64 protein-coding genes and 1 riboswitch (1 of these 65 cut by a window edge) are annotated in these 53,687 nt (G+C 62.4%); of the genes, 31 read left to right on the forward strand and 33 right to left on the reverse strand.

Annotated features, from left to right (window positions below):
• The 7 genes from DRF71_RS28215 to DRF71_RS22415 form a co-directional block, all read right to left on the reverse strand.
• Window positions 1-411: DUF6629 family protein (locus DRF71_RS28215; protein ID WP_332872077.1), on the reverse strand; the 411-nt coding region annotated here is incomplete at its 3' end.
• Window positions 412-427: 16 nt separating this feature from the next.
• Window positions 428-1,363 (reverse strand): carbamate kinase, encoded by a 936-nt coding sequence (arcC, locus tag DRF71_RS22390; protein ID WP_456300094.1) that lies wholly within the window; start codon window positions 1,361-1,363, stop codon window positions 428-430.
• Window positions 1,341-2,342, reverse strand: coding sequence for an ornithine carbamoyltransferase (gene argF, locus DRF71_RS22395; RefSeq protein ID WP_112312793.1), 1,002 nt, complete (start codon window positions 2,340-2,342; stop codon window positions 1,341-1,343). The genes arcC and argF overlap by 23 nt, the downstream gene beginning before the upstream one ends.
• Before the next feature lie 18 nt (window positions 2,343-2,360).
• A complete protein-coding gene (locus tag DRF71_RS22400) occupies window positions 2,361-3,590 on the reverse strand; it encodes an arginine deiminase (RefSeq protein WP_112312794.1) in 1,230 nt (409 codons plus the stop codon).
• 13 nt (window positions 3,591-3,603) lie between these two features.
• Window positions 3,604-5,040 (reverse strand): YfcC family protein, encoded by a 1,437-nt coding sequence (locus DRF71_RS22405; RefSeq protein WP_112312796.1) that lies wholly within the window; start codon window positions 5,038-5,040, stop codon window positions 3,604-3,606.
• A 70-nt stretch (window positions 5,041-5,110) separates the two neighbouring features.
• Entirely contained in the window at window positions 5,111-5,764 is a 654-nt protein-coding gene (locus tag DRF71_RS22410; protein WP_112312797.1) for a methyltransferase family protein, read from the reverse strand.
• Entirely contained in the window at window positions 5,761-6,072 is a 312-nt protein-coding gene (locus DRF71_RS22415) for a DUF2933 domain-containing protein (RefSeq protein ID WP_112312799.1), read from the reverse strand. The genes DRF71_RS22410 and DRF71_RS22415 overlap by 4 nt, the downstream gene beginning before the upstream one ends.
• 199 nt (window positions 6,073-6,271) lie before the next feature.
• On the opposite strand from DRF71_RS22415, the gene DRF71_RS22420 reads away from it, so the two are divergent.
• The 8 genes from DRF71_RS22420 to DRF71_RS22450 all read left to right on the forward strand — a co-directional run bounded on the left by DRF71_RS22420 (window position 6,272) and on the right by DRF71_RS22450 (window position 13,655).
• Entirely contained in the window at window positions 6,272-6,646 is a 375-nt protein-coding gene (locus DRF71_RS22420; RefSeq protein ID WP_112312801.1) for a hypothetical protein, read from the forward strand.
• A 93-nt stretch (window positions 6,647-6,739) separates the two neighbouring features.
• Window positions 6,740-7,357 carry an RNA polymerase sigma factor gene (locus tag DRF71_RS22425; protein WP_112312803.1) on the forward strand — a complete coding sequence of 206 codons (618 nt, stop codon included), beginning with the start codon at window positions 6,740-6,742 and terminating at the stop codon, window positions 7,355-7,357.
• Window positions 7,354-7,947 (forward strand): sigma-70 family RNA polymerase sigma factor, encoded by a 594-nt coding sequence (locus DRF71_RS22430; protein ID WP_112312805.1) that lies wholly within the window; start codon window positions 7,354-7,356, stop codon window positions 7,945-7,947. Before DRF71_RS22425 ends, DRF71_RS22430 begins: the two co-directional genes overlap by 4 nt.
• A gap of 89 nt (window positions 7,948-8,036) precedes the next feature.
• On the forward strand, window positions 8,037-8,243 hold the full coding sequence (locus DRF71_RS27705; protein WP_157971252.1) for a hypothetical protein: 207 nt from the start codon (window positions 8,037-8,039) through the stop codon (window positions 8,241-8,243).
• Window positions 8,244-8,314: 71 nt separating this feature from the next.
• Window positions 8,315-10,699 carry a heavy metal translocating P-type ATPase gene (locus DRF71_RS22435; protein WP_112312806.1) on the forward strand — a complete coding sequence of 795 codons (2,385 nt, stop codon included), beginning with the start codon at window positions 8,315-8,317 and terminating at the stop codon, window positions 10,697-10,699.
• Complete coding sequence (locus DRF71_RS22440) at window positions 10,696-11,193, forward strand: hypothetical protein (protein WP_112312808.1); 498 nt, start codon at window positions 10,696-10,698, stop codon at window positions 11,191-11,193. Before DRF71_RS22435 ends, DRF71_RS22440 begins: the two co-directional genes overlap by 4 nt.
• Before the next feature lie 80 nt (window positions 11,194-11,273).
• Entirely contained in the window at window positions 11,274-12,593 is a 1,320-nt protein-coding gene (locus tag DRF71_RS22445) for an SAM-dependent methyltransferase (protein WP_112312810.1), read from the forward strand.
• An 18-nt stretch (window positions 12,594-12,611) separates the two neighbouring features.
• On the forward strand, window positions 12,612-13,655 hold the full coding sequence (locus DRF71_RS22450; protein WP_112312811.1) for a type II glyceraldehyde-3-phosphate dehydrogenase: 1,044 nt from the start codon (window positions 12,612-12,614) through the stop codon (window positions 13,653-13,655).
• Between the two features lie 11 nt (window positions 13,656-13,666).
• On the opposite strand, the gene DRF71_RS22455 is transcribed toward DRF71_RS22450, so the two are convergent.
• A complete protein-coding gene (locus tag DRF71_RS22455; protein WP_112312813.1) occupies window positions 13,667-14,167 on the reverse strand; it encodes an SRPBCC family protein in 501 nt (166 codons plus the stop codon).
• Between the two features lie 48 nt (window positions 14,168-14,215).
• A complete protein-coding gene (locus DRF71_RS22460) occupies window positions 14,216-14,563 on the reverse strand; it encodes a hypothetical protein (RefSeq protein ID WP_157971253.1) in 348 nt (115 codons plus the stop codon).
• Window positions 14,564-15,209: 646 nt separating this feature from the next.
• Here DRF71_RS22460 and DRF71_RS22465 point away from each other — a divergent pair.
• Complete coding sequence (locus tag DRF71_RS22465; RefSeq protein WP_198672324.1) at window positions 15,210-15,533, forward strand: four-helix bundle copper-binding protein; 324 nt, start codon at window positions 15,210-15,212, stop codon at window positions 15,531-15,533.
• A 131-nt stretch (window positions 15,534-15,664) separates the two neighbouring features.
• Here the strand turns inward: DRF71_RS22465 and DRF71_RS22470 are convergent, their stop codons facing one another.
• Window positions 15,665-16,054, reverse strand: a complete 390-nt coding sequence (locus DRF71_RS22470) for a DUF305 domain-containing protein (protein WP_112312816.1) — start codon at window positions 16,052-16,054, stop codon at window positions 15,665-15,667.
• A gap of 77 nt (window positions 16,055-16,131) precedes the next feature.
• On the reverse strand, window positions 16,132-16,320 hold the full coding sequence (locus tag DRF71_RS22475; protein ID WP_112312817.1) for a heavy-metal-associated domain-containing protein: 189 nt from the start codon (window positions 16,318-16,320) through the stop codon (window positions 16,132-16,134).
• Between the two features lie 169 nt (window positions 16,321-16,489).
• On the opposite strand from DRF71_RS22475, the gene DRF71_RS22480 reads away from it, so the two are divergent.
• From DRF71_RS22480 to DRF71_RS22500, 5 genes are all read left to right on the forward strand, one after another.
• Window positions 16,490-18,967, forward strand: a complete 2,478-nt coding sequence (locus DRF71_RS22480) for a heavy metal translocating P-type ATPase (RefSeq protein ID WP_112312819.1) — start codon at window positions 16,490-16,492, stop codon at window positions 18,965-18,967.
• 12 nt (window positions 18,968-18,979) lie between these two features.
• Window positions 18,980-19,450 (forward strand): Cu(I)-responsive transcriptional regulator, encoded by a 471-nt coding sequence (gene cueR / locus DRF71_RS22485; protein WP_112312821.1) that lies wholly within the window; start codon window positions 18,980-18,982, stop codon window positions 19,448-19,450.
• A gap of 17 nt (window positions 19,451-19,467) precedes the next feature.
• Window positions 19,468-19,683: riboswitch (cobalamin riboswitch) on the forward strand.
• A 35-nt stretch (window positions 19,684-19,718) separates the two neighbouring features.
• Window positions 19,719-19,895: a CbtB domain-containing protein gene (locus tag DRF71_RS22490; protein WP_112312823.1), complete on the forward strand. Its 177-nt coding sequence runs from the start codon at window positions 19,719-19,721 to the stop codon at window positions 19,893-19,895.
• A gap of 18 nt (window positions 19,896-19,913) precedes the next feature.
• A complete protein-coding gene (locus tag DRF71_RS22495) occupies window positions 19,914-20,669 on the forward strand; it encodes a CbtA family protein (protein ID WP_112312825.1) in 756 nt (251 codons plus the stop codon).
• Window positions 20,670-20,792: 123 nt separating this feature from the next.
• On the forward strand, window positions 20,793-21,188 hold the full coding sequence (locus DRF71_RS22500; RefSeq protein ID WP_112312827.1) for a hypothetical protein: 396 nt from the start codon (window positions 20,793-20,795) through the stop codon (window positions 21,186-21,188).
• Between the two features lie 69 nt (window positions 21,189-21,257).
• Here the strand turns inward: DRF71_RS22500 and DRF71_RS22505 are convergent, their stop codons facing one another.
• From DRF71_RS22505 to DRF71_RS22520, 4 genes are all read right to left on the reverse strand, one after another.
• Window positions 21,258-21,533 (reverse strand): hypothetical protein, encoded by a 276-nt coding sequence (locus DRF71_RS22505; protein WP_157971254.1) that lies wholly within the window; start codon window positions 21,531-21,533, stop codon window positions 21,258-21,260.
• A gap of 71 nt (window positions 21,534-21,604) precedes the next feature.
• A complete protein-coding gene (locus DRF71_RS22510) occupies window positions 21,605-21,787 on the reverse strand; it encodes a hypothetical protein (protein ID WP_112312829.1) in 183 nt (60 codons plus the stop codon).
• Window positions 21,788-21,868: 81 nt separating this feature from the next.
• On the reverse strand, window positions 21,869-22,255 hold the full coding sequence (locus tag DRF71_RS22515; protein WP_112312830.1) for a DUF302 domain-containing protein: 387 nt from the start codon (window positions 22,253-22,255) through the stop codon (window positions 21,869-21,871).
• Window positions 22,256-22,463: 208 nt separating this feature from the next.
• The gene (locus DRF71_RS22520; RefSeq protein WP_112312831.1) at window positions 22,464-22,928 is read right to left on the reverse strand and encodes an EF-hand domain-containing protein; all 465 of its coding nucleotides are present in this window, start codon (window positions 22,926-22,928) and stop codon (window positions 22,464-22,466) included.
• Between the two features lie 184 nt (window positions 22,929-23,112).
• Between DRF71_RS22520 and DRF71_RS22525 the strand changes: the two genes are divergently transcribed.
• Window positions 23,113-23,850 carry a response regulator gene (locus DRF71_RS22525; RefSeq protein WP_112312832.1) on the forward strand — a complete coding sequence of 246 codons (738 nt, stop codon included), beginning with the start codon at window positions 23,113-23,115 and terminating at the stop codon, window positions 23,848-23,850.
• A complete protein-coding gene (locus DRF71_RS22530) occupies window positions 23,847-25,250 on the forward strand; it encodes an ATP-binding protein (protein ID WP_112312833.1) in 1,404 nt (467 codons plus the stop codon). The genes DRF71_RS22525 and DRF71_RS22530 overlap by 4 nt, the downstream gene beginning before the upstream one ends.
• 78 nt (window positions 25,251-25,328) lie before the next feature.
• Here the strand turns inward: DRF71_RS22530 and DRF71_RS22535 are convergent, their stop codons facing one another.
• Entirely contained in the window at window positions 25,329-26,396 is a 1,068-nt protein-coding gene (locus tag DRF71_RS22535; protein WP_112312834.1) for a hypothetical protein, read from the reverse strand.
• 226 nt (window positions 26,397-26,622) lie between these two features.
• Here DRF71_RS22535 and DRF71_RS22540 point away from each other — a divergent pair, with 226 nt between their 5' ends.
• From DRF71_RS22540 to DRF71_RS22560, 5 genes are all read left to right on the forward strand, one after another.
• Window positions 26,623-27,516 (forward strand): recombinase family protein, encoded by an 894-nt coding sequence (locus tag DRF71_RS22540; protein WP_112312836.1) that lies wholly within the window; start codon window positions 26,623-26,625, stop codon window positions 27,514-27,516.
• A gap of 323 nt (window positions 27,517-27,839) precedes the next feature.
• A complete protein-coding gene (gene repA, locus DRF71_RS22545; protein ID WP_227754464.1) occupies window positions 27,840-29,024 on the forward strand; it encodes a plasmid partitioning protein RepA in 1,185 nt (394 codons plus the stop codon).
• Window positions 29,009-29,980 (forward strand): plasmid partitioning protein RepB, encoded by a 972-nt coding sequence (gene repB / locus DRF71_RS22550; protein WP_112312840.1) that lies wholly within the window; start codon window positions 29,009-29,011, stop codon window positions 29,978-29,980. The genes repA and repB overlap by 16 nt, the downstream gene beginning before the upstream one ends.
• Before the next feature lie 239 nt (window positions 29,981-30,219).
• On the forward strand, window positions 30,220-31,275 hold the full coding sequence (gene repC, locus DRF71_RS22555) for a plasmid replication protein RepC (RefSeq protein WP_112312841.1): 1,056 nt from the start codon (window positions 30,220-30,222) through the stop codon (window positions 31,273-31,275).
• Between the two features lie 224 nt (window positions 31,276-31,499).
• Window positions 31,500-33,680 (forward strand): ParB/RepB/Spo0J family partition protein, encoded by a 2,181-nt coding sequence (locus DRF71_RS22560; protein ID WP_112312842.1) that lies wholly within the window; start codon window positions 31,500-31,502, stop codon window positions 33,678-33,680.
• Between the two features lie 84 nt (window positions 33,681-33,764).
• Here DRF71_RS22560 and DRF71_RS29635 read toward each other — a convergent pair whose 3' ends face one another.
• The 5 genes from DRF71_RS29635 to DRF71_RS22590 form a co-directional block, all read right to left on the reverse strand.
• Window positions 33,765-34,490 carry a hypothetical protein gene (locus DRF71_RS29635; protein WP_198672325.1) on the reverse strand — a complete coding sequence of 242 codons (726 nt, stop codon included), beginning with the start codon at window positions 34,488-34,490 and terminating at the stop codon, window positions 33,765-33,767.
• Window positions 34,491-34,516: 26 nt separating this feature from the next.
• On the reverse strand, window positions 34,517-35,644 hold the full coding sequence (locus DRF71_RS22575; protein ID WP_198672326.1) for a hypothetical protein: 1,128 nt from the start codon (window positions 35,642-35,644) through the stop codon (window positions 34,517-34,519).
• Entirely contained in the window at window positions 35,641-36,888 is a 1,248-nt protein-coding gene (locus tag DRF71_RS28825) for a type II toxin-antitoxin system HipA family toxin (protein WP_112312845.1), read from the reverse strand. Before DRF71_RS28825 ends, DRF71_RS22575 begins: the two co-directional genes overlap by 4 nt.
• Window positions 36,881-37,216, reverse strand: coding sequence for a helix-turn-helix domain-containing protein (locus tag DRF71_RS22585; RefSeq protein ID WP_112312847.1), 336 nt, complete (start codon window positions 37,214-37,216; stop codon window positions 36,881-36,883). Before DRF71_RS22585 ends, DRF71_RS28825 begins: the two co-directional genes overlap by 8 nt.
• A gap of 295 nt (window positions 37,217-37,511) precedes the next feature.
• Window positions 37,512-37,832 carry an H-NS histone family protein gene (locus DRF71_RS22590; RefSeq protein ID WP_112312848.1) on the reverse strand — a complete coding sequence of 107 codons (321 nt, stop codon included), beginning with the start codon at window positions 37,830-37,832 and terminating at the stop codon, window positions 37,512-37,514.
• 428 nt (window positions 37,833-38,260) lie between these two features.
• On the opposite strand from DRF71_RS22590, the gene DRF71_RS22595 reads away from it, so the two are divergent.
• From DRF71_RS22595 to DRF71_RS22610, 4 genes are all read left to right on the forward strand, one after another.
• Complete coding sequence (locus tag DRF71_RS22595) at window positions 38,261-38,665, forward strand: single-stranded DNA-binding protein (RefSeq protein ID WP_112312850.1); 405 nt, start codon at window positions 38,261-38,263, stop codon at window positions 38,663-38,665.
• Window positions 38,666-39,064: 399 nt separating this feature from the next.
• The gene (locus DRF71_RS22600) at window positions 39,065-40,126 is read left to right on the forward strand and encodes a hypothetical protein (protein ID WP_198672327.1); all 1,062 of its coding nucleotides are present in this window, start codon (window positions 39,065-39,067) and stop codon (window positions 40,124-40,126) included.
• Window positions 40,123-42,333, forward strand: a complete 2,211-nt coding sequence (locus DRF71_RS22605; RefSeq protein WP_112312854.1) for a Mov34/MPN/PAD-1 family protein — start codon at window positions 40,123-40,125, stop codon at window positions 42,331-42,333. Before DRF71_RS22600 ends, DRF71_RS22605 begins: the two co-directional genes overlap by 4 nt.
• On the forward strand, window positions 42,323-43,501 hold the full coding sequence (locus DRF71_RS22610; RefSeq protein WP_112312855.1) for a patatin-like phospholipase family protein: 1,179 nt from the start codon (window positions 42,323-42,325) through the stop codon (window positions 43,499-43,501). The genes DRF71_RS22605 and DRF71_RS22610 overlap by 11 nt, the downstream gene beginning before the upstream one ends.
• A gap of 124 nt (window positions 43,502-43,625) precedes the next feature.
• Here DRF71_RS22610 and DRF71_RS22615 read toward each other — a convergent pair whose 3' ends face one another.
• Window positions 43,626-44,021, reverse strand: a complete 396-nt coding sequence (locus tag DRF71_RS22615) for a type II toxin-antitoxin system VapC family toxin (RefSeq protein ID WP_198672328.1) — start codon at window positions 44,019-44,021, stop codon at window positions 43,626-43,628.
• Window positions 44,022-44,032: 11 nt separating this feature from the next.
• Window positions 44,033-44,302 carry an antitoxin gene (locus DRF71_RS22620; RefSeq protein WP_112312978.1) on the reverse strand — a complete coding sequence of 90 codons (270 nt, stop codon included), beginning with the start codon at window positions 44,300-44,302 and terminating at the stop codon, window positions 44,033-44,035.
• 310 nt (window positions 44,303-44,612) lie between these two features.
• Here DRF71_RS22620 and DRF71_RS22625 point away from each other — a divergent pair, with 310 nt between their 5' ends.
• Window positions 44,613-44,975 carry a bactofilin family protein gene (locus DRF71_RS22625; protein ID WP_112312858.1) on the forward strand — a complete coding sequence of 121 codons (363 nt, stop codon included), beginning with the start codon at window positions 44,613-44,615 and terminating at the stop codon, window positions 44,973-44,975.
• Between the two features lie 6 nt (window positions 44,976-44,981).
• Here DRF71_RS22625 and DRF71_RS22630 read toward each other — a convergent pair whose 3' ends face one another.
• Complete coding sequence (locus DRF71_RS22630; RefSeq protein WP_112312860.1) at window positions 44,982-45,296, reverse strand: WGR domain-containing protein; 315 nt, start codon at window positions 45,294-45,296, stop codon at window positions 44,982-44,984.
• A 42-nt stretch (window positions 45,297-45,338) separates the two neighbouring features.
• Entirely contained in the window at window positions 45,339-45,548 is a 210-nt protein-coding gene (locus DRF71_RS27710) for a hypothetical protein (protein ID WP_126976287.1), read from the reverse strand.
• 85 nt (window positions 45,549-45,633) lie between these two features.
• Between DRF71_RS27710 and DRF71_RS22635 the strand changes: the two genes are divergently transcribed.
• Window positions 45,634-46,098 carry a hypothetical protein gene (locus DRF71_RS22635; protein ID WP_126976286.1) on the forward strand — a complete coding sequence of 155 codons (465 nt, stop codon included), beginning with the start codon at window positions 45,634-45,636 and terminating at the stop codon, window positions 46,096-46,098.
• Between the two features lie 39 nt (window positions 46,099-46,137).
• Here DRF71_RS22635 and DRF71_RS22640 read toward each other — a convergent pair whose 3' ends face one another.
• The gene (locus DRF71_RS22640) at window positions 46,138-46,434 is read right to left on the reverse strand and encodes a hypothetical protein (RefSeq protein WP_157971256.1); all 297 of its coding nucleotides are present in this window, start codon (window positions 46,432-46,434) and stop codon (window positions 46,138-46,140) included.
• Window positions 46,435-46,543: 109 nt separating this feature from the next.
• Here DRF71_RS22640 and DRF71_RS22645 point away from each other — a divergent pair, with 109 nt between their 5' ends.
• Window positions 46,544-46,951, forward strand: coding sequence for a M23 family metallopeptidase (locus tag DRF71_RS22645; RefSeq protein WP_408634565.1), 408 nt, complete (start codon window positions 46,544-46,546; stop codon window positions 46,949-46,951).
• Complete coding sequence (locus DRF71_RS22650) at window positions 46,948-47,418, forward strand: DUF411 domain-containing protein (RefSeq protein ID WP_112312868.1); 471 nt, start codon at window positions 46,948-46,950, stop codon at window positions 47,416-47,418. Before DRF71_RS22645 ends, DRF71_RS22650 begins: the two co-directional genes overlap by 4 nt.
• A gap of 60 nt (window positions 47,419-47,478) precedes the next feature.
• Here DRF71_RS22650 and DRF71_RS22655 read toward each other — a convergent pair whose 3' ends face one another.
• From DRF71_RS22655 to DRF71_RS22665, 3 genes are all read right to left on the reverse strand, one after another.
• Complete coding sequence (locus DRF71_RS22655) at window positions 47,479-48,012, reverse strand: TlpA family protein disulfide reductase (RefSeq protein ID WP_332872078.1); 534 nt, start codon at window positions 48,010-48,012, stop codon at window positions 47,479-47,481.
• Window positions 48,013-48,057: 45 nt separating this feature from the next.
• A complete protein-coding gene (locus tag DRF71_RS22660) occupies window positions 48,058-49,527 on the reverse strand; it encodes a multicopper oxidase family protein (RefSeq protein WP_112312870.1) in 1,470 nt (489 codons plus the stop codon).
• 62 nt (window positions 49,528-49,589) lie between these two features.
• Window positions 49,590-49,946 (reverse strand): hypothetical protein, encoded by a 357-nt coding sequence (locus DRF71_RS22665; protein ID WP_157971257.1) that lies wholly within the window; start codon window positions 49,944-49,946, stop codon window positions 49,590-49,592.
• A 182-nt stretch (window positions 49,947-50,128) separates the two neighbouring features.
• Between DRF71_RS22665 and DRF71_RS22670 the strand changes: the two genes are divergently transcribed.
• A complete protein-coding gene (locus DRF71_RS22670) occupies window positions 50,129-50,740 on the forward strand; it encodes a membrane lipoprotein lipid attachment site-containing protein (protein WP_112312873.1) in 612 nt (203 codons plus the stop codon).
• 70 nt (window positions 50,741-50,810) lie between these two features.
• Entirely contained in the window at window positions 50,811-51,302 is a 492-nt protein-coding gene (locus DRF71_RS22675) for a DUF411 domain-containing protein (protein ID WP_232831647.1), read from the forward strand.
• A gap of 39 nt (window positions 51,303-51,341) precedes the next feature.
• Here DRF71_RS22675 and DRF71_RS22680 read toward each other — a convergent pair whose 3' ends face one another.
• From DRF71_RS22680 to mrdA, 4 genes are all read right to left on the reverse strand, one after another.
• Window positions 51,342-51,782 carry a hypothetical protein gene (locus DRF71_RS22680; protein WP_126976248.1) on the reverse strand — a complete coding sequence of 147 codons (441 nt, stop codon included), beginning with the start codon at window positions 51,780-51,782 and terminating at the stop codon, window positions 51,342-51,344.
• Between the two features lie 203 nt (window positions 51,783-51,985).
• Window positions 51,986-52,708 (reverse strand): DsbA family protein, encoded by a 723-nt coding sequence (locus tag DRF71_RS22685; RefSeq protein WP_232831648.1) that lies wholly within the window; start codon window positions 52,706-52,708, stop codon window positions 51,986-51,988.
• 112 nt (window positions 52,709-52,820) lie between these two features.
• Window positions 52,821-53,297, reverse strand: a complete 477-nt coding sequence (locus DRF71_RS22690; protein WP_112312878.1) for a c-type cytochrome — start codon at window positions 53,295-53,297, stop codon at window positions 52,821-52,823.
• Window positions 53,294-53,687 carry the final stretch of a penicillin-binding protein 2 gene (mrdA, locus tag DRF71_RS22695; RefSeq protein ID WP_112312879.1) on the reverse strand. It continues 1,562 nt past the right edge of the window, so the window shows 394 of its 1,956 coding nt (coding positions 1,563-1,956); its start codon lies off the right edge, out of view; its stop codon occupies window positions 53,294-53,296. Before mrdA ends, DRF71_RS22690 begins: the two co-directional genes overlap by 4 nt.

A 53,687-nucleotide genomic window follows, 5' to 3' on the forward strand; every position in this document is an offset into this window, starting at 1 on the left:
GGCCAGCGAGTCGCGGTTGACCGTTACCACCAGCCAGTCCGTTCCAAAGCCGTGGGGAGTGTAGAGCAGCAATCCCAGCACCAATCCGACCCCGGTCATGGCCAGGAACCAGGGCCGGCGGTGGCTGTCCGGCGGCTCCAGCACCCAGACCGAAAAGGGGATCCAGAAGGGCCACATGAACCAGGTGAAGAAGATGAAGCTCATTGCGCCCCAGACCATCGTGGCATGGTCGCCTCCGTTGACGCCGACCCAGACGAACCCTTCGCTGAACTGCTGGATGCCGGCGAACAGCGGCATCAGGCCGATGGGGAGGTAGCGCCAGTTGCTGCGTGCGGCCTTGACGATGATTGCGGTTCCGCCCGCCGTCAGAAGCGCACTGGCAGCAAAGCTGACCGTTGCCGAGAGACACATTGCGCTGTCCTTTCCCCTAAGCCGAGATCACGGTTCCAGCCGCCCCGTTCAGTATGGCGGCAGCATTTTCCATCCGGCCGATGCCGGCCAGTCGCCCGCCCGAAGCGACAAAATTCGTCCCGGCCGTCACCTTCGGTCCCATCGACCCGGCAGGCAGCACAAGGTGCCCGGCCTCGACGGCGGACAGGCGCGCAATGCGGCGCGCGGCTGGGGTGCCGAACCCTTCCATCACCCCGTCCACATCCGTCAGCATGAGAAGCGCGTCGGCCTTGATCGAGGTTGCCAGCAGAGCGCTGGCGTAGTCCTTGTCGATCACCGCCTCGACGCCCGCCAGGCTGCCATCGGCGCGCCGCACCACCGGGATGCCGCCGCCGCCGGCACAGATCACCACCACGCCCTGCGCCAAAAGCAGGCGGATCACCCGCAGGTCGGGGATCTCGACCGGCTTCGGCGAGGGCACGACGCGGCGCCAGGACGGGCCATCCGGGGCGATCGTCCAGCCCCGCTGCGCGGCAAGCGTCCTTGCCTCGGCCTCGGCATAGACCGGACCCACCGGCTTTGTCGGGTGCCGGAAGGCGGGATCGGCAGGATCGACCACCACCTGCGTCAGCAGCGTCGCGACCGGGCGGTCGTGGCTCAGCGCATTCTCCAGCTCCTGCTCGATCAAATAGCCGATCATGCCTTCGGTGCCCGCCCCCAGCATGTCCAGCGGGTCGGGCGCCTCGGGTCGGAAGGCAGCACCCTGCAAGGCCAGCAATCCGACCTGCGGGCCGTTGCCGTGGGTGATGACCAGATCATGCCCCGCCCGCACCAGCCCGGCCAATGCCAGCGCCGCGCGCGCCGCATTGGCACGCTGCACCACGGCCGTCATCGGCTCGCCCCGCCGCAGCAGCGCGTTGCCGCCAAGGGCTGCGACCACCAGCACCCGGTCAGCCCCCCAGCGTGGCGACAAGCACCGCCTTGATCGTGTGCAGCCGGTTCTCGGCCTGGTCGAACACGATCGAGGCCGCGCTCTCGAACACCTCGTCGCTGACCTCCATCTCGGTCAGGCCGAACTTTTCCGCGATCTCGCGGCCCACCGCCGTTTCGGTGTTGTGGAAGGCGGGCAGGCAATGCATGAACCGCGCCCTGGGATTGCCGGTGCGCGCCATCATCGCAGCGTCAATCCGCCATGGCGTCAGAAGTTTTATCCGCTCGGCCCATTTCGCCTCGGCCTCGCCCATCGACACCCAGACATCGGTGTAAAGGAAATCCGCGCCCTTGACCGCTTCGTCGGGATCCTTGGTCACGGTGATCCGCGCGCTGGTCTCTTTCGCAATCGCAAGAGCCTCGTCGATCACCGGCTTTTTCGGCCAGCAGGCCTTAGGCCCGCCAAGCCGCACATCCATCCCCATCTTCGCCCCGCCGATCAGCAGGCTTTCGCCGACGTTGTTGCCCGCATCGCCAAGGAAGGCGAAAGCGATCTTGCGCAACGGCTTTTCGGCATGTTCCTGCATGGTCAGGAAATCGGCCAGCACCTGGGTCGGGTGAAACTGGTCGGTCAGCCCGTTGTAGACCGGCACACCGGCGTAGCGGGCCAGTTCCTCGACGATCTCCTGGCCGAAGCCGCGATACTCGATGGCGTCGTAGACCCTGCCCAGAACGCGCGCGGTGTCCTTCACGCTTTCCTTGTGGCCGATATGGCTGCCGGACGGCCCGAGGTAGGTGACATGCGCGCCCTGATCATGCGCGGCGACCTCGAAGCCGACGCGGGTGCGGGTGCTGTCCTTCTCGAAGATCAGGGCGATTTCGCGCCCCCGGAGCATCTGCTGTTCGGTCCCGGCATATTTCGCGGCCTTCAGGTCAGCCGAGAGTTTCAAAAGAAAGCCGATTTCCGCCGGGGTATAGTCCCGCAGCGTCAGGAAATGGCGGTTGCGCAGGTTGAAGCTCATGGTTCTTTCCTTTTCAGGTCACGCCGGGTCTCGGATCGTCGGGCAGGTCATGCAATGCCCGCCGCCGCGACCCCGGCCCAGTTCTGCTCCCGGCATTTCGCGCACGTCGATGCCTTCGGAGCGCAGCATGGCGTTGGTGTCGTCGTTGCGGTCGTAGCCGACAATCACGCCCGGCCGCAGCGCCACCACGTTGTTGCCGTCGTTCCATTGCTCGCGCGCACGCTCGGCCTGGTCACTGCCGCCGGTGGGCACGATCCTCAGTTTCTTGAAGCCGATGATTTCCGCGACAACCTCGAAGATCGGACGGCGGTCCTCGCTGACGCGGAACGGCTTGTCCGGCCCGCCTGGGCGCAGGTCGAAGCAGGTGATGCCGTCGGCGACTTCCTTGAAGGTCGTCACCACATCGCCGCCGCAGAAGGTAAACACGGTGTCGAGATGCATCGCCGAGCGGGTGCGCGGCAGTCGGCAGGCGACGACGCGCGACGCCACGCCCTGGTCGAACAGGGCTTGCGCGAACAGCCCGATGCCTTGCGCCGAGGACCGCTCGCCCATGCCGACCAGAACGGTATCCTTGCCCACCGGCATGATGTCGCCGCCTTCAAGGCTGGCCGAGCCGAAGTCGCGCGCCGGATCGCCGAAAAGTTCGCGCACCTTGCCGGCGAACTTCGGATGGTGGCGGTAGATCGCGGTGGTGAGCAGCGTCTCGGGTTTGCGCGCCGCCCAGAACATCGGGTTCAGCGATACCCCGCCGTGGACGAAGGCGCTGTTGTCGCGGGTGAAGATCATGTTCGGCAGCGGCGGCAGGATGAACCCGGACTTGCCGAGCCAGGCCCCGAACAGCCCTTCCGGCACGAAGGGCAGATCGCCCACCGTCAGCCCGCCGATCAGCCAGCGCGCCAGATCGGCACCGGGCAGCGTCTCCATCCACAGGCGCAGCGGCTCCACCATGCCCGCGCCTACAGTGGTCAGCGTGACGCGGTGGTCGAGCACGAAGGCCCGGCCCGCCGGGATGTCCAGCGCCTCGGCCAGAAGATCGTTGGCGTCCAGCACCTCGATCCCTTCCGCGCGCATCAGGTCGGTAAAGACGGCATGGTCCTTGATCGCCTGCTTGACCCAGAAAACGTCGTCGAACAGCAGCTCGTCGCAGTTTTCCGGCGTCAGGCGGCGATGCGCGAGGCCGGGGCGGCAGACGATCACCTGGCGCAGGCGGCCGGATTCGGAATGGACACCGATGGAGGGTTGGGACATGGGCTTTCTCCGTTCAGAGCAGGGTGGCGACGCCGAGGGCGGCCATGATGAAGATCGTCAGGATCAGCAGAAGCGGCCAGACGAAGGCCAGCCAGCGTTCGTAGGGCACCCGCGCGATGGCCAGCCCGCCGATCACCACGGCGAAGGTCGGGTTGATCAGGTTCACCAGCCCGTTGGCCGACTGGTAGGCGGTGACGGCCAGCGACCGGTCCACCCCGGCAAAGTCCGACAGCGGCGCAAGGATCGGCATCGACAGCACCGCAAGGCCCGACGAGGACGGGACGAAGAAGCTCATCCCGACCTGGATCCAGTAAAGAAGCGTGATGAAAGCCAGTTCCGACAGGCCCGCCACCGCGTTGGCGGCGGCGTTCAGGATGGTGTCGGCGATCAGCCCCTGTTCCATGACGACCACGATGCCGCGCGCCAGCCCGATCACTAGCGCTACGCCCAGAAGGTCGCGCGCGCCATCGATAAAGGCCCCGGTCAGCCGCTTCTCACCCAGCCGACCGACCAGCCCCGCGACGATGGCGGCGGCGATGAACAGCGAGCCCATCTGTGCCATCCACCAGCCCTGCGTGGACACACCCCAGATCAGCGCCGCAAAGGTCAGTGCGAAGACGATTAGGACAACCGACTGTGTGGCGGTCAACGTGGCGTCAACGCCATTCGCCGACCCGGCAAAGGCGGCCCGATGGTCTGCCGCAAGGTCCGCCACGCGCGACTGCGACGGGTCGCGGCGCACGCGGGCGGCATATCGCATGACATAGGTGATTGCGATTGCTAGGCCTCCCAACAGGATCACCAGCCGCAGCGGAAGCCCGTCGGTGAAGGCGACGCCCGCAGCATTCGAGGCGATGACCGTCGCGAAAGGGTTGATGGTCGAGCCGAGTGTGCCGATCCCCGCACCCAACAGAATGATCGCCGCTCCCGTCACCGCATCATAACCTGCCGCGATCATCACCGGCACCAGAAGCCCGTAGAAGGCCAACGTCTCTTCGGCCATGCCGTAGGTCGTGCCGCCGAGGGCAAAGAGGCTCATGAGGATCGGGATCATCCAAATCTCGCGCCCCTTCAGCTTGGCCATCGCACGGCGGATGCCGGTGTCGATGGCACCGGTGGCGTTGACGACCCCCAGAAAACCGCCGAGCAGAATCACGAACAGCGCCACGTCGATGGCATTCGCGGCATAGCTGTCGGGGTCATAAAACCCCGCAACCGGCGCCATCAGGACGTCTAGGATGCCCTGCGGGTTGGCTTCGACCGTCTTGTAGGTGCCTGCGACCGCGATCTCGCGGCCGACCGCCTCGTTCTCGACCCGGTCGAAACGACCGGCGGGTATGATCCAGGTCAGGCCCGCAACCAGCACAATCAACGCGAAGAGGATCGTGTAGGCGGTCGGGAAGCGGGGGGCAAAGCGAGCTGTTCCCGGATCGGTGTTGACGTCGCTCATGCGGTGTTCCTTTCTGACGGGTTGGGGTGCTGATCGATAACCACCACCCGAATGCGGGAAGTGGTGCCGATCAGGTCGTTGCGCTGTCGGTACGGCCCATGGGCAGATAGGCGGGCACCCGACGTGCCCAGGCGTCATATTCAGCGCCAAACCGCGCGCGGGCCTCGGCCTCCTCGCTGCGGGACAGGCGGAGGTACATCCAGATCAATACGGGATACATCGCCAGCGTCAGGATCGTAGGCCATTGCAACAGAAACCCGGTCAGGATTAGCACAAAGCCCACATACTGCGGATGCCGGATCCGCGCGTAAGGCCCGGTCGTCGCCAGCCGCCCGGCGCGCTGCGCTGCGTAAAGCACCGGCCATGCCACCGAGAGCAGCCAGAACCCCGCCCCGATCAACACGAAACTGAGCAAGTGAAATGGTCCGAAATGCGGATTGGCTTTCCAGCCGAACAGCATTTCGGGCAGATGCCCGGCATCATGCGAGAACCAATCGGTGCCCGGAAAGGAAGATTGCAGCCAGCCGGACAAAAGGTAGATGGTCAGGGGAAAGCCGTACATCTCAGCGAACAGCGCCACCAGGAAGGCGCTGAAGGCACTGAAACTGCGCCAGTCGCGCGGAGTCTGCGGCTTGGTAAAGCTTAGGGCGAAGATGATGAAAACCGCCGCGTTGACGAAAGCGAGCAACCAGAGACCATAAGCAGGCGCGGTTTCGGGTGTCATGACTGTTTTCCTCTCTCGTCCTCGACCCTGGTCGCCGCAGATGGCCCGGATGCAACGTTCTTGTCGGATCTGCCGTGGTTGCCGTGTCCTCCACCATGCCCATGGCCGCCGTGCATCAGCGAGTGCAGCCCGAGGCAGGCAAAGAGCGGCAAGATCACAAGAATGCTGCGGAACGGGATGTGAACCCGGTGCTCGTAGACGAGAAGAAGCGCGCTTATGAGGGCAAATCCGATCAGCGCCATTCCCCAGCGCGTCCTGAACCAGGCGCCAGAGGCTTGGTTTCCAAAAGAATGATGGTGCTCGTTCATGGTCGTCCTCCGATGACATGGGCCTCGGCCCCGCACTGAGAAATAGACGCTTGAGCGGTATCGCCATTACACCCAATCACCGCACTCATTGCAGCAGAACGCCGAAGAGCGCAGTGCGGTGCTGTCGGCAGTGGTGCCGACCCGGTCTCCATTGATCTAAGTCAACGTGTGTTTCGTCCAATTGCTACAGGTTGGCCGTATGGATGGAATTTGGCAGTCGGAAATGGGTTCATGGTCGCGCGCGCTCCGCGCCGTCCTGACGGCCTTTGTGATGGCGCTAACTGTCCTGTCTCTCCTGACCGCTTCCCTTGCCGCAGATGCCGTTCCCCGATCCGAACCGCCGATTGCCACCTCCACTCATTCAGCAGCGACACAACAGGATGACTGCAGTCTGCCGACTGAAAACTATCATTGCCAGCTCCCGACCGTGGTGGTCGCTGAGAACGTATTCGACGCGAAACACCCGATCTGGGTCATCAGCATCCAGTGGGTGTTCGAAGGACAATCGGACCGCACGCAGCACCGACCGAACGATCCGCTCCGACCGCCGAGCGCAGTTTCCGACTTCGCCTGACACCAGAACTTCCGTAGGCAATTGCCGTCCTCAGCCGTCGGCGCGTCTTTTCGGGGGTTCTCTTCCCCCGATTGACAGCGAACGGAAAACGCCATGCGCCACACTGACCTTTCCCGGAAGGGACCGCCGCCCTCAAGTGCGGTCGAACCTGATCCGCGCACAAGGCTCGCCACAGGGCAAAAGGCTTATCTGAGCTACTTGCGCCGAAGGATCGCTGACCCGAGTGCCGCGGAAGACGTGTTGCAGGATTTCAACCTGAAAGTCATCTGCGCCACGAACCGGACGAAACCCATCCGCGACACCGATGCTTGGCTGGCCCGCATCCTGCGCAACAGCTTGTTCGACCATTACCGTCGCCGTGACGCGCGTCGGAGGGCGGAAAGGGCCTATTGCGATCATGTCATACTTCTCTCGGCCCCGGTCGAGGACGCGGCAGAGGCTCCACCTTCCAGCGAAGACTTTGCCGCAGTGGAAACAGCACTAGAGAGCCTTCGCCCCGATTACGCCGAACTGATCCGTGCACTGTATCTTCGCGGCGTGCCGCGCGACGCGTTCGCACTGGAAATTGGTGTAGAGGTTGGCACACTGAATGTCCGCACCCTGCGGGCCAGACGGGCGCTGCGCGCCTGCCTGGACCATCAGGCCGAAGCGTCTGGGGAGTACAATCGCGCCTCGAACGGCACAGGAAACGCAATGGAGACCGTGAGATGAGCCGAAAAGCCGTCGAGGCTGTCCTTCTGGAAGACCAGCGCCGGTTTCTGGGCTTCCTGGTCAGCCGCTTGCGCAACGTCGATGACGCGATGGACGTGATGCAGGATTTCGCCGCCAGGGCGATCGCGCGGGCTGATGACCTGCGCGACATTGCCAGCCTGCGCGGCTGGCTCAGTCGGCTTCTGGCCACCACACTTGCCGATCACCAGCGAAAATCTTCGCGCCGACGGCAGCGGGAAATGTCCGCCGAAGTCGAGTCCGAGACGCTGGACATCTTGGCTGAACCCGATGCCGAAATCGACGCCGCGATCTGCGAATGCATCGCCGACATGATCCGCCACATGCCGCGGGGACAGGCCGAACTCATAAGGCGGATCGACCTTCAGGAAGAAGGGCGGACGGCGGTTGCCGTTTCGCTCGGCATTTCCTTGGGCACGCTCGCCGTGCGCCTGCATCGGGCCCGGGCCAGATTGCGGGACCTGCTGATGCAGATGTGCCTGACCTGCCCGGATCACGGGTTTCTTGATTGCGGCTGCGCCCGAGCCCGGAAGCGGGCCGTCGAAACTTCGCCGGCTCTCGCCAAGGTGTAATGTTTGCAGCCTTGATACGTCCATATCTTGGCAACGGCGACCACAGGTCGGCTTTGTCGGAACCTTGAGCAAATCGACAGGAGAAGACGATGAACACGCATGAAACCAACGTTCTGGCCGAGACCGAGGCAGGCGGCTGCTGTGGCGGCGGATCGCAGCAGGCGAAACACCACGAGCACGGGCACGGCCGTGCGCAACGCGACCAGGCAACCAGCGAAACTTCGCAAACGGTGGAAGCCTCGCCAACTGCCGCGGTTCAAAAGCCGGTCGGCAAGTCGGGCTGCTGTTGTTCCTGAATGAATTACCGTGCGGCGCGCCGGGTTGCCGGGACGCGCCGCACGAAACTGCTTGACCGGGAAAATTGACCATGACGACGACCGCATCACTCGATTTCAACGCCACGTTCGACCGCCTCGGACATCTCGGCATCGAAAAGCAACTTCGCGCCCAGCCGGGTGTCACCTCGGTGGCCGCCAATCCGGCAGGTCCGTCGGTGACCGTGACCTTCGACGAAGGCAAGACCAGCATCGAGACGTTGCGCAAGGTCGTCGAGGACTGCGGCTTTCACTGCGAGGGTGAGGCCCTGCCGCGGCACGTGTGTTCCGCCCACGACGGCCATGCCGCAGCCATGGCGGACCATTCAGGCCATGGCACGGGACATGGCAAGGGGGCTGACAGCCCCGCCCCGGCCACCCCCTCCGGCCACGATGCAATGGCCCACGAGATGGGTCATGGTTCAGGCGACATGCAGTCGATGGTGCGCGACATGCGCAACCGGTTCTGGGTCGCCCTGATCTTCACCATTCCGATCTTCGTCTGGTCGCCGATGGGCGGCATGTTCACGCCGCCGGCGCCGCCGTTCGGGTTGCGGCTTGACCAGTGGCTGTTCATTCTGGCGACAGCCGCCGTGATCTGGCCGGTCTGGCCTTTTGTCGTCGCAGCTGTGCGAGCGCTGCGCAACGGCGTGCTGAACATGGCGGTGCTGGTGATCCTGTCGGTTGGAACCGGCTACGCTTTCAGCGTCGGCTCGACCTTCTTTTTCCCCGGCGTGCAATTCTACGAGGCGGTCGCGGTCCTTCTGGTGTTCATCCTTCTTGGCCACTGGCTCGAGATGCGCGCCCGGGCCGGTGCTTCAGAGGCGATCCGCGCCCTGATGGACCTTGCGCCGCCGATGGCGACCGTCATCCGCGATGGGCGCGAGGTCGAGGTGCCCACCGCCGAGGTGCAGAAGGGCGAAACCGTGGTGATCCGTCCGGGGAACAAGATTCCTGTCGACGGCGAGGTTACCGAAGGCACGTCGCTGGTCGACGAATCCATGCTGACCGGTGAGTCCATGCCGGTGCAGAAGACCGTCGGTAGCACAGTGATCGGCGCCACGATCAACAAGTCGGGAACCTTCCGCTACACCGCCACCAAGGTCGGTGCCGACACGGCGCTCGCGCAGATCGTCAAGCTGGTCCAGGAGGCGCAGAACTCCAAGGCGCCGGCGCAGCTGCTGGCCGACCGGGCATCGCAATGGCTGGTGCTGGTCGCCATCGTCATCGGCGTCGCGACCTTTGCGGTCTGGTATGGCTGGATCGGGGCGGAGCTTCTGTTCGCGCTGACGCTGACGATCACCGTCTTCGTCATCGCTTGCCCTGACGCACTGGGGCTGGCAACCCCGATGGCCGTGATGGTGGGAACCGGGCTTGGCGCGATGAACGGCATCCTGTTCAAGAACGCGAGCGCGCTCGAGGATGCGACGAAACTCGATGTCATCGTCTTCGACAAGACCGGCACGCTCACCATGGGACAGCCGAAGGTGGTTGATGTCGTCGCCGCCGAGGGTGTCAGCCCCGACGAGGTGCTTGCCGCCGCCGCCGCCGTGGACAAGGGCTCGGATCACCCGCTGGCGGTCGCCATCGTCGAGCGCGCCGCCAACCTGACCCTGGGCAAGATGTCCGGGTTCGAGACGCTGGATGGCCGGGGGGCCAGCGCTACTGTCGCGGACAGTCGGGTTCTGGTCGGCAACCGCCGCCTGATGGATGAGGAAAAGGTGCCGCTCGGTGCCCTGTCCGAACGGGCGGAGGCGCTCAAGGGCGCGGGCCGGACCGTCGTGCACGTCGCCAGGGACGGTGCTGTCCTGGGGCTGATCGCGATCGCCGATGCGCTGCGTCCGACCGCGAAGGAAACCGTGACCCGGCTGCGCGAACGCGGCGTCCAGGTGGCGATGCTGACCGGCGACAACGCAGGGACCGCCGCGCGCATCGCCGGGGAACTCGGGATCGACATCGTGCTCGCCGACGTGCTGCCGGGTCAGAAGGCCGACAAGGTCAAGGAGCTTCAGGCCCAGGGCAAGAAGGTCGGCATGGTCGGCGACGGGGTGAACGACGCTCCGGCGCTGACCCAGGCCGACGTGGGCTTTGCCATCGGCGCGGGCACCGACGTGGCGATGGAAAGCGCCGACGTGGTGCTGATGAGAAGCGACCCGCATGATGTGCTGGGGGCGATAGTGCTGTCGAGGGCGACCCTGCGCAAGATGCACCAGAACCTGTTCTGGGCAGTGGCCTACAACGTGGTCGCCTTTCCGGTCGCGGCGGGGGTGTTCTTTCCCTACACGATCAGTCCCGAGGTCGCCGCCCTGGCGATGTCGGGAAGCTCTGCCCTGGTCGCCGTGAACGCCCTGCTTCTGAAACGGACGCGGCTAGAGGGCGTGACCCGCCGTTCTCCGGCCAAGGCTGCCGCGCCGCAGGCGCTGGAAGTGGCGTCATGAAACCCGACGGGACCGCCTTGTCGCGCCGGACGGCACTCGTCCTGCCGTTGGCGGCGGTCGCATCGGCGGCCTTCTCCGCGGTCGCGCGCGGGCAAGACGGTGTGAATGCCGACACGATGACCGTCGCCGGCGTCCTGGCCTATCTCGGCGTGATGCCTGCAGCCATCGTGCAAGGCCATCCAAAGTCCCACACCGAGGGCGCGATGCACGGCGGCGCGCCCGATGGGCAAGATCAGTATCATCTGGTGCTTGCCCTGTTCGACGCCGCGTCTGGCGCCCGGATCGAAACAGCGCAGGTTTCGGTTAATGTCATGGGTCTTGGTCATATCGGTGGAACCTTGCTTAACCTTGAACCGATGAAGATTGCAGATACGGTGACTTGGGGTGCTTTCGTAAAGCTTGCTGACCGCACTCCCTATCAGCTCTCTTTCAAAGTCGTTCTTCCAGGCCGGGCAAAGGCCGTTCCTTTTCCTTTCACCTACACGCATTCGTGAGGATAGCGCTTCGCGCCTGCAATCCTTTCGGCGCTCGCGCGTCTGTTGATTGCAACCTGACCATGATGGATCCACAGCAAATGCCGCAGCAGAGTTCATTCGAGAGTGAAGTTGAGATTGCGCCACGCGCGCAAAGGAGCCGGAGGGGATCGGTCGTCGGCGGCGCTTCGGCGCTGGTTGCCGCGATCCTGCGGCGGATCGTCCGGCGCGGATCGCTGGAATGGACCGAGGCGGGTGGCCGGACCTACCGCTTCGGCACCGGCGGCGCGCCCGATGTGGCGGTTCGGCTGCTTGACCGCGACCTGCCCTTGCGCCTGCTGACCCAGCCGAGCCTTGCGCTTGGCGAAGCCTGGATGGACGGCCGGCTGGTGCTGCAACGGGGGACGCTGCGCGAGCTTCTGGACCTGCTGACCTCGGGCGGGCCGGAGGCGCTCGACTCGCTGCCCGGAAATGGTCTGAGGGCGATGGCCGACCGGCTTCTGTCGCGGCGCCGGCACCGCAATCCGTGGGCGCGCGCGCGGTCCAACGTGGCGCATCACTATGACCTGTCCGACGATCTCTACGATCTCTTTCTCGACCGCGAGCGGCAGTATTCCTGCGCCTATTTCGAACGTGGTGACGAGACCCTGGACGAGGCACAGGCGGCAAAGATGCATCGCATCGCTGCCAAGCTGGTGCTGGACCGTCCCGGCCTCTCGGTTCTCGACATCGGTTCGGGCTGGGGCGGGCTGGCGCGGTCGGTGGCGCGCGATAGCACCGCGAATGTCACCGGCATCACCCTGTCGCGGGAACAGCTGGCCTACGCCACCGCGCGGACCGAAGCCGAGGGTCTGGCCGGACGTGTCCGCTTTCACCTGCGCGACTACCGCGACGAGCGTGACCGCTACGACCGGATCGTGTCGGTCGGTATGTTCGAACATGTGGGGCCATCGGACTACGACAACTACTTCTCGGCGATGGCCCACGCGCTGAAACCGGACGGCGTGGCGCTCCTGCACTCCATCGGCATCATGGGTCCTGAGGGCGGCAGCGATCCCTGGATCCGCAAGTACATCTTTCCCGGCGGCTATTGCCCCACGCTGTCGCAGGCCATCGCCGCGGCCGAGCGCGCGGGGCTCTGGGTGACGGATGTGGAAGTCCTGCGCCTCCATTGCGCGGAAACGCTGCGTCACTGGCACGAGCGGTTCGCCGCCCGCCGCGACGCAGCGCGCGCGCTTTATGACGAACGGTTCTGCCGGATGCGGGAGTTCTATCTCGCGGCCTGCGAGGCGGGATTCCGCAACGGTCGGACCATGGTGTTCCAGTTGCAGCTTGCCCACCGGCGCGATGCCGTGCCGCTGACACGGGCCTACATCGACGGCGCGAGCCCGGCTCAAGGCCGCGATACGAATTTTGCTTGAAACAAGAGGAATCGCATCATGACCACCACGCAGAAAATCCGCGTCGCGGTGAACGGCTACGGCGTCATCGGCAAGCGGGTGGCGGATGCCGTCGCCATGCAGCCCGACATGGTACTGGCCGGGGTGTGCGACGTTGCCGCCGACTGGCGCCCGCGCATGGCAGAGGCCAAGGGCTACGCGCTTTACGGTGCCGGCCCGGACCATGTCTCGGCCATGCGCGCGGCGGGGCTGGAGGTGGCCGGAACGCTGGAGGACATGCTGGCCCGCGCCGACATCGTGGTGGACTGCACGCCTAAGAAGGTGGCGGCGGCCAATGTCGAGGCCTATCGCCGGCGCGGCATCAGGTTTATCGTCCAGGGCGGCGAGAAACATGCCGTCACCGACCACTCCTTCGTGGCCGAGGCCAGCTTTGCCGGTGCCGTCGGGCGCGACAGCACCCGCGTGGTCTCGTGCAACACCACCTCCATCGTCCGCACGCTGACCGCGCTCAAGCGCGCGGGGCTGCTTGTACGGGCGCGCGGCACGCTGTTGCGGCGCGCGACCGACCCCTGGGAAAGCCATCTCGGCGGCATCATGAACACACTGGTGCCCGAGCGCGAGATCCCGAGCCACCAGGGCCCCGACGCGCAAAGCGTGGACCCAAGCCTGGACGTGGTGACAATGGCGGTCAAGGTGCCGCAGACGCTGGCCCATCTGCACTACTGGTCGGTCGAGATGACGCGCGCGGCCACCAGGGACGAGGTTCTTGCCGCCTTCGGCGCCTCGACGCGGATCGCGCTGATCCGCATGGACGACGGCCTCGACGCGCTGAACGCGGTCAAGGAGATGATGGCCGACCTTGGCCGCCCGCATGACAACCTCTACGAGGTCGCGCTGTGGCAGGACATGCTGTCCGTGCGGGGCAACGAGCTCTTCTATGCCTACATGGTCGACAACCAGGCCATCGTGATCCCGGAAACCATCGACGCCATCCGGGCAATGACCGGACTTGCTGCGGATGCCGCGGCGTCGATGGCGCTGACCGACACTGCCCTGGGGATCGGACACTTGGCCAAGCTCTGACCGCGCCGGACTCAGGCGATCCGGCTTCGGCCCGGACCTTGCGCGAAATGCGCCCGCGTGCCGACAGCAATCCGCGACGCGCACCAGCGCGCATAAAGTGGTGCCAATGCCCGACCGAGCAGGCGGCCCGGCAGTCGTTCCGGCAGCGTGTAGTCAATAAAGACGCGCAGTTCGGTCCCTGCCTCGACCTGCAGCGTCTCGAACCCCAGCCGATAGGTGTCGATCACGATCATCCGCTGCGGACCTGTCGTCTTCCAGATCTTGCGGACGGGCGGCACGCGTTCCGTGATCACTTCCGTCACCCGCAATGCCAGACCCAGCATCCTTCCTTCGACGCGGATGACAGAACCGACCCTGCGCCCAGCTTCGGCATCCAAATGATAGTGCATGCTGCCGCCCGCCATCATCAGCGATCCCCCGGACATGTGGGCGCCAATGCGCTCGGGGTCGTCGAGGTAGTCGAAAACCTCCCGCGGTGTTGCGCGAACCAGCACCGAGGTGGCAAAATGCATCACAGCCTCTCGCATCTCGTATCTGCTCTCGTTTCGTCTTGACGACGTTCAGTCGATCTGGCGGACAAAACCCGGATACCTGTTGAACGACAGTCTCTGTACTAGCGCCCCGTCGACAGTGCGGATCTCGGCGATGATGCTGCCATCCGCAGCCGTCTCGATCGTGCCGAGTGTCAGCCGTGGATTCTGCAGGCTGTCGAGTTGCGTCTGAAGCCAGCCGCGCACCACGTCGGGCGTCGTCTCCGGTGTCGCGGCAGGTGCAAGACCAAAGACCACTTCCGACCCCTGCCCGACCGCGCCGGTCATTCCGTCCTGGATGCCCGGCCCCGGGGTCGAACCGGCGACATGATGCTGGGCCATCATCTGCATCATCATCTGCATCATTTCAGCAGACATCATCATCCCCGGTCCCGCACCCTGCGAGTCCATCCCTGGACCCGCAGGGTCTGTTGGCTCGTCGGAGCCAGCCGCATTAGGGAGGGCGGGGTTCTCGGTGCCGGCCGTGTGATGTGGATCTTCCGCCTGAGGCGTGGTCTGACCGACCGCGCCGCCGGCCATCAGGACAACAGCAAGCATTGCTGCTGAGAAAGTTCGAACTGTCATCATCCTGTTCCTTTTCGGCTGAAGGCGGCCCGGTCGTGGCTTCGACCGACCGCCAGGCACCGACCGAGTCTGCCGCCACGGAGTTCCCGCAGAAGTCCCGATCATGCGAGAGCCAACCGACGCCTATCTTCATTGACGGATGTCGAGGCAAAAGATTACCGGGCAAATGCGTTTGCCCGGTCACGACAGATCTCGCAGAGCCCGGTTTGTAGAGTCCCGCGCAAGCTGTGTAATCCCCCGACCGCATGGACGTCTGTCATTTCGGTTCGTGCAGAAGTCAGCGGATATCGGTGGAACCACACAGAATGCCTTCGCGTTTTCAAGACCGATCCCGCTGGCACTGAACAGCCCGTCCGCGGGCGATAGGGGGTGGCTCAGGCTTCTTCGCTGCGCTCCGGTCCAAGGGCAATTTGGCAACCACAGAACAGGAGTACGAGAGATGAACATGAAGGAATGCATCGAAAACTGCAGCGACTGCCACAACATCTGCCTGGAAACGCTGGCCTACTGCCTCGGCAAGGGCGGTCAGCATGTCGCATCCGCACACATCCAGGCGCTTCTGGATTGCGCGGATACGTGCCGGATCAGCGCCGACTTCATGCTGCGAAACTCGGCGCTGCATGGCCGGGCTTGCGGTCTTTGTGCCGAAGCCTGCGAGCGGTGCGCCCAGTCCTGCGAAGCCTTCGGCAATGACGCGCAGATGAAGAAGTGCGCCGAGATCTGCCGGCGCTGCGCCAAGTCCTGCCGCGACATGGCTGCGTGACATGGCGGCCGGGCAGGCGCAGAGACGCCCGCCCGGTCAGTGTGCGTCATGACGTCCCCAAAAAAAACGCGGCAGAGCGGCTTTGCGGCCGCTCTGCCCCTTGCCGGATCAAGGCCGGATCAGTTCCCGGATCAGTTCGAGGCCGCCGGCGGCTCGACACCCATCGCCTTCAACAGTGCTGTCATTTCGGCAATCTCGGCTTCCTGCGCATCAATGACCTTCTGCGCCAAAGCGCGGGTGCCCTCGTCGTCGCCCTGCTCAAGTTCGACCTTGGCCATGTCGATCGCCGACTGGTGGTGCGGGATCATCATCAAGAGGAAATCGGCATCGGCGTCGCCCGTCAATTTCATTCCCTGCATCGACGACATCATCGTGTCCATCGCAGCCATGTAACCGCCCGTGGCGCCTTCCATGTTCATTGCAGAATGGTCCATCCCAGCCATGTTGTCGGACTGTGCAATGGCATAGCCGGAAGTTGTCATGACGAGAGCAGCCACTGCTGCCAGTGCGGATGTTTTCATGGTATTCTCCTGTTTTTTGGTGGTTTTTAGCGCTTGAAACGGGTAAACCCTTCAAACGGCATTTGGTTGCAGAATGGTCAGGCGGGCGCGTAGCCTACCTCGGTCAGCGCAGCGACCAACCGGTCGCGAGAAGCCGCTGATTTCACTTCGACCTTGTGCGACGCCGGGTCCGCGGTCACTTCGGCAGAGGGGTCCACCGACTGGATTGCCTTCGTGACGCTGCGCACGCAGCCGCCACAGGTCATGTTCTCGATATGGAACTGCATGAGTGTCTCCTTCGGACAATCGCCTCATGCAACTCGATATGGGCCTTCCCACCGTTGTAAGGTCAAGGGAACAAATCCGTGAACAGACAAATTGAAATCAGGGCTTGACCTTACCATCATGGGAAGCCCTATCTCAGTCAGCGGAGTACCTCGACACTGGAGTGCCGCTATGAACATACAAACCCTTCATCACGCCACGGCGGATCTCGGCAAGATCGTGATCGACGTCGAAGGCATGACCTGCGCATCCTGTGTCGGGCGCGTTGAGCGCGCACTTCAGGCGGTCCCCGGGGTCAAAACTGCAGCCGTCAACCTCGCGACGGAACGGGCAGAAGTCATCGGATCAGACGTGGACCGGTCGGCTCTGGTCAAGGCAATCGAGGACGCAGGCTATGATGTGCCAACGCGCCCCGTCGATCTCATCATCGAGGGGATGACCTGCGCCTCCTGTGTGGCACGGGTGGAGCGGGCCTTGAAGACGGTACCCGGTGTGACCGCAGCCAATGTCAATCTGGCCACGGAACGCGCCACGGTCACCGGAACGGCGGCCCTTGCCTCCCTGATCGGCGCAATCGCGGATGCGGGTTACGAGGCACGGGCAGCGACCGAAACCGCCATCATGTCAGAAGAGTCCGCCGCGAAGAAAACAGCCGAGGAAGCCGCATTGCGGCGCGATGTGCTTTTTGCTGCGGCTCTGACTCTGCCAGTGTTTGTCCTCGAGATGGGATCGCATCTGTTCATGTGGGTCCACATGGCGGTGATGAACAGCATTGGCATGCAGAACAGCTGGTACATACAGTTCGCCTTGACGACCGTGGTCCTCCTTGGTCCTGGCCTCAGGTTTTACCGCAAGGGGTTTCCGGCCCTGGCGCGTCTGGCGCCTGACATGAACAGCCTGGTCGCGGTCGGAACGTTGGCTGCCTTCGGCTATTCCCTGGTGGCAACCTTTGCCCCCGGAATCCTGCCCCCAGGCACCCAGAATGTCTACTACGAGGCGGCGGCAGTCATCGTCACATTGATCCTCCTTGGTCGTCTGCTTGAAGCTCGCGCAAAAGGCCGGACCTCAGAGGCGATCAAGCGGCTGGTCGGACTTCAGGCCAAGACTGCTCGTGTCCTTCGCAATGGCGGCCTGGTCGAAGTGCCAGTCGCCGAAGTCCGCCCGGGCGATGTCGTCGAGGTCCGCCCTGGCGAGCGGGTGCCGGTCGACGGCGAGGTCACGACGGGCGCAAGCTGGATCGACGAAAGCATGATCTCTGGCGAGCCCGTGCCGGTCGAGAAGGCACTGGGGAGCACCGTGACCGGCGGCACAGTAAACCAGACCGGCGCGTTCAGTTTCCGGGCGACGGCGGTGGGCGAGGCCACGATGCTGGCTCAGATCATCCGCATGGTCGAAGCCGCGCAAGGCGGTAAGCTGCCGATCCAGGCGCTGGTCGACCGCGTGACGATGTGGTTCGTTCCCGTGGTTATGGCGCTTGCCGTGCTGACCTTCGCCGTCTGGCTGATCTTCGGGCCTGATCCGGCCCTGACCTTTGGCCTGGTCAACGCCGTCGCCGTCCTCATCATTGCCTGCCCCTGCGCCATGGGTCTGGCCACGCCAACGTCGATCATGGTCGGCACCGGGCGTGGTGCCGAGATGGGCGTGCTCTTCCGCAAGGGTGAGGCCCTCCAAGCCTTGCAGAGCGTCAAGGTAGTCGCGTTCGACAAGACCGGTACCCTGACCGAGGGCAAACCGCGCCTGACCGACATGGCGCTGGCACCGGGCTTCGACCGCGCCGCAGTGCTGGCCGTGGTGGCGGCTGTCGAAGCGAAGTCCGAGCATCCGATCGCCCGCGCCATCGTCGCGGCGGCCGAAGCCGAGGGCCTGATCCTTCCTGAGATCACTGCTTTCGACTCCGTCACCGGTTTCGGTGTCACGGCGGCGGCGGGCGGACAGCGGGTCGACGTCGGCGCCGACCGCTACATGGTCAAGCTCGGCCTTGATGTCTCCGCCTTCGGCGACACCGCGACCCGGCTCGGCGACGAGGGCAAGTCACCGCTCTATGCCGCCATCGACGGCAAGCTTGCTGCAATCATCGCCGTTGCGGACCCGATCAAGGAAACCACGCCGCAGGCGATCCAGGCATTGCACCTGCTGGGGCTGAAGGTTGCCATGATCACTGGCGACAATAGCCGCACGGCGAACGCCATCGCCCGCCAGCTTGGCATCGACGAAGTTGTGGCCGAGGTGCTGCCCGACGGCAAGGTCGCTGCGGTGAAACGTCTGAAGGCACTGGGCGCGCTGGCCTATGTCGGCGACGGGATCAACGACGCGCCCGCCCTGGCCGAAGCGGATGTGGGCCTTGCCGTCGGCACCGGCACCGACATTGCCATCGAAGCGGCGGACGTCGTACTGATGTCGGGTAGGCTGACTGCCGTCTCGGATGCCATTGCGCTTTCCAAGGCCACGATGCGAAACATCCGCCAGAACCTGTTCTGGGCCTTCATCTACAATGCCCTGCTGATCCCGGTTGCCGCAGGCGCGCTCTGGCCCGCCTTCGGTATCCTGCTGTCGCCGATCATTGCCGCCGCCGCGATGGCGCTATCGTCGGTCTTCGTCCTTGGCAATGCGCTGCGACTGCGGCGCTTTGCACCTTCAATCGCCGCGTAAGGAGGCCCCGAGATGAACATCGGTGAAGCTTCAAAATCTTCGGGCGTTTCCGCCAAGATGATTCGCTACTATGAGTCGATCGGGCTCATCCCGGCAGCAGGAAGGACGGTTGCAGGATATCGCGTCTACTCGATGACCGATGTTCAGCTACTGCGCTTCATCCGAAGGGCGCGGGACTTGGGTTTTTCCGTCGAGAAGATCGAGGAGTTACTGGCGCTCTGGCAGGATCGTTCGCGGCAGAGTGCCGACGTGAAACAGATTGCGCTTGAGCAGATCGCCGGTCTTGAAGTTCGAATTCGTGAAATGCAGGCAATGATGGACACGCTTCGTCATCTGGCAGATGCGTGCTGCGGCGATCACCGCCCGGACTGTCCGATCCTTGCCGACCTCGTGAATGGCCCCGATCATGGCAGCGGAGCGCGCGAGGAAGATCAACAATCCGCGCCCCGCTCCGGCAAGGCTGCCGGACTTCAAGCGCATTGACATTCTGCGGCGTGCGCATGATCGTGATTTTGTTTGGTGTTCATGGGATGCAGAATCCCCGAACTCAATCGGGAATGAGGAAGGGCGGACCCAGTTGCGGCGCCCGATACCTCAGCCGCCCCCGCGACTGTATGCGGTAGTGGCCCTTCGATATGCCACTGGGCAACTGCCCGGGAAGGCGAAGGGTTGCAGTGACCGTGAGCCAGGAGACCGGCCAGACAGGAGACTTAACCCCAATCCCGTCGGGTGTGACGGGCGGAGAAACATCATGTCTGCCACCACTCTTTCCACCGCGTCCGTACAGCACGCAGGTCTGGTTCGGCCCATCCTGACCAGTGCTGTCCTTGGTGCGTTTCTCATCTTTGCGGCAGGTTTCGCCTCTTCAGATGCGCTGCATGCCGCAACACATGATACCCGCCACGCCACCGGCTTTCCCTGCCACTGACAGATCGAGTTCGCTGACATGACGAAGTCCCTGCTGTCCGGCGGGGTGATTGCTGGTGCCGTTACGGGCCTAGCGGTTGCCCTCTTGCAGTTTTTTCTGATCCAGCCACTTATCGTCGAAGCCGAGCGATACGAGACCGGCGAACTTGTCCTGATGGGGGTGGCGCAAGACGACCCCTCAGGATCGAGTGGCGATACGGTCCTGTCTGCGCACGATGCCCACGACGCGGATGATGAGTTTTCTGTCGTCGTGCGAAGCGGCTTGACGGTCCTGACTTTGGTTTTGACCTGGTCAGGCTTTGGCCTTGTTGCGGGAGCTTCTCTTGCGACACACCGTGCCCTGTGGGGTCCAAACAGCATCTCTGTGCCCGCGCTCGCTCTTTCCGGCTTCGCTACTTTCGCCCTGTCACCCAGCTTGGGACTGCCACCGGAGTTGCCAGGCATGCAGGCCGCTGAACTGTCGGACAGGCAAATGTGGTGGGTCATGACGGCGGCGGCGACGGTGGCGGGGCTTTTCCTCGCCAGTGGGGTGAAGTCCTGGCTCGGGCGTCTCGCAGGGCTTGCCCTGATGGTGGCCCCCCACCTTCTTGGGGCACCGCAGCCACCTGCGTCCGTCCCGGTCATTCCTCCGGATCTGGCCGCGCTCTACAGTGCGCGGGCACTCGGTCTGAGCCTGATCGGCTGGCTTGCTCTCGCTTCCCTTCTCTTCCGCTTGATGCCGGAAGACGGGCGGGAGCAACCTACTGCGGTCGCGGAAGCTGTCGACACCCGTTGAGTACAGCCGAGACGCGCGATCACAGACTTGTGTCAGGTGAACTCTGCGTCGGTTGACTTGCATCAAGGCGGTTGGTGGCTCCCAGCGTAGAACCTTCAACAGTTCAGACGCCAGGGATGCGTAATGCGGCGCACCATTCATGCTAAAGAAGTGAGCGGAGGCCGCAGACAGCGCCAATATAGTCTGCGGTTGATCTGCTGGATTGCAGTCGTCTTTCTGAGTCTTTTCGGACAGTTCTCTATGGCTGCGGCGCGCGACCATTCGTCGGGGTGCAGCAGCATGGTGTCGCTAGCCTCCACAGCTGCTGAAGCGAGTGTCAACATTCCTGTTGAAAGGCGGATGGTCAAGAAGCAGCAGATGCGCTGGATTGAACGCGGGGCAAACCTGCTCCTTCAAGTTCGCGTCGCCCTTGCCAACGACGATCTTTCGGAACATCTCGCTTGCCAGCCACCCCTTCAACGAAGGCAGACCATCATTTCGCCATTTGTGCCGCTACCGCTCTTTCAGCGTGCCGCATGACCTCAGGTCGTTGAACGGTCCCACGACCGACTGTTGATTTTGTTGAATTTCGTATCTCGAAACTAATAGCTACGCGACACGCACAGGCAGCGTTACAACCAGAGCCGCAATCAGCTCCAAGGCACCCGTCGCACCTCCAAACCCTCCCAATCCACGTGTCAGCGCAACGCCCAGCGTCAGCCCCAACAGAAACTCAGAAATTCCCGCCAGCGAGACAAACGTCAACCGACGACCCAGTTCCACCTTGGTCGCCAGCAGGTCCGAGACCGCCGCAAGGGCAACCGGGGTGACCGCGGCTGCGAAGAGCCCGCTCAACACCCGTTCCACATGGGCTGCGTTCAACATTTCGAACACTGCGAAGGCCACTGTAGCCGCGGCAAAGCCCACAAGCCCGATCAGCAGGACAGCCGCCGCACCTACTGATCCGACAGCCGCACCCAGAACGGTGCACAAAGAAACAAGGCGAAGATTTGAAGCGCCGTCAACAGCCCGGTAGCGCGCGACACCTGCTCCGCCTTGCTGGCCGCGCACAGCAGGCATTCGATCAGGTCGGGCAGCTGCGGCAGCAATATCCCGAAACCGACGGAAATGGTGAACAAGTCAGCATCAGGGCTGCAAGCATAGATGCCCGAGGTCAGGCTTTGACAAGATCACGAGGGGTGTCTGTCATGCGGCGCGGCTCAGATCGCTGCAACTGTGCCAGTCAGCATATCACGCACCCGCCCGGCCACCTTGTTAAGCGCCGGATTATCGATGGCCTGCATCGACGCCACCGGATCAATCGCACTTACCTCGACTCCGCCTTCGATCTCGCGAAGTATAACGTTGCAGGGCAACATCGCACCGACGCGCGGTTCCATCCCTATGGCTTCCAGTGCCATCTTCGGATTGCAGGCCCCTAGAATCCGGTAGGCTGGCATATCCACGTCCAGCTTCTTCTTCATCGTTGCCTTGACGTCGATCTCTGTCAGCACGCCAAAGCCGTTCTCCGCAAGCGCGGCACGGGTTCGGGCGTCGACCGCGTCAAAATCCGCGCCGGTGATCAGGCGGTTGATCGTATAGTTCATCGTGTTTCCTTTCGACTATTTGCGCAAATATTTGACCAGCGCCGCAATCGCGAGGCCGACCAGCACAAGGGTGACCATCATCCAGAGCCAGCCGAAGCCCATTCCAAATCCCATACCGTAGCCGTTCATTTTCATGGCCTCCTGATCTGTGTTGGGATTTCTCCCGCCAACCGGAGCTTTGCCCAGTTAGCGGGAGAAAAAAGGCGCGTCAGTCGTTGTCCATCATCCCATGACCCATGCCCGGCATGTTGCCCTGCTGCCCGCCCATGTGGCTTTGCATCATGTCTGCCATGGCGGACATTTCAGCCTCGGTCACCTGCGCGTCACCGTCGGCGTCGTGCATCTGGAAGGCTCGCACGGTCATCGGTCGGGTGTGAGCCGCGTGCATCACCGCGAATTCCTCCAGCGACAAAGTACCGTTGGCGTCGGTGTCATAGGTCTTGAGTTCAGCCTGAATCCCGGCTGTCATTTCCTCGGGGCTGAGCGTGCCGTCTTTGTTAGTATCGAACGTGGCCATGGCATAGCTCTGGCCGCCACCCATCATACCGCCATGCTGGCCCATCATCATGCCATCATGTTGCATCTGACCCTGCTGGGCGACGACCGGTACGGCGACAGCGGCCACGCCAAGGGCTGCAACGGCTGCGAGGGCGAATTTTGTTGAACGTTTCATTCTGTCTCTCCTGGATCAGATTGCGATGAATCCAATCTGGGGGCGAGGTGTCCCACAGGTTTGTCAGGGCGACGCCTGTTTTGTATCAAACTGTCGCAAGCCAAGGTCCTGAGAGAGGTTTGCGACAATCTTCTGTCCGCAGACCCACGGGGTTCAGCTAGGGTCGACAGCAGGAGACAAGAAGATGACCCAGCCGTCGCATATCCTGCCCCCCCATATCCTGATCGTTGATGACCACCGCGAGATCCGCGATGCGCTGGTGAAGTATCTGGAAAAGAACGGCCTGCGCGCAACTTCTGCCGCCAATGCCGTCGCAATGGATGCCGCAATGAAGGTGGGTCAATTCGACCTGATCGTGCTGGATGTGATGATGCCTGGCGAAGATGGCCTGTCGGTTTGCCGACGTTTGCGCGCTCAGGGGGACATTCCGATCTTGATGCTGACAGCCCTGGGTGACGAAACTGACCGTATCGTGGGGTTGGAGGTCGGCGCGGACGACTACCTGCCCAAACCGTTCAATCCGCGTGAGTTGCTGGCCCGGATCAAGGCGATCCTCCGCCGATCCGACCGGGCGGAAGTTGTTGGTGGCAGCCTTGCTGGGCACAGATTGGCCTTCGACCGATGGGTGCTTGATACCGACCGCCGGACCCTGACCGACGACAATGGCATCGAGGTCTCTCTGACAACCGCGGAATTCCGTCTGCTGACGGTGTTTCTGGAACGGCCGCGCTTCGTGCTCAGTCGCGAACAACTGCTCGATCTCACATCGGGTCGCGCCGCACAGGTGTTCGATCGCACCATCGACAACCAGATCAGCCGCTTGCGCCGCAAGATCGAGGCCGATCCGGCCAAGCCTGCGCTGATCGCAACCGTCTGGGGTGGTGGCTACAGCCTTGCCGCAGACGTCAGTGCAATGCCATGAGTGCGCGCTTCCCGAAGCTTCGCAAGCTGTTCCCGCAATCTCTTGGCGGGCAGTTGCTGATCATATTGCTTTTGGCGCTGGCCATCACACAAGGGCTTGGCCTGTTGTTGCTGACAGACGAGCGGAACCGTGCCGTTCGTGCAGCCCTCGGGCTGGAGGCGGCAGGGCGCGCTGCAAATGTTGTCTTGCTTCTGGATGGCGCCCCCACTGATCTGCGCTCGTCGATACTCCGCGCGGCGGATTCTCCGCTTGTCCGGTTTGAAGTCGGGCCCGAGCCTGCAGCGTCCCACGACAGCGCAGAGGCGGACATGGTTCTGCGGCAGATCCGCCAGATTCTCGGAGAGCCGGAACGGGAGGTTCGCGCCGATGTCCATGCGCTTCCCCTCGCGTCCATGCCTTTGCCAGACGGAGTGCCAGCCATCATGCGCCCCATGCATGAGGCGATGATGGCAGGGCGGACCGACCCCATTGAACTGACGCTGTCGATTCGACTTGCGGCGGGCGATTGGCTGAACGTGCGCACGATGTTTTACCGCCCTGCCCTGCAACTGACTCCACAGGCCCTTCTGCCAGTAGTGTTGATGGCGGTGGCGGTAGCTTTGGTGGCCTGGTGGACCGCGCGGCGCGTCGTCGGCCCGATGCGCGCTCTTGCAGTTGGCGCCGACCGCTTGGGCCGTGGGCTTGATGCCGATCCGTTGCCGATGACGGGGCCATCCGAGGTGCGCGAGACCACGCAGGCCTTCAACCGGATGAAAGCCCGACTCACCCGCTTCGTGAATGAGCGCACGCACATGCTCGCCGCCTTGAGTCATGACTTGCGCTCGCCCCTGACCGCGATGCGGCTCAGGATCGAAATGCTGGACGAAACCGAGGATAGTGTACGCCTGAAGGCACTGGTCGAGGAAATGCAGGCAATGGTCGAGGCGACCTTGGAATTCGCACGCGGGGTTGCACGGGCAGAACCCGCCGCTGAAGTCGATCTTGCCGTCCTGCTGACTGATCTGGTCAACGATGTAGGGCGAGATCAGGCCAATCTTGCCCCGTCGTCGCGTCTGCCCATCACCGTCCGCCCGCACGCCTTGAACCGCGCGCTAAGGAACCTGATCGATAATGCTGTCCGCTATGGCGGGGTGGCGATGGTAAAGTTGGACCGAACGCCTGGATTGGCCGTCATCACCATCGCGGACAAGGGCCAGGGATTGCACGAAGACCAACTTGAAGCAGTCTTTGAGCCGTTCGTACGCTTGGAAGGGTCTCGCAGCCGAGATACCGGCGGCGTCGGCCTCGGCCTGGCAATCGCCCGCACCATCATTCAGGCGCACGGCGGGACAGTCTTGCTCCGCAATGTGGCGGCAGGTGGACTCGAAGCAGTTGTGACCTTGCCACTCGGTGATGCTTGATCTCACCTCACAAAAGCGCCCACCATTTTCGGCCCTCCGAAGCCGAGCCTCAGAAAAAGCTGTGGTCACATCTGGCCGCTAAATTGCTGCACGCCAAATCCTGAAACGCCCTTGGCCAGTCACCTCGTGGATCAGCCCACTCGCCTCCATCCAAGCCAGGTTTCGCTGAACAGCCGCGCGGCTGGCGCCGATCAAAGTCTCGGCCATCGGTGCGGAGACCAAGGGCCATTCGGTCAATACAGAGCGCAAAGCCGGAGGCGTACGGCCAGACAACACCGACATGACAGTCTCCGCTTGGGTAGACCATATTTCGAGATCGTCGAGGTGCCGCATCGCTGCGAGGCATGCGTTGTTCATCCCGTCCAGCCATCGGGTCAACCGCTCTGCCGGAGGTCCGCCGGCACGAATCCCCCCTGCCCCACCCATTGCTACTGGTGCGAAAATCGCACCCTTCCCTTCGGCTGCAGCAATCCGGCCTGCCGTGACCGCGGCTTCCATCCGGTCACCATGCTGACCGAGACCTGCCAGGCTCCAAAGGTGGAAGCCCAGACAAGCCCGGGTGATAGGGTGCAGATGTCGAGCGGCTCCCGTCACGGCGAGCCAGCCATCGGCGCGATCGGTGAACCGCTCGGCGTCATCCGCTATGTTCTCAGGGTCCCGCCGGTCGAGAAAATCGGCTAGCCCAGCTTCAGGGCCAGGCCCCTCAGTAAGACGTCGAACAGCCCATCCAACGCGTGACAGCGCCCCAGAGTCTTCCTGAGGGCCAGACAGACGAAGCGCGATCCAGAGTGCAAGGCGGTCAGGGCTGACTCGATCGCCAACGAACCAGCTCAGCTCTGCAGCCTCGATCAGGGCCAATCTGTGCCGCCAACCCGATGGGCCGCGTCGCAGACGGTCGTCAAGCGCGCCCAATCTTCCGGCCACGCGTGCGAGGCGGGCCGCACAACCCGCTTCGGCCCGGGCCCATGCGGCAACGACTGAGGTTTCACTGGGCTCAGCCAATGGGCCGGGAAGCAGATAGTTCGGTTCCTCTTCCATCGGGCCGGGCAGGAACCACAGATCGTCCTCGGATGACTGCCCGCCCCCCTCAGGATCGCCGAGAGTTGCTTCAGCTTCATCAGGCAGAACAGAGACATAGGACTTCATATGTGCAAAATAGGTCTATTATGCAAACTACCCAAGGGTTTTCTGTGGAGCTGCATTTGCTCCTTATATAGTACGCGCGCGCCGTGTGCGTGGAGAACTCTCTGATCGCGTTCAGTACATGGAAACCAAGGGGTTTCTGGCGATCAGCGCCACACAGCATGCCCTTGCATTCGTTTACAAATGGTCGTTTATTAGTGGTATGTGCAACTGCAAACGACCTGTTTTGATGCCCCTGATCGGCTATGCGCGCGTCTCAACCGAGGATCAGACCCCCCTGCCCCAGTCGCAGGCCCTGAAATCTGCGGGCTGCGCCGAGATCCATGAGGAGCAAGCATCAGGCGGGAACCGCGCGCGGCCAGTGCTGGCCCGCGTGCTCGAGCGGATCGCCAAGGGCGACACGCTGGTGGTGGTGCGCATCGACCGTCTGGCGCGGTCGCTTTCGCATTTGCTGGAAGTGATCGAGCGGCTGGAGGCGAAAGGCGCCTTCTTCCGCTCGATCATGGACCCGATCGACACGTCCTCGCCGCAGGGCAAGTTCACCCTCCAGGTCCTGGGCGCCGCCGCTGAGTTCGAGCGCGCCCTGATCCGCGAACGCACCAAGGCCGGCCTGGCCAGCGCACGGACCGAAGGCCGGGTTGGCGGCAATCCGGGCCTGCGCGCCCGGGATCCGGCGGCGCTGCGCAAGGTGCGGCTGGCGCGACAGGACGGCTACATGGAGCGCCTGAACGAGACGGCGCAGGACTGGGTTCCCCATGTCCGCCGCCTGCGCCCCGACATGGCCTGGGAAGACGTAGTGCGCATCGTCAACGGCCCCCTACCCCGCGAGCGCCAGTGGACGCAGAGCCGACTGCTACGTGCCGTGAACGCCTATGTGCGCGACGGCTTTCTGCTCGAGACTGTGCTCGCCCGCGCCGGCCGCCGCGAGACCGACGACCGCCTGCCCGCCATCGTCGCCGCCATAAAGGGCGCGGACCCCGACATCACGCTTCAGGCGATCTGCACTCGACTGGAAGCGATGCGCGAGCGTACGCCCCGCGGGCGGACCAACTGGCAGCCGTCATCGGTGAAGATGCTCTTGGGGCGGGCCGAGAAACTGGGGCTGCTTTCAACACTCCGGTGATCTGGGCGACCTTTCGAACTGCCAATGCGAGCCGGCTTAAGACGCCATGGACTCCAAGGTCGCCGTTCTGACGCGGCGACCGAAGGTGAAGAGCTTGAACGCTCACTTGCAGTTTCGACTATGGATCACAGGACACGCGCACTCGGTTGAAGCTCGCTAGGGATGTGCATAACTTTCTCCACCATATGTAGATTCTTCTTGATGGACTCACGCGTTCATGTCATTTCGGTTCTGACGACAAAACGCGTCAGATCGGCTTAATGCCGTCAAAATCAGAAAGAGCCCTGGTAGGGGCCTGAGGGCAGTGAATGACTGATCGAGGCATGAAACTCAATCGCGGGGTTGGCACTGCCGACATCGGTGCATTTGCGGACAGCTTGGCCGAGTCTTTGAACCGGCAAATGCGGGCTGCCTTTCAACCGGAGGAACGCAAGTCGCTGCGGCGCTTCAGTTCAACGGAGGTGGCTGAACTGCTTCGTGTCAGCCCGTCGAATCTACGCAACCGCCATAAGGATGGGAGCTTTCCGGAGGTCTTCACTGACGGACGTGGGCATCGCTACTACTCAGCTGAAGAGATCGACACCCTGCGCGACATCCTTGCCCGGACCGGAAAGAATGCTGACGCGTATTTGCCGGGCCGCCGGGACGGCGATCGACTTCAAATCGTCTCGGTCGTCAATTTCAAGGGCGGCAGTTCAAAGACCACAGCCACGATCCATCTTGCCCAGAGGTTCGCCCTTCGAGGATATCGGGTGCTGGCGCTGGACTTTGATCCGCAGGCCAGCCTGACCACCTTTTTCGGCATCCGGCCCGAGCTGGAGTTTGCAGAAAGCGGCACTGTCTACGACGCCCTGCGCTATGAAAACAAAGTGCCGCTCTCATCGGTCATTCAGAAGACCTACTTCCACAACCTAGACATGGTACCCGCTGGATTGCTCCTGTCGGAGTACGAAACCGAGACGGCGAATGCCCTGGCGCGTCGCGTGCAGCCTATCTTTGCCGAAAGGCTGTCGCTGGCGCTCGACGAAGTCGCCGCAGTTTATGATCTGGTGCTGATCGACTGCCCGCCGCAGCTTGGGTTCCTGACCCTGACTGCTCTTGCAGCATCGACAGGACTTTTGGTCACGGTGGTGCCGGGGATGCTCGATATCGCCTCGATGAGCCAGTTCCTAAAACTTGCTTCAGAGACCGTGCAGACCGTCGAAGAGGCGATCGGGCGAAAGGTGGCCTGGGATTTTGTGAAGTTCCTGATCACACGCTACGAACCATCAGATGGTCCGCAGACGCAGATGGCAGGGTATCTGCGTTCGATCCTGGCTGGCCAAGTCATGACGGAACCTATGCTGAAGTCCACGGCGATTTCGGACGCCGGAATGACGCAGCAGACGATATATGAAGTCGATCCGAGCCAGTTGATCCGCAAGACGATCGACCGGGCCATGAGCAGCGTGAACAACGTCGCGGACGAGCTTGAGCAGACGATTCAAATGGCATGGGGTCGACGCTGATGGGCCGAAATATCTTCAACCAACCTCCTGTGGACGTGGCCTCGTCCCCTGCCCCAGCAAAACCGACAAAGCTTGGCGGATCCGTTGGCGGCCTGCGAGAGTCACTTCGAGAGATCACGGCCAACTCCATCCGAGATATTGACCCTGATCAGATCGAGGTCGATGGCTTGCGGGACCGGCTGGCTTTCGAAGACGACGGTATCGACTTGCTAGCCGAAAGCATCCGCAAGCATGGCCAGCAGGTCCCGATTATGGTTCGGCCCTCTGACCAGCCGGATCGCTACCGCGTCGTTTACGGGCGCAGGCGACTTGCCGCGATTAGAAAAGTTGGCGGACCGGTCAAGGCAATCGTCCGGACTTTGGATGACGACGCTTCGCTGATCGCCCAAGGACAAGAGAACAACCTCCGCCTAGATCCGTCATTTATTGAGAAAGCCTTGTTCATCAAGGAGATGCAAGAAGCCGGATATAAGCCCGGCGTCATCCAGGACGCACTTGGATTGACGAGGCAAGGCATCTCTAATCACCGAGTGGTAATCGAACAACTTCCCGACGAGTTGATCAGACTCATCGGCCCGGCGCATGGTACCGGGCGGCGTCAGTGGGGTGATCTTGCAGCTCTCGCCCCAAAGGTCCCCCTTACCGAGGTTGCGCGAGCAGCCCTCGCTGCCCTGCCCCAAGACGCTACCGGCATCGACAGGTTCCAGACTGTGTACAGTGCCTGTCAGCGGGCTGCGAAGAGTTCAACAAGCCTCTCAGCGCAGGGACGCAGTTCCACGGTGAAGGATGAGGGTGGCAAGGTTGTTGCGACCCTCTCCGTCGACGCCAAGTCCATCGGGATTAAAGTCAACCGCAAGGACAATCCAGATTTCGGCCTCTGGCTGGAGGAACGCGCCGAAGCCACGCTTCGTGACCTCTTCCAGAAATGGCTGGAAGAGCGAAGGCAGGAAGACTGATCCCTGCCCCTAAACATGTAACGCGAGCAGAAGGAGAGTAGCGAAGGCCAAAAAAGAAAGAGCCCCCCAAGGTTTCCCTCGGAGAGCCCATCATCGATTTGCACCTATGATGTAGCAATCTCCCACATACCGGTCAAGAGTCGCCGATTCGGTGGACATGATTTTTGTTGCCTTCTGCACGAGAAATCGTGCGAGAGGCCGGGAAAGCTATGGGCCGACGTGGCCGTCGTTCAACAAACATGGCATTCACTCAGGTTTCCACAAGTACCGCCGGCGCCAGACAGCGCGACCGGCATGAGAATTGTACGCCTCCCGACATCTGGGCGGTCTTTCGAGCCTTGCGCGATGCAAGGTGTGTCTTCGGACTGAAGCCGGGGCATATCCAGACCCTGCAGGCCCTCATCAGCTTCCTGCGGCCAGGGCAAGGGGACACTGTGTTCGCATCGAACTTCGAGATCTGCCGAAGAGTCGGCGGTATCGACGAGCGGACCCTTCGTCGTCACATCGACCGTTTCATCGATCTTGGGATGATCGAGCGCCACGACAGCCCAAACCGAAAGCGCTATCGCGTCAGCTCGCGTGATGGTCGGGTCGTCAGCTTTGGCCTTTCGCTTTCACCGCTATTGAAACGCGCCGGTGATTTCCTTGATGCTGCCGCAGAACTCGAAGAGACCCGCCGCGATCAGGTCTTCCTGCGGAAACAAATTCTCGTCGGTCTGGCTCATATCGACACTATCGAACCCGGAAGCGCCGTTTCAGAAAACGCTCGCAGAATGATGCGACGCAAGTTGGCAGTGGACGAATATCGTTGCCTGCTGGATCAGGTCACGAACCATCTTGGTCAAATGTCCACCGTGGTGGACGTTAAAATTACAACAAAACTGCCCGCCAATGACGGTCAAACTGTCCGGCACCTTTCTAAGTCCGAAAAAGAAAAAAAAGAATCTGAAAGAGTCGAGAGCGATCTGCTTCCCTCCGTCCCAACGCTGACCGCGATTTGCCGAGAAGCTACGGCATTCGCTCCAGCGGGGCTCCGAACATGGGACGACATCGAAAGACATGCACAGAACCTCGCGCCGATGATGGGTATTCAACCGGGCACCTTCAACGAAGCCAGCAAGCGAGTGGGTTCTAGGCGCACAGCAACTGCTATCTTCATCCTCCTGCAACTTGGAACTCGGGTTAGAAACTACGCAGCCTATTTCCACAGCATCACGCTTGGAAAGAGGGCCGATAGCTTCAGACCATCAGCCATTCTGGCAACACTTTCGGTTTCGACGTCTGTGCCTGTGTGATGTCCACCGCGGTGGACATTGCTACGAAGACCAGCTGCATCCTTCATTTTGACTACCGCGGCTCCCCCAGTGGCGACTTAATGCGCTGGTCAAAGACAACCATGTCTCACCCAAGTTTGCGCGACACGCGTCAAGACGAAGAAAAGTCAGAGAAGTGCAGGTGAAGGGTGACGGTGAATGAGATCGGGAGAGTGGCTTCCGGCGCCCGTCGTGGAGATGGTCTGATGGCAAAAGCTGCTCAGAATGTGACCCTGTCGCCCTCGCGCGATATCGCCTTCGACCGGCTGGTGTTGAGCCAGTCCAACGTCCGGCGCATCAAGTCCGGGATGTCGGTGGAGGAGCTGGCGGAAGATATCGCCCGCCGTGGGCTCCTGCAGAGCCTGAACGTCCGGCCCGTGCTGGATGAGGCAGGCGGTGAGACCGGCAAGTTCGAGATCCCGGCCGGTGGGCGCCGCTTCCAGGCGCTGTCCTTGCTGGTGAAGCAGAAGCGGTTGGCCAAGACCGCGCCGATCCCCTGCATCGTGCGGGACGCCGGGTCCGCGATCCTCGCCGAGGATGACTCGCTGGCCGAGAACATGCAGCGCGTCGCTTTGCACCCGCTCGACCAGTTCCGCGCCTTCGCTGCCTTGCGCGAAAAGGGCCTCGGCGATGAGGCGATCGCGGCTGCCTTCTTCGTGACGCCCCATGTCGTGCGCCAACGGCTGAAGCTGACCTCCGTCGCCCCTGCCCTCCTCGACGTCTATGCCGAAGACGGCATGACGCTGGAGCAGCTCATGGCCTTTACCGTGACGTCGGATACTGCGCGCCAGCTGCAAGTCTGGGAGGCGGTGAAGGGCTCGTGGAACAAGGAACCTTACGCCATCCGGCGCATGCTGACCGAGACCTCGGTCCGCGCGTCGGATCGCCGCGCGGTCTTCGTCGGCATCGAGGCCTATGAAGCGGCGGGCGGGACCGTGGCGCGGGATCTCTTCCAGGGCGACGATGGCGGCTGGCTGGAAGACGTCGCGCTTCTGGAGCGCCTCGTCGGCGAGAAGCTGCAGGCCGTGGCTCAGGCGCTCGTCGCCGAGGGCTGGAAATGGGTCGAGGTTGCGGCAGACTTGCCCTACGGCTTCGGCTATGGGCTGCGTCGTCTGTCCGGCGAAGCTGCGGCGATGTCGGAGGCCGAGGCAGCCGAGCATGCCAAGCTTCTCGCCGAATACCAGGCACTCGACGCCGAGTGGTCCGAAGCCGACGAAATCCCCGCGGACATTGACGCTCGTCTCAGCGAACTGGCCGATGCAATGGAAGCCTTGGAGACCCGGCCCGTGATCTTCGATCCGGTGGAGATCGGGCGGGCAGGGGTCTTCGTCACCTTCGACCGTGAGGGCAAGCTGGTCCTCCATCGTGGCTATGTGCGGCCCGAAGACGAGGCACCGATCGAGACCGGGGTCAACCCAGACGATGGCATCGACCATGGCGCGTCGGACGGGCAGGGCGCAGCAATCAGCGCCTATGGCACGGTGATTACCTCGGCAGGTCAGCCCCTCTCGGCCTTGCCCGACGAGGAAGACGACGGCGCGCTGAAGCCCTTGCCCGAGCGGCTGGTCATGGAACTCACAGCCCACCGCACCCTTGCGCTGCGCGAGGCCCTGGGGCGGTCGCCTGAGGTGGCCCTGACCCTTCTGCTTCTGAAGCTAGTGACCGACACCTTCCGCACGTCGTCGTCCTCGGGATCCTGCCTCGAGGCCTCGGTGCGCCCAGTCTACATGGCCGCGCAGGCGCCGGACCTGAAGGACAGCGCAGTGGCCCAGGCCATCGAGGAGCGTCATGCGGCATGGGAGACCGAGCTCCCTCTGGGCGATGATGCTGGGCTCTGGGACTATCTCACGGCGCTTGATGCCGCGAGCCGTCTCTCGCTCTTGGCCCATTGCCTCTCCCAAGGCGTCAACGCGCTCCATGAGCGGGTGAACCCCTATGGCGCGGGCATCTCGGCCTCCGGTCTCACCCGCCGCATGAAGCATGCCGACATGCTGGCAAAGGCCGTCGATCTCGACATGGTCGAAGCGGGCTGGGAACCCACGGCGGAAAATTATCTCTCCCGCGTGCCCAAGGTCCGGATTGTCGAGGCTGTGCGCGAGGCGAAGGGCGAAGGCGCGGCGCAATTGATCGACCATCTCAAGAAGACCGAGATGGCCACGGAGGCCGAGCGGCTCCTCAAGGGCAGCGGCTGGTTGCCGGAGGTCCTGCGCCGTGCCGATCTGGTTGCGCTGCAGGGTGAGGCAAGCACGGAGGGGCAGGGCGGTGACGTGGGGGATCGTGACGACTTGACCGCAGACCCTGTCGAAACCCTCGAGGACATCGACCTTCCGGCCTTCCTCGTCTCCGATCTGCCGCCCGAGACGGCGCAAATGATCGCCGCCGAGTGATCTGAAGCTTCGGGGGCGGGGAAACCCGCCCGCACTTCACATAAAACCAAACAATATCAATGCAATGAGTGCGTTTCTTCGCATTCAGAGTGAGGAATCATGTCTGCAAACTCCATCATCGACACCGCGCCATTGGGTGCTTTGGTCCGTTACTCCGACGGCAGCCCCAAACCGCCCGCGCGCTTCACCAAGAAGCTCGCTGCCTGGGAGCGGTCGAACGGCATCGGCCGCCTTGTGAAGAAGGAACCGCCGCGCCCCCATCAAACCTGGACCGCGCCCGCCTCCTTCACGCTGCACGAGGGCAACTTCTCTTCCGACGGCATTATCCTTGTCACCATCATGCGCAGCCATTCCGCCGACAGCACATTGGCCTTCGAAGTCGTCGAGGTGCCGCAACCCGGGCAGGTGAAGATCCTGCTCGACTTCGGCGGCACGAGCGAGCTGCTGCACCTCGCGGCCAATAGGGCCGCCGCCGAGCTTTGGATCGCCCGGGAGGGCTATCGCAACGCAAGGCTGGAAGTGGTCGGCGACAGTGACGACGGTGGCTGCAGGATCCCTGACGTGGTTCGCATCGAGCGGACTGCCGGCATCAGCGCCTTTGCAGATCGCGACGAGCGCCGTGATGTCGGCAGTCTCCAGCTTGGACTGACCGCACAGCCGCCTGAGCGCATCGCGCTGCCAGGCGGGCAGATCCGCCGACCATTTGAGAATGTCGGCAAGTGCTGCGGCTTCGTTCGAGAGGTCATTCTCCTGCGCGTCCATGTCTTCTGCCCCGATCCTGCCCGCATGGTCTGGCGGGCCGTTTTCCATGATGCTTGTCTTCCGCCGTCGTTGTCTCAGATGCCGCCTATGATGCGCCGCTCTTGGCCAAGCGGAATGATCCAGCCGCCGGCACGGTCCGGTCGTGCAAACTCGTCCGGACTCCCTTTTTCGGCGAGACGGCTGCGAATGGCTTGCGGCTCGGCATCGATAGCAGCGCGAATGAGCTCGTGCTCGACCCCGACAAAGACTGGCCGGAGATTAAGGCGGGAGAGTGCTTCTTGATCGGCAGGCTCAACGCCGGTGTCGGTAAGCGGTCCCGCGCGGGTGACGATGCCGCCGATCAGACCGTCCATGGCGGCGCTCGCCTTGTCCACATCCCGCACCGGGGATGTGTCGAGCAGCGATCGCGCCCGCTGGGTCTCACCTTCGAGCCTTCGCGGGAATGATTGCAGTGTGAGGCCGCGAAGCGCGTCCGCTAGTTCGGCATGCCCGAGCGGTTTGATGAGATTGGCGATATGGAGCCGAAGCATGCCGATGAAGAGCGCGTCCTTCTCCTCCTGGGTATGCGGCTCGCCTTCCTCGACCGGGTCCCGAACCGAAAGGCGGGCATCGGCTGGACCGGCCGTCGCCATTCCCCAGCGCGTGGCGATCGCGATACGCTTCACCGTGACCTTGCGGCCTCGGGCGGTGACGTCGATCCGCCGGGCCTGCGCCCATGCTCGGTCCAGCGCTTTGGCGGGACCGCCGACATCATGGCAACCCTTGGCTTCGGCGACAGTCAGCGACGACAGGTCGGATGCGCAGGCGATCCAGTCGGGCAGGTCGCCGCGGGATAGGCGCGTGATCTTGACCTGACGGCGGCGATCAAGGTCGATCGTGCGGCTGCCGAGATGGGCGAAGATCGAGAGGTTGAAGTAGCGCTCGAGGTAGGCACGCGCGACGAACCGTCCGAACAAGCCCGAGAGCGCGACCTTGACCTCCCGTGCTTGACCGAGCGGCTCCCTGAACACGAACGGCGTGCCTGCGCCGGTCGGGGTCAACAGCGCATCGAGGATCGACCAGGCGCCATAGGCTGCGCCTGGCGTCTGCAGCACCTCCCGGATACCGGCATCCTCGATCTCGGAGACTTCTAGATCAACGGTGGCCCCGGAGACCGGGCTTGCGGCTTGCGGATCGAAGCTATGAAAAAAGGTCCTGGTCATAGCGCCAGCGCCCGCGTGAGATCGTCATGCTCGAAGGCGCTGGCCATGCGGGTGATCTCAGCCGACCGGGCGCCGACGGCCTTCGCGGTCTCGCGCCATGTCGCGGTCACGGTCGCGACCTCTTTGATGATCGCTCGGGCTTGCGCCAGCGTGAGTGCGAAATATTCCGACGCCTGTTCGAGCAGATCGAGCGAGCAGGTTCCCTCGTCGAGGTCGATGTTCGTCGTCAGCACACGCGCCTTGAGATCGGTGGGCACCGGATTGAGGTCATAGGCGGGCGAGAGCGACCACCCGGCCTTGCCGAGCCAGAGAAAGCCGTGGTTGCGCAGATGATCGTCGACATTGGAGATCAGCACATTGAAGGCGACGCGCCGATAGAGCGCGTGGGCGTCCGTCTTTCCCTGCGCGCCATGCTGGGCCAGGGCATCGACGATCTCGGGGTAGCTGCCACGCTCGCCGTCCCTGGCGCCCATCATCGCCATTGCGGACAGGAACGGGATGCGGATCGCGCCATCGCGATCGAAGCGTCGCGATAGCATCACCGACTTGCCGGCCACTTCGACAAGTTCGTGTTGCGGGGTGGCGATGCCGGCTTGGCCGGCCAGCCGCAGCGCGATCTCCTCCCAGGTTTCCATGCTGTAGTCGTCGGTCTCCTTCGGGAACTTGGCGATGGAGAGATGGCCATGTTGGTCGATGACCGAGGCCTTCGGCCGTGCACCGCCGAGGGAGGAGCCGGGCGCGAAGATCAGTTGAAGGTCTTCGTCCGTTTCCTCGTCCCGGAGAATCCGCTCGGTGATCTGAAGCAGACGGCCCAGCTCGATCAGGGCCGGCACGCCGGCCCTGATCGGCGCTTGGAAGGCCTCTTCGCCGACCCAGCGAAATCGTAACGCGCCGAGCCGCGTCTCATCTGCGACCCCGAGCAGGTAGTCACTTTCCGCGAGCGTGCGGACTGCGCGGCCCTCGCGGTCGGCGAAGCGTCGCTCAGCGCGCTGCATGAGGCGGCGGCCCCACGTATCTGGCGCGGAGTCGCCGATGGATCCGAAGGTCACCAGTCCGGCCGGAGGAGCGAAGGCGCCACGCGTGAGAGCAAGCGCGGGCTCGAGTGAGAAGCGCTCGGCGTCCTCAAGCCAAGCGCCGTCATATTCGAAAAGGATGGTCTCTGTGCCGCGAACGCGGTTGCTTCTCGCCAGTCCGATCGGGCGAGTGCGACCGTGGAGATCGATATGGACTTCGAAGTCAGCCATCGCGGGACGACCTCGTTGGCCGCTTGAGATGAATGTGCTTTGGCAGATCGGCACTCGCCAGTGCCTGCCCGACGCTGTCGTTGCTTATGTCCGCAACTTGACCAAGACCTTCAAGCAGGCCAAGAGCCTGAAGTATGCCTGCATAGATGCCGATGCTAACATTTGTGTCGCCGGCTTCGACCTTTTGCAAGGTCGAACGGGACGTGAAGGCGCGCTCCGCGACGACCGCCATCGGTAGCTTTCGACGGCGTCTGGCATCGTGGATATCCGCGCCGAGCTTCCGAAGGGCGCGGCGCACGGCCGCAGGAGGAGTATGTGGAGTAGGCATTTGCCACCTTCGCACTACAGATTTTCAAAATATGTAGCACGAAGATTACAATTTTTCTAGCCCCACTCGGGATGACTTGCGCTTTCCGGCAGCGGGAAAAGCCCAGCCGCACTGTCACTGGCTACTCCCCACCCATTGCGTCGGGCGTACGAGGGTGGCGGCCGCCGCCGCCAGGGCCTTTCACCTTTAGGTCGGCCCGATCGACGGGAACACTGCGGCTACGCGGGGTCGGCTTCGCGATCCTCGCAAACAGCAAATGGGGCGAGGCGGTCCATTGGACAGCGATTCCCGCAAGTCAGCCGAGCAGCACGTCTGGGTCTTTGCCTGCATCGACATGGGCGGCAAACCAGCCCGGCTTGCGTCCCCGCCCGGACCAGGTGAGGGTCGGGTTCTCCGGATGTCGGAAGGTTTTCGTCGAGGGCGACCGCTTGCGTTTCGGCTCCCCCAGTCCTGCCAGTTCGGCAAGAGTGAAGCCAAGGTCCTTGGCGAGCATCTCGACCTTTTCGCGGGCTTCCGCCTTTTGCCGATTTTCGAAGGTGGAGATGGCCTTGGCCACGGACTTCTGCAAGTCGCGCAGGTCTGCGAGCGACATGGTGGCCAGGTTGAAATCAGGCATCGGGTGCTCCGGTTGATCCAATACAGCAGGCGTAGTCGTGCAAGGACCGCGCGGCAAGAGACGAGCGGGGCAGGGGGCTCGGGTGGACGTGGTGATCGTACTCTCTCCTCTTCCCGGGTTCTTTCCCCCTGGGGCCTGACATTGCCGGATGAGATCGGTCTGGGCGTGTCTGCTTGGGTTTCTCCCCCTGTGATCCGGCTGAGGCACCTCCCCTTCGACGGACAGTCCCCTAAGCCTGTTCGGTTTCCTGCACGCAACCCCAACTCCTGCCCGGGCCGTGTTGGCCGCAAAGCGTCCTGCCCGCGCCACCCCGGGCCCTCGGAGGTTTCCGGCTGGTCTAGGCCCAGCCGTGCGGACGTCTCCCGACAGGCTTCTGCCGGGTCTTGTTGAAGGGATGGTCCCTTCAGCGGAAACTCAGGAGAACCACCATGCAGAACATCGTCATCCTCGCCGGCAACATCGGTCAGGCCCCGGAAGCCCGCACCACCCAAGGCGGCACGAAGATCACCCACTTCACCCTGGCCACCTCGCGCCCCCGCCTCTCGGAAGGCCGCGCGGTCCGCGACGAGCACGGCTACCGCGTGATGGATACCGAATGGCACCGCATCACCTGCTTCAACGGGCTCGGCAAGTCGGTCGCCGAGAACTGCGAGAAGGGCATGAAGGTTCTGGTGCAGGGCCGGATCCACTACACGAAGTGGACCGACGCGGCGGGCGTCGACCGCTACGGCTGCGAGATCATCGCCGAGAAGATCGACTTCCTCAGCCGCCCGAAGGCGGCCGAGGGCGATGCGCCCGAACTGGTCGATCGCGACGACGAGGTCGGCTTCTGAAGCCGACCGACAAGCTGGCCCGGCGGGAAAACCCGCCGGGCTGGACCGTCGGCTTAGTCGGGAGGGGGCCGTTCGACGACGCTCAGCCCATATAGGGTGCAGGAGATTCTCTTCGAAGTGGCCATTCTTAAACGGCGCAGCACGAAGCCGACTGTGGAGTATGCAAGTCAAGGACCACTGCAAGGAAGTAGCCAGTGTGAACTGACGCCAGTGCTCAACGGCCAATGCTGCAGCGAAAGCGGTAGCGGGCTCAGCCGGTATCATCCTCCGTCACAACGCTCTTGAGGCAGCCGCAAGTTCTCTTTATGTTCGACTTTAGGCAAGCAGGCCGGCCTTAGGTGTGAGGGATTAGATTTGCACATTGTCCGCTTTTTCAACATTGGTAACGCCGACAGCTGCTTGATCGAGCTTGAGAACGGCCGTCTCGCGCTCTTCGACTTCGCAGACATGCGTAACAAGGACGATGCCTCAGACAAGCGCTGCGATCTTGAGAAAGAGTTGCGGGAGTGCCTGGGCGACGACAAGGAGATCGATGTCGTCGCCTTCACTCACCTCGACACCGATCATTGCAATCGCGCGAAGGACGTATTCCATCTGGAGCATGCGGCCAAGTACCAAGGCGGCGACCGCATCAAAATTAAGACGATGTGGGTGCCCGCCACTGCCATACTTGAGGAGGGTGTGGAGGGTCAGGCCCGGACACTTCGAGCGGAGGCGCGGCATAGGTTTATCGAGGGCAAGGGCATCCGGGTCTTCTCGAGGCCGGACGCGCTGGACCAGTTCCTCCGGGATCGTGACATCGAACCGTCAAAGCGTCGCAACCTAATTAGCGACGCAGGTACGCTTTGCCCGGAGTTCAACCTGGCCTCAGACAGTGTGGAGTTTTTCGCGCATTCGCCGTTCGCCGAGCACACTGATAACGGCGTCATCGTGCGCAACGCGTCAGCCTTGTTTGTGCAGGCGACCTTCGAAGTCCAAGGCCGTGCGACAAAGCTGATCCTTTCGGCAGATGTCGACCACGAGACGATCGACGGAATAGTACGGGTGACGAGGTATCACAAAAACGACACCCGGCTTGAATGGGATATCAATAACGTCCCCCACCATTCGAGTTACACGTCGCTCGCGGAGGAGAAGGGTGCCGAGGAGACAGACCCGGTCGACCGGCTACGCTGGCTCTACGAGACCCAAGGCCGAACGGCCGGCATCTTAGTCTCGACCAGCGACCCAATTCCGTCCGAGGACACGACTCAGCCGCCTCATCGCCAAGCCGTCAATTACTACAAGCGGGTTGCACGCGACCTCGGCGGTCAGTTTATAGTAACAATGGAGCATCCCTCGAAGACCAGCCCGAAGCCGCTGGTCATCGAGATTGGCGGCACGGGCGCTAAGGTACGCAAGGCAGCTGGTGGTACCCCCGCCGTCATAGCCGCTCCCGCGCCTCGTGCGGGGTCTTTGTGACAGCGGGCGTATCGGAGGCCTCCTCCAAGCTCGCTCAAGCGGTCGTCGGCTATCTGACTAGATCGGTTGACCATCCCTTCGCGACACTGATCAAGGCGGACGGATGTGAGCTTGACATTGAGATAGAGCCAGAATTGGCACAGGATCGGGTAGTCCCGATCCAGCCGGTAGAGCCGTTGCGCCTTGTGTTTTCACCTGGCGACGTTGCGAGCCCACTAGTGCTTTCATTACGTGCCGACTTCCCAGTGGGCCTCGTTCACACGGTCAGGGATCGCGGGGCTGATGGGTTAAGCCTTTGCGTCTGGGAGGAGGCGTGGCAGGACCTGTCGCGGACGCTAACTGCACAAGTTTTGATAGAACGGCTACGCGATTGGCTGTCGCGGACTGCAAGCGGCCTGCTTCATCAGGATGAACAGGGCCTTGAGCCGTTAATCCCAGGTACGGCCCATACGTTGATCGTTCCAGCAGGAGAGCCAGTCGGTCCTTGGCATCTCGTCGGTGCGGTTGAACACGAAGAGCGCTGGACAATTTGCTTAGACACGCATCAGAGGTCTGACAGCGAAGGCTTGCCACGCTTCGCGCTTTTCTCGACAGTTTTGCCCTCGCAGGTACATGGTGCGTTGCACGCGCGTCCGTATGACCTTGGCGGCCTGCTGAAACTATCCGACGAACTGGGCGGCAACCTCTTCACCGAAATGCGACAGTGGATCGTTGCGCCAGAGCAATTGGCTCATGCAGCCGACCACTACCCTCTGCTCCTTGTATCCGTGCCGAAGCGTAGGACCGCCGAGGGGCCGGACGAGGCCGTGGAGGTTTGGGCCTATCAACCCGTCGGCACTTTGGCGGATTTCGGCGAATGCCTTGGTCTGACGATCACGCACCGAGACAACGGGAAGGTATTTACTGGGCAAGCCATGCTGCCTCGGTTGGTCAAAGACTTGAGTACCATCGAGCTTCAAGGCTGGCGCGTTGTACAGCGCTTGGATAGGAGCACGGCTCGAGCACATTCAGCGGTGCCAGAACGTGCTGATGCGCAACTTGTGGCCATCGGGGCAGGGGCAATCGGCTCCAACGTCGTAATGAACACTGCGAGAACCGGGATCGGTGCCTGGGCCATCATCGACGATGATGTGGTGTTGCCCCACAACACAGTTCGCCAAAGCTATGGCGATGCGTGGGTTGGCGCGCCCAAAGCCCACGCGCTTGCAGATCAGGTCAACCATCTTTTTGTTGAGGCTGATGCAACCGCTACTCGTGCAGACGTTCTTCGTATGGAGCCGCACGCTGACAAACTCGCGCTGGCCGACCTTGTGGTCGATTTCAGCGCTTCTCCAGCGGTCGTCGCCCACTTGTCCGACCGGCAAGACATAAAGCGAGCCGCCAGCATCTTCTTCAGTCCCGATGGGGCTGACCTTGTGATCCTTGCCGAAGACGCTAGACGGACAACCCGTCTTGACGAGATCGAGGCCCAGTACTTTCTGGCGACTGCTACTGCGCCAGGACTTGCCGGGCATCTCGATGCCGCCAGAATCGACCGCATCCGATACGCCAATGCTTGCCAAGACCTCACACGGCCGCTGCCGCCTTGGCAGGTGCAGACCCTGTGTGGGATTGCCGCTGGCCAGTTGGTCTCTTTGGTCGGTTCTACGGCGCTCACCGCTGTGATTTGGCGGCTCGACCCTGACTCTGGGGGCATTGTGCCAATAGCGCTGCCGATTTCGCCAGTGCATCGACATACGTCGGTCGACCTTCGTATTGCAGTCAGCAAATCAGTGCTGACGATGATGGCAGACCTTAGGGCCGCAGCAGCCCCCAATGAGACAGGTGGTGTGTTGGTAGGCACGTTCGACATTATTCGGGGCACCGTCAACATTGTCGCCGCCTTACCTGCTCCGCCTGACAGCCGACAAGCGCCAACCTACTTTGTCCGCGGAGCTCGGAACCTCAGGCCAATCATAGAAGGAATGGCGGCTAAAACTGCGGGTCGACTGCACTATGTCGGCGAGTGGCATAGCCACCCTGTTCATGCGGCAGCTCGACCTAGCCGAGACGACGAGACGGTCTTTGCCTACTTGTCACGGCACTTAGATCCTACTGATGTGCCGTATGCCATGATGATCTGCGGGGAACGTGAAACCTGGCTCCGCGTTGCCTGGCAGGGCCGTGTAAGCCTCGAAGGCACCATGTCCCATACAAATGAACAGTGACACTAAATCAAAGGCGCCAGAGCGTGTTGCATTGGCACTATCTGGTGGCGGAAGCCGGGCCATGGCGTTCCATCTCGGCTGCCTCAGGGCGCTGAGGTCCGAAGGACTCCTCGACGAGGTATCGACGATCTCGGCGGTGTCCGGCGGCAGCGTTGTCGCGGCGCTCTATTGCAGCTACCCAGGTGAATTCGACAAGTTTGAGCGCGTAATCATTGAGGTCCTGACTCGTGGGTTCGTTCGTCCAGCAATCAAAGTGCTGTTCACCACCGCCGAGGGGCCGAAGGCGGTTGCAAGCTGCACGCTAACTTGGCTGAACCGCCTAACCCTGGGGAGCACAAGGCTTGCCTTGAAGGCGTTTCCTCGTGCGGTTCGGCCATCCCTAGGATTTTTGCTGGAAAGTCGCTCACGTCGTTGGGCGAGCAGGACAACCGTGCTGCGGCGCGTTCTTGACGACCTTTTTGAAGGGCGCACTCTATCCGACCTTCGCGAAGATCGTCCCAATCTGATCATCGTCGCATGTGACATCATGGCCAGCTCAGCCTTCTACTTCGCGAAGGACGGCGTTGGCTCGTGGCGCCGCGGGGTTGCGGACGCTGGGTCGGTGAGGATTTCCGACGCGGTAACCGCGTCTGCCGCTTACCCGGCCTTTCTGCCAACCCTCGAACTCTCGATGATCTTCAACAAGAATGGCCAAAGGTCTCGCCAGCAGGTCGTTTTGACCGATGGGGGCGTGTACGATAACTTGGGCCTTGCGCCGCTTTGGTCGGATCGTGACCCAGCGATTAGCCTTCACGTCGGTAAGTATGAGCGCCTTGTAGTCTCGCGGGCCGGCTACAGCATCGCGATGTCCTCAGCTCCAACCTTTTGGGGATCCCGCATGTATGCTGTGATGGACACCATGTTCTCACGATCTCAGAACGCAACTATGCAACGATTATACGACTTGCAGAAGGGCGGTGTTCTGAAGGGCTTCATCCTGCCTTACCTTGGCCAAGCCGACGACCGGATCCTGAATCCTCCGCCGGACCTGGTAAGTGCCGACGAAGTTGCCAACTATCCCACCAATTTTTCAGCCATGGCGCCTGACTGGATCGAAAAAATCTCAAAAAGGGGTGAGCAGCTCACTCGGGCTCACATTGCGCAACACTGGAAACGTGAGAGCCCTTAGTTTGTTGGACTGGGGTCAGTCCTGTATGATGGATGTTTACATTACATAATCAAAATTATGCGACACCTTCTTGTAGCCGCAAAGTAGAACTGTCGCACCTGAGCAAAGTTAGAATGTCTGCGGCTCAAGGCTGGTCCAGCCAGTTCTCGACATGCAGGCCCCTCACCCGGGAAAACTCGCCCATGTTGGCTGTGACCAGAACCGCCCCGAGCGCATAGGCATGGGCCGCGATCAGGAGATCGTTGGGACCGATCGGTTTGCCAGCGGCTTCAAGTTCGACCCGTATCTTACCATACTCAGCATCGGCCGGCACGTCGAAGGCCAAGACCTGGATGCTGCCGAGAATTGCTTCGACATTTTCGAGCAGCTTGGCTGATCCCTTCCGCGCGCAGCCGTATCGCAGTTCTGCGGCGGTGATGATGCTGATGCAGATGGCCTCGGACCCGACCTTGATGATGTGCTGCGTGACCGGACCCTGCGGGTTGCGCACCAGATCGGACACGATGTTGGTGTCCAGCATGTACAGTCGGCTCAAAAGTCGACCTCGCGCGGAGGCAAGAGTGTGTCGTCGATATCGGGAAACTGGTCTTCCGGACCGAGTGGCTCAAGATCGGCCAACACGGCCAGAAGGCTCCGACGCCGAACCGGCTCGAGGATAAGGCGGTCCCCGTCGCGATGGATCATCACACGATCACCTGGCAATTCGAAGTCGGCCGGGATGCGCACGGCCTGGCTCTTGTTGTTGCGGAAGAGCTTGGCTTCCCGGCCTGGCACGTGGTCGTGGGAGTAAGCTTGCGGCATGGTGGCCTCCATTGCATATGCACAAACATATACATGCGCGTGAACGTGATTTCAAGCCGGCGCTCGGCGACACCCGTTTCCGCACCCAATTACACCCAATTGGCAGAGCGACCACGGCCTTGAGGATCACCATGATTGATGACGCAGTCTATACAGCTCGTAAGGGAGGACCGGCGACGACCGTTGCCGGACGAGTTATGTGGTACCGAGGGCTCTGCGTCTCTTCGCCGATCACGGCGCCGCGTGTTGCCCTTTCGTTTCGCTTCTGGTCCAGTCATGCAGCACGACGTTGAGCTAAGGCGGCACCAAGATGAATACCCCAAATGGCGACCTCGACCGTTGGCCGGACCCGGCCGTCGCAAACGCTCGCCGCAGCGTCTTCGCGCAGGACCTTGTCGTCGAAGGTGATGCCACCTCCAATGGACCGATCGAGGTCCAAGGCAATGTCGTTGGCTCACTGCGGGCGCCGGAGATCACCGTGGCTGGTTCAGGTCGTGTTGAAGGTTCCGTGGTCGCCCACGACCTCGTCGTGCTCGGGGTGGTTTCCGGCAGGGTCTCAGCGCGAAACGTTCAGCTCGCGCCGAGTGCGGTCGTGCAGGCCGACGTCACCCATGAGCAGATCGCCATCGAGGCCGGTGCCGAGCTGGAGGGCAGGCTTCAGCGTAAGGCCTGACAGATCTCACACCACAAGGTCTGGCGGCAGCATTTGGCCAGCAGGCAGATAGCCCCGCCGCATCTTCTGTCGAAGAGTTTGAGATGCCGCCCTCTCCGCTTCTTCCACGGTGGCGCAAGTCTCGAGTCTTGTCCGTCCGTGCGTTCCGATCCGGCCCCAGGTCCGCAAGACGGAGACGTCTCCGAACAGCGTCGCCGCAACATCGATGCAGTAGAATCGCGCCATCTTGTGCTCAGGGTCGATGCGGTGCAGATGTGCCAGAGCCAAGGCGGTCCTCCTCTGCACAGACTCCGCCTTATTGCTCTCCAAGTCTAATTGCATTTCTGAATCGATCCGGGCGGTCCGATTCAGAAAGCTGATGGGTCATGGTGACGGATCGCCCGGTGTTCCCTCGACAACCTCGACCCAGAGGACGCCACGCAGGCTTTCTTCCGGGACCAGCCACACGGTCCTGAACCGGCCATTCACGGTGCGGTGCCGTTCTGCAACGAGTTCCCGGTCTCCGCGGTCGATCCGCCACAGGCGACGATCGATGGTCGGGCTTTTGGAGCTGCTTCTAGCGACCTCTTCCATACCGGCCTCCTGTCATCCGTTGACGGCTAGCGGTCATGGACATGAACTCTGTCAGAACATATCTAACGACATCAGAAGTGGTGCTTTGCTGTCGCCACGCGAACCACGAAAGGCTTTCCTGTCGATGCATGTTCTGTCCCCCGTTCTGGCTGTTTCCGCGCTTGCGGCGATGTCTGTTCCCGTCCACGCGCTCGACGCCTGGACGATAGGTGTCGAACGTGGCCTGCCGACCTACGCGCTCACCAGCGAAGCGGGTGAGGTGCGGCTTGTCTGCGATCCGGATCGCGTCTTTGGGCCAACGCCCAACGGCGCGTTCGTGGTTCGCTTTGTCAAAGACGCCGCACCGGACATGGTCGTCGTTCTCGCAAAGTCGGGCGAACAGGCCCGCCTGCCGGTCAACAACGGCATCGCCGCACAGGCATCGGTTGACGCAGCGGACTGGTCGAAAATGGTGGCTACCTTCCGCTCGGGCGGCGAGTTCGCGCTCGTTACAAGCGCCGACAGTCTGACCTTCGAGACAGCGCCGCTGCCCGATCTTGCCTGCGAGTAACCGGAGGCAGTTCATCGAATTCTGTTGCATTGTCCGGGTCTATCTGACGCGTCGCGCCTCGATCAGCAGCGACGCAATCGCGGCGAGGAAGGCACCAACGATCGTCGCCCGGGCCTCGATCAGCCAAGGGTCATCAAGTGCCGCATGCATAGCCCGGATAGCGGAGCTTTGGGCGTAGACGGTCATCGGTTCGCCGACCGCCATGTCCGATGCTGCCATGGCAAAGATGCGCCTCGCCTCATCGACATGCGGCGCAAGATCATCTTCCGCCAAGAGCCGCCGCAGTTCGGCCCGGGCTTCCTTGGCAAAGGCGCGCAGCATGTAGGCTGGGGTCATCGTCTTTGAAGATGGCGAAGCCGTGCAGCGTTCCGCGGCCCCCATCCTTGGTGCCCGCCTGTCGTCCGTCTTTGGCCGCCGGAACCATCCCGTGCTGGGCGGAGTTCGAATGCATACCGGGATCGATTACGCGGCCCCCGTGGGGACCGAGGTTTCGGCGACTGGTGCCGGTCGGGTGATCTTTGCGGGCTCGATCCGCGGTTATGGCATCACGATCGACATCGACCACGGCGGTGGGGTCGTCACGCGATATGCGCATCTCTCTGAGATTGCTGAAGACGTTCGCGTCGGAACGCGGGTCAAGGCGGGCGACGAGATTGGCGCGGTCGGCGCGACAGGGCTCGTGAGCGGCCCGAACCTCCATTACGAAGTGCGTGTCGATGGCCGACCGGTCGACCCGAAAGACCAGGACGCCCTGCCGGAGCAAGAGATTGCTACTGCTGCTGACCTTGATGCACTTGCCACTTGGCGCAGCGAAACCGGCTTCATGCCAACAACCGACGGGGAACGTGGATGAAAAGGTATTTTATCGGTCGCCGTGAACTCATGCTTGCATCAGCAGCCTTCGCCCTGGCCCCTGCCGCCAGGGCAGAGGAAGAACCACCGATCCATGTCGTCAAAGGGCGCGGTTGCGAGTGCTGCGAGGCATGGGTGGATTACTTGCGCGAAAAAGGGTTCACAGTAACGGATGAGGTGTCGATGGGAACCTTGCTGATCCGCTTCAAGATGGATCAGGGCATTCCGGCAAAGGCCTTTTCCTGCCACACAGGAACCGTTGACGGCTATGCGCTCGAAGGCCATGTCCCGGCTGCAGATATCCGCAGGCTGCTCGACGAGCGTCCTGACGCAGTCGGCCTCGCAGTACCCGGCATGCCCTACGGCTCCCCCGGCATGGGATCAGAAGACAGTCGAGACGCCTATGACGTTCTGCTGGTTCGCCGGGATGGAAGTCTCGAAATCTTCACCAGCTATCAGGCAGCCTGATCTGTCCATTTCCGAACTCAACGTGCTAGGCAGGGATTTAATCAAGGGAATGGCGACCGATCAAAGCAGATCCGATATCTGACGGACAGCCTCGTCGCTTCCCCAGTCGAAGGGGCCCTGAAGCCGCCCGATTTCACGCGTCTCGCGGTCGATCAGAAGCGTCGTCGGCAGTCCGATGAAGGCCAAAGCCAGTTGAACCCGCAACGGTTCCGCCCAGTAGAGCGGCAGGTTTACAAGCCCGATCTCATCATAGAAACCTCGGCCCCTTTCGATCCCGCCCTCGTCGATGCAAAGGGGTAGCACGGCAAAATCCGGGCCTCCAAGCAGCCCTTCCAAACGTTCGAGTGCCGGCATCTCTTCCCGGCAGGGCGGGCACCAAGTCGCCCAGATGTTCAGAAGGATCACACGCCCGGCAAAGTCCCCAAGAACCCTGGTGGTTCCTGCTTCATCCTGGATAGGCGGGGAAAGCAGAGGCTGCGGGTCCTTTCGCAGCCGGAAAGGCGGTCGCGCTTGGGCGGGCCCCGCAATGAAGCTCGCTGCAAGACCGGCAAGGAGAGGTCGACGACCCATCTGAACAGGCATTGGTTTTCCCATCGCGGAAGGCCGGACCCGCAGGCAATCTGCGGGTCCGGATCGTCGTCAGGCCGAAACCGCGAACTCAGTCATCATGCCTGTCGAGAGATGCGGCATGTGATGGCAATGCAGCATCCACCGCGCCGCTTCACCCGCATCCACCGCGACCGTCACCATCCCCATCGGCGGCACATGAACGGTGTCACGAACAGCACCCGCGATCCGGTTCTGGCCCACGCCGACCACCTGGAAAGCGTGGCCATGCAGGTGCATGGGATGTGCCATCATTGACATGTTGTGGAACATGATCTCGACACGCTCGCCGGTTTTCGCGGTCACCGGGGAATGTTTGCCCCAGGTCTGCCCGTTGATGGTCCATACGTAGGGCATCATCGAGCCGCCCAGCATCAACATCGGCTGCGACGATGCCGCGCGCTCCGGCAGCGGGGTGACGGCGCGCAGGGCCGCTTCCTGCGTCAGATCGGCGCTGAAGGCAGGATGGTCGGCGTCGGACATGTTGGCGACCTTCGTCACCGTGGCCCCCGGGGTGGCAAGGACGAGACCCGTCCGTTCTCTTGCACCCTCGCGCAGGGCGAGGACCGGGAAGGCCCCGCCTTCGGCTGGAACATTAAGCTCGATGTCAAGCCGTTGGCCCATCGCGATTCCGAAACGGTTGCCAGGAAGGGGCTGCACCGGCTCTCCGTCCACAGTAACCAGCCGCCCGGTCAGTGCGCCGGTGTCGATCCAGAACACCGTCGCGGCGGCCGCGTTGATCACCCGAACAAGGACCTTGCTGCCCTTGTCCACCTGCACGACTTCGGGGTCGTCCAGCGTCCGGTCATTGGCAAGGTAGGCGTCAAAGTTGTAGTCGTTCAGGTCCATCGCCATGCCGTCCATGCCCGGCATGGCCATCATGTCCCCCTGACCCATTGCGCCCATGTCCATGCCGGCCATGCCGTCCTGACCCATCTGGCTGTGGTCCATCCCGGCCATGGACGCGCCGCCGGTAATCTCTGCCAGCACCTCCGCAGGCGGCTTGAACGAAAAGTCGTGCAGGAACAGCGTCACGTCCTGCCGATCGGCCGCAACATCCTCGGGCCGCCGCACGACCAGGGGGGCGGCCAGCAGCAGCATCTCATGCGCGGGGATATGGGCATGCATCCAGTGCGTGCCCGGGCGCGCGGCAAAGTCATAGGCGCGGCTTTCGCCGGGTTGCAGCGTGGCCATGGGCATGTCCGGCACGCCGTCTTGAGCGTTTGGCGGGATCTGTCCGTGCCAGTGGATGATGGTCGGCTCGGTCAGGGTATTCGTCAGATCGACGGCGAATGCCTGACCCGGGTCGAGGACCAATCCAGACCGGCCGTTGCCGTCCATCAGCCCCCAGACGGTGGCGGCCCTGCCCCGGATATCGAGCGTCCGGGTCGTCGCCGTCAGCGACATGCGGGCTGATTGTGCTCTAGCACGAGCAGGCAGAATAAGTGAGGCGGCAGCAGCCGCAGAAGCGCCCAGAAAGCCGCGGCGAGAGAGAGCGATCATGCGAATTCTCCTGTATCGCAATGTGAAAAGACTGAAGGCCCCGGCGAACCGGAGCTATAGGGTCAGATCAGTGTGCGTTTCGGAGGTGGGCCAGGTGGCGGGAGCGCAAGCGATGCAGCCAGCAGGTCATTGTTCAGGTTGATTTCAACCGAACGCGCGATGGCGACGACGCCCGGGCTTGGGGCGGGAAGAGCCGCAGCCGCAAAAAGACAATGTTGCTGGCAAAGCAGCCGTTGTGCATCGTCAATCGGGCTGCCTGCGGATGACATATGCGCGCCATGGCCAGCCATCGCCATCATCTGCTCATGGTCGGCCTGAGACTGTTGCCGACCTTCGGAGAAGGCAAGCATTGGCAGGATCGCCGCCAGAAGATAGGCGGCGAGGATCAGTGCACGCATAGGAAACAACGAGCGGGTCATGACGTCATGTGTATCAGTGTGGTCTGGTGCCGTCATCTGACAGTTTGGTGTCTGGGCAATATGGCGATGACATCGACTGCAGCAGAATTGCCGCGTTTTCCCTCGTCTTGACTTGATAGCGCAGAGTTTACTGGCAACCGAACGCGGGTCGCGAAAACTTCAATGATCTGACGGTACACACCATGAAACGATTGGTCTTCGCCCTTTTCGCAACTCTGTTGCTGTCCGCCTGCGGCGCCGAACCGATCTGGGCGCCGGATGAAGCCGTGGCCGACGCGCGCTATGAACATGTCGGCCCGACCTCGGTCACGCTCTATACCGTCCTGTCGACCCGCAGCGGCGCCGGTGCGCACGCCGGGCTTTTGATCAATGGCTCAGAGCGTGTTCTCTTTGACCCGGCGGGAACCTGGCGACATCCGAAGCTTCCAGAGCGCAACGACGTCCATTTCGGGATCACGCCGAAGATGGTCGACTTCTACATCGACTACCATGCTCGCGAAACTTACGACGTTGTCGAGCAGACAATCATGGTTTCACCAGAAGTTGCGGACCTGATCATGGCGCGTGCCAAAGCGTACGGCGCGGTGCCCAAGGCGAACTGCACAATTGCAATATCGCGCGTACTGGAAGGCGTTCCCGGCTTCGAAAGCCTGCGAATGACCTGGTTCCCGAAACGGATGATGGAAGGTTTCGCAGATCTGCCGGGCGTTCAGACCCGTCGGATTACGGACGATGACGCAGATGAGAATCACGGCGTCCTTCTGGTGCAGGCCGGGGACGCGCGTCTTCGGTAGTTTCTTGGTGATCAGGCCTATTGGGAGCCATACTGCGCTCGCCACGCCCGGCCTTTGGCAGTATTTTGCGGTGACACATAAAATGGGGCTTTTGATGATCCTTGCGCGCCGTACTCTTCTTCTTGCCGGACCGGCCATCCTTGCCATGAGCACTGTGCCTTTGCTGGCCGAAGGGGACGAACGGATCCATGTGGTGAAGGACCCTGGCTGTCCGTGTTGTAACGCCTGGATCGGCCACCTACGCGAAAGCGGCTTCAACGTCAGCTTTGAAGAGCGCAGTGTCGAAGACCTCGCGACCTATAAGCGGGAGCGCGGTATCCCGGAGAACCTGTCGTCCTGCCACACGGCGACCATCGGCGACTACACCATCGAAGGGCACGTTCCAGCAGCGGATATCCGCAGGTTGATGGCCGAACGCCCCTTGGCAGTGGGACTTTCCGTTCCGGGCATGCCATTCGGCTCACCGGGAATGGGACCAGAGACAGAGCGTCAGGCTTATGATGTCGTTATGGTCGGTCTGGACGGAAGCAGTACGGTCTTCACCAGCTATCCGGCGGCGTGAGATCCCCACCCGGTGCGCGCCGCGCGAGAGACCATAGGCTCATCTTTGCAAGCCGACCTCGGATGCTTGCCAGGCTTCCAGAAGCACATCCCGCGGCCCCGCTCCGTCAAGCGGTCTGATCGCGACATCCAACCTGCGCGCCGCGTGGTAGGCTGAGGCGGCCAAAAGACCGGGCTCCTTGCCGTAGGCGAGCCGGTAGCGTGTGACGAAACCGTCCATGCGGTCATCACCATTCCAGCCCTCCGCAAGGAGTGCTTGCACCAGAACGGTGCTCGCACGGCTGTACTTGCTCGCCGCGTCGTCGGCGGCAGGCTTCGGTCCAAGGACGATGACGACATCAGCCGGCTCGTCTGGTGAGCCAGTCAACTTCTGGACAAGTCTGGTGGCTTCGGCCGGAAGCGGAAGAACATGCACGTCAACGCCGCCCAGATGCCCGTCGGAGGTTTCGTTTGGGTGCCCGTCCCGCTCGTCGGCAGCCAACACGAATCCTCGGACAGCCTCCGCAAGGTCTTGCTCAACATTCTCACTGACGACGAGAATTGCTGCAATGAACGAATGCGCTGCCGCAATTCCAGACAGAGCGATCCATAGTACCGCCGCGAGGGCCGGGACGGCCGGGATCGTCCTGCGAGCAGGGAAGGCGGTGCAACAGGAGCATTCCGAAGCGACTCGTTTCGAACCACTCATTCTGATGCCCGAACAGAAGCCACGATTTCGGAAAGCTGCGCCTTTTCAACAAAACCGGGGACCAGCTGATCGCCTACGACAAAGGATGGCGTCCCGTTGAAACCGAGCGCCTCGGCCAGACGCATCGAGGTTGCAATGTGCTCGTCGATCTCTGGCGCCTGCATGTCTGCCTTGAGTCTGTCCAAGTCCAAGCCGATTTCGCCGGCGACACGCAGCACCGTGTCGGCTTCTACCTTGCCGCGCATACCCATCAGAGCATTGTGGAGCTCAGCATATTTGCCCTGCTTCCGGGATGCGAGCGCGGCGCGTGCGGCAAAGGCAGATCCCTCGCTGAGGATTGGCCATTCGCGCATCACCAACCGGATGTTGCCGTCTTCGGCCAGAAGAGCGTCGACTTCCGGCATGGCGCGCTTGCAGTAGGGGCAGTTGTAGTCAAAGAACTCGACTACCGTGATATCGCCCTTCGGATTGCCTAGAACCGGTGCGTTAGGGTCACGTTCCAATGTGTCGCGTTCATTGGCCAATACTGCGGTTGCGGCGGCTGCCTGCGCTTCCGCCTGCCGCTCTTCGAGGGCCTGGAGCGCTTCGAGGATCAGTTCGGGGTTTTCGCGCAGGGCCTCGGCGACGAGAGCCTTGATGCGTTCATCCGAGACCTCCTGCGCGAAGGACGGCATAGCGACTTGGAAACAGAAGACACTGGCAAGCAGCAGGGATTTCATTCGCATCGGGCGGACCTTTCATTTCGTACATTTTTTGAGGGTTGATGCTTCCTCAAGTAACTCGAGAGGCAAGTCCAAACTTGGACCGACAGACTATCGTTCGGGTCAGGCATCATGGGGCGAGTGCCTCGACGGCGCTCCGCTCTGCTTGCGTGGCGCGGATGCCGTCGGGCCAAGTCGATTTGATGTAATCGAGAACAGCTTCGATATCCTCGTCCGTCAGACGGTCGCCGAAAGCCGGCATGCCGGAGGTGAAGGCAACGCCCATTTCGTCAAGGACGGCCTGCCCGCCGCGTTTGATGTAGTCGTGCAGCATGATGTCGCCGTGATGCCAGGTGTGGCCGCCCGCGTCATGCGGCGGGGCGGGATAGGTCCCGTCCTCATTGGCCGTTCGCCAGTCGGGATGTCCTTCCAGATCGGCGCCGTGGCACGACGCGCATTCCGCCTCATAGATGGCGCGACCTTGTTCGAGATCGGGGCTATTGTGGAAGAACGCGTCTGCTTGTGGCGCGGACAGCAGAAAGAATGCCGCGGGCGCAACAATCGCAGCGCCTCTGAACTTGCCAGCTCTTGGCTTGGTGGCCTTCATGTCCGGCTCACGGTGATCGGTGTCACCCCATCCGGCGGGAGAATCCGTTCGGACAGTTGAGCCAGATCCTCCCGAATTCGGGCCCGCTGAGCAGTAGGATAGGCATCTTCGGGCGGCAGGCCGCCGTGTTGGGCAAAGAGCATGATGTCGCGCGCGATCGGTGCCGCCGCCGTTGAGCCGCCGCCGCCATGCTCCACTACAACAGTCACGGCATATCGAGGCGCATCGAAGGGTGCGAAGGCCACGAACAGCCCATGGTCCCGCCTGTTCCATGGGAGTTCGTCCTGCGATCGGACACCGGCTGCGCGCTCGGCCGCTGTAATCGAAAACACCTGGCTCGTTCCGGTCTTCCCGGCCATTGCTTTGGTCACATCCGCGATCCGCGAGGCA

This window comes from Pseudogemmobacter bohemicus (assembly GCF_003290025.1).
Lineage (GTDB): Bacteria > Pseudomonadota > Alphaproteobacteria > Rhodobacterales > Rhodobacteraceae > Pseudogemmobacter > Pseudogemmobacter bohemicus.

What these genes read in the sequence shown, in the direction of transcription:
- DRF71_RS22645 (WP_408634565.1), top strand. Translation starts at nt 46,544, where the DNA reads ATGCATACCGGGATCGATTACGCGGCCCCCGTGGGGACCGAGGTTTCG.
- DRF71_RS22445 (WP_112312810.1), top strand. Translation starts at nt 11,274, where the DNA reads ATGCCGCAGCAGAGTTCATTCGAGAGTGAAGTTGAGATTGCGCCACGC.
- DRF71_RS28825 (WP_112312845.1), bottom strand. Translation starts at nt 36,888, where the DNA reads ATGGCTGACTTCGAAGTCCATATCGATCTCCACGGTCGCACTCGCCCG.
- DRF71_RS22490 (WP_112312823.1), top strand. Translation starts at nt 19,719, where the DNA reads ATGTCTGCCACCACTCTTTCCACCGCGTCCGTACAGCACGCAGGTCTG.
- DRF71_RS22480 (WP_112312819.1), top strand. Translation starts at nt 16,490, where the DNA reads ATGAACATACAAACCCTTCATCACGCCACGGCGGATCTCGGCAAGATC.
- DRF71_RS22685 (WP_232831648.1), bottom strand. Translation starts at nt 52,708, where the DNA reads ATGAAATCCCTGCTGCTTGCCAGTGTCTTCTGTTTCCAAGTCGCTATG.
- DRF71_RS22460 (WP_157971253.1), bottom strand. Translation starts at nt 14,563, where the DNA reads ATGTCTGCTGAAATGATGCAGATGATGATGCAGATGATGGCCCAGCAT.
- DRF71_RS22590 (WP_112312848.1), bottom strand. Translation starts at nt 37,832, where the DNA reads ATGCCTGATTTCAACCTGGCCACCATGTCGCTCGCAGACCTGCGCGAC.
- DRF71_RS22595 (WP_112312850.1), top strand. Translation starts at nt 38,261, where the DNA reads ATGCAGAACATCGTCATCCTCGCCGGCAACATCGGTCAGGCCCCGGAA.
- DRF71_RS22475 (WP_112312817.1), bottom strand. Translation starts at nt 16,320, where the DNA reads ATGCAGTTCCATATCGAGAACATGACCTGTGGCGGCTGCGTGCGCAGC.
- DRF71_RS22435 (WP_112312806.1), top strand. Translation starts at nt 8,315, where the DNA reads ATGACGACGACCGCATCACTCGATTTCAACGCCACGTTCGACCGCCTC.
- DRF71_RS22520 (WP_112312831.1), bottom strand. Translation starts at nt 22,928, where the DNA reads ATGAAACGTTCAACAAAATTCGCCCTCGCAGCCGTTGCAGCCCTTGGC.
- DRF71_RS22420 (WP_112312801.1), top strand. Translation starts at nt 6,272, where the DNA reads ATGGATGGAATTTGGCAGTCGGAAATGGGTTCATGGTCGCGCGCGCTC.
- DRF71_RS22625 (WP_112312858.1), top strand. Translation starts at nt 44,613, where the DNA reads ATGAATACCCCAAATGGCGACCTCGACCGTTGGCCGGACCCGGCCGTC.
- repA (WP_227754464.1), top strand. Translation starts at nt 27,840, where the DNA reads ATGAAACTCAATCGCGGGGTTGGCACTGCCGACATCGGTGCATTTGCG.
- DRF71_RS22690 (WP_112312878.1), bottom strand. Translation starts at nt 53,297, where the DNA reads ATGAAGGCCACCAAGCCAAGAGCTGGCAAGTTCAGAGGCGCTGCGATT.
- DRF71_RS22660 (WP_112312870.1), bottom strand. Translation starts at nt 49,527, where the DNA reads ATGATCGCTCTCTCTCGCCGCGGCTTTCTGGGCGCTTCTGCGGCTGCT.
- DRF71_RS22440 (WP_112312808.1), top strand. Translation starts at nt 10,696, where the DNA reads ATGAAACCCGACGGGACCGCCTTGTCGCGCCGGACGGCACTCGTCCTG.
- DRF71_RS22405 (WP_112312796.1), bottom strand. Translation starts at nt 5,040, where the DNA reads ATGAGCGACGTCAACACCGATCCGGGAACAGCTCGCTTTGCCCCCCGC.
- DRF71_RS22630 (WP_112312860.1), bottom strand. Translation starts at nt 45,296, where the DNA reads ATGCAATTAGACTTGGAGAGCAATAAGGCGGAGTCTGTGCAGAGGAGG.
- DRF71_RS22455 (WP_112312813.1), bottom strand. Translation starts at nt 14,167, where the DNA reads ATGCATTTTGCCACCTCGGTGCTGGTTCGCGCAACACCGCGGGAGGTT.
- DRF71_RS22495 (WP_112312825.1), top strand. Translation starts at nt 19,914, where the DNA reads ATGACGAAGTCCCTGCTGTCCGGCGGGGTGATTGCTGGTGCCGTTACG.
- DRF71_RS22400 (WP_112312794.1), bottom strand. Translation starts at nt 3,590, where the DNA reads ATGTCCCAACCCTCCATCGGTGTCCATTCCGAATCCGGCCGCCTGCGC.
- DRF71_RS22515 (WP_112312830.1), bottom strand. Translation starts at nt 22,255, where the DNA reads ATGAACTATACGATCAACCGCCTGATCACCGGCGCGGATTTTGACGCG.
- cueR (WP_112312821.1), top strand. Translation starts at nt 18,980, where the DNA reads ATGAACATCGGTGAAGCTTCAAAATCTTCGGGCGTTTCCGCCAAGATG.
- DRF71_RS22535 (WP_112312834.1), bottom strand. Translation starts at nt 26,396, where the DNA reads ATGAAGTCCTATGTCTCTGTTCTGCCTGATGAAGCTGAAGCAACTCTC.
- DRF71_RS29635 (WP_198672325.1), bottom strand. Translation starts at nt 34,490, where the DNA reads ATGGAAAACGGCCCGCCAGACCATGCGGGCAGGATCGGGGCAGAAGAC.
- DRF71_RS22525 (WP_112312832.1), top strand. Translation starts at nt 23,113, where the DNA reads ATGACCCAGCCGTCGCATATCCTGCCCCCCCATATCCTGATCGTTGAT.
- DRF71_RS22470 (WP_112312816.1), bottom strand. Translation starts at nt 16,054, where the DNA reads ATGAAAACATCCGCACTGGCAGCAGTGGCTGCTCTCGTCATGACAACT.
- repB (WP_112312840.1), top strand. Translation starts at nt 29,009, where the DNA reads ATGGGGTCGACGCTGATGGGCCGAAATATCTTCAACCAACCTCCTGTG.
- repC (WP_112312841.1), top strand. Translation starts at nt 30,220, where the DNA reads ATGGCATTCACTCAGGTTTCCACAAGTACCGCCGGCGCCAGACAGCGC.
- argF (WP_112312793.1), bottom strand. Translation starts at nt 2,342, where the DNA reads ATGAGCTTCAACCTGCGCAACCGCCATTTCCTGACGCTGCGGGACTAT.
- DRF71_RS22610 (WP_112312855.1), top strand. Translation starts at nt 42,323, where the DNA reads ATGAACAGTGACACTAAATCAAAGGCGCCAGAGCGTGTTGCATTGGCA.
- DRF71_RS22500 (WP_112312827.1), top strand. Translation starts at nt 20,793, where the DNA reads ATGCGGCGCACCATTCATGCTAAAGAAGTGAGCGGAGGCCGCAGACAG.
- DRF71_RS27705 (WP_157971252.1), top strand. Translation starts at nt 8,037, where the DNA reads ATGAACACGCATGAAACCAACGTTCTGGCCGAGACCGAGGCAGGCGGC.
- DRF71_RS22640 (WP_157971256.1), bottom strand. Translation starts at nt 46,434, where the DNA reads ATGACCCCAGCCTACATGCTGCGCGCCTTTGCCAAGGAAGCCCGGGCC.
- DRF71_RS22450 (WP_112312811.1), top strand. Translation starts at nt 12,612, where the DNA reads ATGACCACCACGCAGAAAATCCGCGTCGCGGTGAACGGCTACGGCGTC.
- DRF71_RS27710 (WP_126976287.1), bottom strand. Translation starts at nt 45,548, where the DNA reads ATGGAAGAGGTCGCTAGAAGCAGCTCCAAAAGCCCGACCATCGATCGT.
- DRF71_RS22560 (WP_112312842.1), top strand. Translation starts at nt 31,500, where the DNA reads ATGGCAAAAGCTGCTCAGAATGTGACCCTGTCGCCCTCGCGCGATATC.
- DRF71_RS22425 (WP_112312803.1), top strand. Translation starts at nt 6,740, where the DNA reads ATGCGCCACACTGACCTTTCCCGGAAGGGACCGCCGCCCTCAAGTGCG.
- DRF71_RS22540 (WP_112312836.1), top strand. Translation starts at nt 26,623, where the DNA reads ATGCCCCTGATCGGCTATGCGCGCGTCTCAACCGAGGATCAGACCCCC.
- DRF71_RS22430 (WP_112312805.1), top strand. Translation starts at nt 7,354, where the DNA reads ATGAGCCGAAAAGCCGTCGAGGCTGTCCTTCTGGAAGACCAGCGCCGG.
- DRF71_RS22615 (WP_198672328.1), bottom strand. Translation starts at nt 44,021, where the DNA reads ATGCTGGACACCAACATCGTGTCCGATCTGGTGCGCAACCCGCAGGGT.
- DRF71_RS22665 (WP_157971257.1), bottom strand. Translation starts at nt 49,946, where the DNA reads ATGACCCGCTCGTTGTTTCCTATGCGTGCACTGATCCTCGCCGCCTAT.
- DRF71_RS22575 (WP_198672326.1), bottom strand. Translation starts at nt 35,644, where the DNA reads ATGACCAGGACCTTTTTTCATAGCTTCGATCCGCAAGCCGCAAGCCCG.
- DRF71_RS22670 (WP_112312873.1), top strand. Translation starts at nt 50,129, where the DNA reads ATGAAACGATTGGTCTTCGCCCTTTTCGCAACTCTGTTGCTGTCCGCC.
- DRF71_RS22465 (WP_198672324.1), top strand. Translation starts at nt 15,210, where the DNA reads ATGAACATGAAGGAATGCATCGAAAACTGCAGCGACTGCCACAACATC.
- DRF71_RS22530 (WP_112312833.1), top strand. Translation starts at nt 23,847, where the DNA reads ATGAGTGCGCGCTTCCCGAAGCTTCGCAAGCTGTTCCCGCAATCTCTT.
- DRF71_RS22585 (WP_112312847.1), bottom strand. Translation starts at nt 37,216, where the DNA reads ATGCCTACTCCACATACTCCTCCTGCGGCCGTGCGCCGCGCCCTTCGG.
- DRF71_RS22650 (WP_112312868.1), top strand. Translation starts at nt 46,948, where the DNA reads ATGAAAAGGTATTTTATCGGTCGCCGTGAACTCATGCTTGCATCAGCA.
- DRF71_RS22620 (WP_112312978.1), bottom strand. Translation starts at nt 44,302, where the DNA reads ATGCCGCAAGCTTACTCCCACGACCACGTGCCAGGCCGGGAAGCCAAG.
- DRF71_RS22505 (WP_157971254.1), bottom strand. Translation starts at nt 21,533, where the DNA reads ATGTTGAACGCAGCCCATGTGGAACGGGTGTTGAGCGGGCTCTTCGCA.
- DRF71_RS22410 (WP_112312797.1), bottom strand. Translation starts at nt 5,764, where the DNA reads ATGACACCCGAAACCGCGCCTGCTTATGGTCTCTGGTTGCTCGCTTTC.
- DRF71_RS22415 (WP_112312799.1), bottom strand. Translation starts at nt 6,072, where the DNA reads ATGAACGAGCACCATCATTCTTTTGGAAACCAAGCCTCTGGCGCCTGG.
- DRF71_RS22655 (WP_332872078.1), bottom strand. Translation starts at nt 48,012, where the DNA reads ATGGGAAAACCAATGCCTGTTCAGATGGGTCGTCGACCTCTCCTTGCC.